We start from the raw sequence: 43,635 nt of genomic DNA on the forward strand, positions 1-43,635 counted from the left end.
AGATGTGTATAAGAGACAGTCTATAGGGCGGGCATTGCCGGGAAAGCCCCAGCCGAGCATGGCTCGGCTCTACAGGTGAAGCGCAGCCTACCGTGGGCCGGCTGCGCAGGGCTTGGCTAGGGTATGCCCTTCAAAGTATGTATAATTCGTACATACTTCATTGGAGGTCCCATGGAAGCCACCGTAGCTGAACGCGGGCAGATCACCCTGCCCAAGGCCGTACGCGACGCCCTGGGCCTGACCAAGGGCACCCAGCTCAAGGTGGAGCTGGACGGCAGCCGCATCATCCTGCGCAAGAGCGTGGACGACGCCATTTCCCGTGCCCGCGGCAAGTTCGCGCTGGACGGTTTCGACTCGGCCGAGCAGGCCGTGCGCACCGTCCGTGACGAGGCCGACTCGGCATGATCGCGGTCGACTCCCCGGTCCTGATCGAACTGCTCAGCGATGGCCCCCGCGCCGACGCGGTGGAAGCCTGCCTGCGGCAGGCGCTGGTCGGCGGGCGGGTAGTCGTGTGCGGTACCACCCTGGCGGAGATCTGCGCCTCGCTGCGCGGCGGCGCCGAGGTGCAGGAAGCGCTGGAAGAAATGGGCGTCCATTTCAATCCGCTGGAAGCCAAATCCGCGTTGCGGGCCGGCGAGATGCATCGCCGCCACCGGCAGCGCAGCGGCGATACCCGCCGCATCGACGATTTCATGGTGGGTGCGCATGCACTGCTGCAGTGCGACGGGCTGATCACCTGGAACGACACGTTTTATCGCGACTACTTCAAGGGCCTGAAGCTGATCGTGCCGCAAGCCTGAGAGCCCATCCATTCTTTAACCGTTACACCCGGGAGTTGTCATGTTGGAAGCCTATCGCCACCACGTAGCCGAGCGCGCCGCGCTTGGCATCCCGCCGTTGCCGCTGACTGCACAGCAGACGGCCGACGTCATCGAGCTGCTGAAGAACCCGCCGGCTGGCGAGGCCGAGTTCCTGCTCGACCTGATCACCAACCGCGTGCCGGCCGGCGTCGATGACGCCGCCAAGGTCAAGGCCTCGTACCTGGCCGCCATCGCCTTCGGCAGCGAGAAGAACGCACTGATCAGCCGTGCGCGCGCCACCGAACTGCTGGGCACCATGCTCGGCGGTTACAACGTCGCGCCGCTGATCCAGCTGCTGGACGACGCCGAAGTGGGCGCCATCGCCGCTGAAGGCCTGAAGCACACCCTGCTGGTGTTCGATGCCTTCCACGACGTGCAGGAAAAGGCCAAGGCCGGCAACGCCAATGCACAGGGCGTGCTGCAGAGCTGGGCCGATGCCGAGTGGTTCACCAGCAAGCCGGAAGTGCCGCAGAGCCTGACCATCACCGTGTTCAAGGTGCCGGGCGAAACCAATACCGACGACCTGTCGCCGGCGCCGGATGCCACCACCCGCCCGGACATCCCGATGCACGCCCTGGCGATGCTGAAGAACAAGCGCCCGGACGCGCCGTTCGTGCCGGAAGAAGACGGCAAGCGCGGCCCGATCCAGGAAATCCTGTCGCTGAAGGAAAAGGGCAACCTGGTTGCCTACGTCGGCGACGTGGTCGGCACCGGTTCCAGCCGCAAGTCCGCCACCAACTCGGTGCTGTGGTTCACCGGTGAAGACATCCCCTTCATCCCGAACAAGCGCTTCGGCGGCGTGTGCCTGGGTTCGAAGATCGCCCCGATCTTCTACAACACCATGGAAGACGCCGGCGCACTGCCGATCGAGCTGGACGTGTCGAAGATGGAGCACGGCGATGTCGTCGAGCTGCGCCCGTACGACGGCAAGGCACTGAAGAACGGCGAAGTCATCGCCGAATTCCAGGTCAAGAGCGACGTGCTGTTCGACGAAGTGCGCGCCGGTGGCCGTATTCCGCTGATCATCGGCCGTGGCCTGACCGCCAAGGCGCGTGAAGCGCTGGGCCTGCCGGTTACCGATCTGTTCCGTCTGCCGGTGCAGCCGGCCGACACCGGCAAGGGCTACTCGCTGGCGCAGAAGATGGTTGGCCGCGCCTGTGGCCTGCCGGAAGGCAAGGGCATGCGCCCGGGCACCTACTGCGAACCGAAGATGACCTCGGTGGGCTCGCAGGACACCACCGGTCCGATGACCCGTGACGAGCTGAAGGACCTGGCTTGCCTGGGCTTCTCGGCCGACCTGGTGATGCAGTCGTTCTGCCACACTGCTGCCTACCCGAAGCCGGTTGACGTCAAGACCCACCACACCCTGCCGGAGTTCATCTCCACCCGTGGCGGCGTCTCGCTGCGTCCGGGCGACGGCGTGATCCACAGCTGGCTCAACCGCATGCTGCTGCCGGATACCGTCGGTACCGGTGGCGACTCGCACACCCGTTTCCCGGTCGGCATCTCGTTCCCGGCCGGCTCGGGTCTGGTCGCCTTCGCCGCTGCCACCGGCGTCATGCCGCTGGACATGCCGGAGTCGGTGCTGGTGCGTTTCAAGGGCAAGATGCAGCCGGGCGTGACCCTGCGTGACCTGGTCAACGCGATCCCGCTGTACGCGATCAAGGCCGGTCTGCTGACCGTGGCCAAGGCTGGCAAGAAGAACATCTTCTCCGGCCGCATCCTGGAAATCGAAGGTCTGCCGGACCTGAAGGTCGAGCAGGCGTTCGAACTGTCCGACGCCTCGGCCGAACGTTCGGCTGCCGGTTGCTCGGTGCGCCTGAACAAGGAGCCGATCATCGAATACCTCAACAGCAACATCACGCTGCTGAAGTGGATGATTGCCGAGGGTTACCAGGACGCCCGTTCGCTGGCGCGCCGCGTCGAGAAGATGGAAGCCTGGTTGGCCGACCCGCAGCTGCTGGAGCCGGATGCCGACGCCGAGTACGCCGCCGTCATCGAGATCGACCTGGCCGATATCCACGAGCCGATCGTGGCCTGCCCGAACGACCCGGACGACGTGAAGACCCTGTCCGAAGTTGCCGGTGCCAAGATCGACGAAGTGTTCATCGGTTCGTGCATGACCAACATCGGTCACTTCCGTGCCGCTGCCAAGTTGCTGGAAGGCAAGCGCGACATCCCGACCCGTCTGTGGGTTGCACCGCCGACCAAGATGGATGCTTCCGAGCTGACCAAGGAAGGCGTGTACGGCACCTTCGGTTCGGCTGGCGCGCGCATGGAAATGCCGGGTTGCTCGCTGTGCATGGGCAACCAGGCGCAGATCCGCGAAGGCTCCACCGCGATGTCGACCTCGACCCGCAACTTCCCGAACCGCCTGGGCCGCAACACCAACGTGTACCTGGGTTCGGCCGAACTGGCCGCAATCTGCTCGCGTCTGGGTCGCATCCCGACCAAGGAAGAGTACATGGCCGACGTTGGCGTGCTGGATGCAGCCGGCAGCGAGATCTACCGCTACATGAACTTCGACCAGATCAGCGATTACAAGGACGTCGCCGATTCGGTCAACGCCTGAGTTGTTGTTGAGCAGTAAAGCTTGAACAGAAAACCCCGGCGCAAGCTGGGGTTTTTTGTTGCCCGCCAAATCCCACCGCGCTTGTGGGAGCGGCGTAAGCCGCGAAGCTGATGGATTGTCAGATCACAGGATGTGCGGTTGCTCATTGATCCCGGCTTCGCGGCTGACGCCGCTCCTACAGCAGCCCGCCCCTGAGAAATTGCTTGCCCTTGTAGGAGCGGCGTAAGCCGCGAAGCTGACGGACCATCAGATTGCAGGATGTGCGGTTGCTCGTTGATCCTGGCTTCGCGGCGTAAGCCGCGAAGCTAAAGGACTGTCAGATTGCGAAATATTCGGCTGCTCATTGATCCCAGCTTCGCGGCTGACGCCGCTCCCACAAACCCTGCGTGGCCCGGGGAAGCACAGCGCGACCGGGAGGTACCGTTCTTGGCGGAAAGTACCTGGGGAGCCCCAGCCGCGCTGTGCTTGCCCGGACCACGCAAGCTGGCGGCAAATCACAGCAGGCGATCAACGCTCGCGGAATGCCTCGCGTGCCTTCAATACCGGCTTGAGCAGATACTCCAGCACCGTCTTCTCGCCGGTACGGATCTCCACCGAGGCAATCATGCCGGGGATGATCGGTAGCTCCTTGCCGCCGGCTTCCAATGCACTCCTGTCGGTGAGTACGGTGACCCGGTAGTAGGTGCTGTCCGGGCGGCCGCTCCCACCTTTCTCTTCGTCCTTCAAGGTGTCCGGGCTGATCAGCTCGACCTTGCCGCTCAGGCCGCCGTAGATGCCGTAATCGTAGGCAGTGATCTTTACCGTCGCCGGCAGGCCCGGACGCAGGAAGGCCACATCCGACGGACGGATCTTGCCCTCGACCAGCAGTTGGTCTTCCAGGGGCACGATTTCGAGGATGTGCTCGCCAGGTTGGATTACACCGCCCACGGTATTGACGCGCACGTTTTTCACCGTGCCACGCACCGGTGCGGTAATCGTGGTGCGCTCGACCACGTCGGCGCGGCCCACCAGGTTTTCGCTGGTCTGAGAGAGCTCCATTTTCAGTTTGATCAGCTCTGGGTTGGCATCAGCCCGGTAGCGGTTGGGACGTTCGACGATCTGCGAACAGATGCCATTGGCTTGCCGGCGTGTGCGCAGTGACCTGGTTCGCCGTTAGCGTTTCGACCGCGCAGGCCCCGCTGCGACCACCACCCACACCCCCCTCATTCCACCCCGTTTTTTTCGATATCACCGGTCACGCTGCCGGCGTCGGAGTGTGTGTGAGCGCGTGGAGCTTCTGTGTGAGCAAGCCGAGGTTGAAACTGGCGAGGTCACCGCCAACGCGCAGTTCATCGCCAGTGAATTGCCAGCCAACATCGAGGTGCTGGCCGCCCTGGGTGAGCCGGAGGTCATCATTTGACATCTGGCCGAGCGATCTTGGCTGGCAATCTCAGCCGCGACTGATCGCAAGTACGCGTTCGGCGATCCTGTCCAGGGGCAACACCTCATCCGCAGCCCCCAGTCGCACTGCGCTGCCCGGCATTCCCCAGACGACAGAGCTCGCTTCGTCCTGGGCCAGGGTGGTTGCGCCGGCCTGCTTCATCTCCAGCAGGCCGCGTGCACCGTCCTCACCCATGCCGGTAAGGATCACGCCTACCGCATTGGCGCCCGCATTGAGGGCCACCGAGCGGAACAGCACATCGACTGCAGGCTTGTGCAGGTTGACCGGTGCGCTGTCATCGACCCGGCATCGCCAGCGGGCACCGTCGCGTATGACCCGCAGGTGACGTCCACCAGCAGGCAGATAGGCGTGCCCAGGCAGGATTGCCTCGCCATCGCTGGCCTCGCGCACCGACATGGCCGAGTGCCGGTCCAGGCGCTCGGCAAACGCGGTGCTGAAACTGGCCGGCAGATGCTGGGTCATTACGATCGCCGGTGCATCGGCGGGCATCGTTTCCAGCACCACGCGCAGGGCTTCGGTGCCGCCGGCCGAGGCGCCGATGGCGATCAGGCGATCGGTGGTACGGAAGCCCAGGCTGCTTGACGTCGCGGGCCGCTGCGGCGGCCGACGCTGACTGCCGCCGATCGCACGTACCCGTGATCGGGCCGCCATCTTCACCTTGCTGCGGATTTCTTCCGCGTAACCGTCTAGTCCGCGGGCAACATCGATCTTCGGCTTGGCGACGAAATCGACCGCGCCCAGCGCCAATGCCTGCAGCGTGGTGTCTGCGCCACGCTCGGTCAGCGAGGACACCATCACCACCGGCATCGGATGCAGGCGCATCAGGTTTTCCAGGAATGCCAGCCCGTCCATGCGCGGCATCTCGACATCCAGGGTCAGCACGTCCGGGTTGAGCCGTTTGATCTTCTCGCGTGCCAACAGCGGATCTGCTGCAGTGCCGACGACCTCGATGGCCGGATCGGCAGCAAGGATCTCGGTCAGCACCTGGCGTACCAGTGCCGAGTCGTCGACGATCAATACCCGGCAGGGCGCCTGCAACATCATTCGAACAACTCCACGCCACCGCTGACCGGTGTATGCGACAGACGGGCACGGATGGCGGTTTCGGTGGCGACCACTTCGGCATCGTGTGCGTGCGGCAGGCGCTGCACCACCACCCGGCCGGTGACCGGGAAGAACCAGATCTTGCGGGGATGGATGCCGCACAGGTCTTCGGCGACGATCGGGATATGCTCGGCGCGCAGATACTGGCGGACGAACTCCGCATTGCGGGTGCCCACCGGGTTGCTGGTAAAGCCCTTCAGCACGTTGGCCCCGCCAAATACCTTTGCTTCCAGGCGCTTGCGATGGGCACCGCGCTTGAGCAGGTCGTTGATCAGCAGTTCCATCGCGTAGCTGCCGTAGCGTGCGGGCGCACCGTCGCCGATGTTGCCTTCGGGCAACAGGAAGTGATTCATGCCGCCGATGCCGAGGATGGGATCGCGGATGCATGCGGCCACGCACGAGCCAAGGATGGTGGTCAAGGCGGTGTCGTCGTCCACCACCAGGTACTGGGTAGGCAGGAGCTTGGCGGCAATCGTCTGGAAGCGCGTGTCGCGGTAGCGCATCACCTCATCGGGATAGTGCTGCGGGTTCTTCATGCGCCATTCCTGCGGCTGCGGCGGTACAAGGTGCGTCCACAAGGTTGGATCAGATCTGCGGCGTGCAGGTAGTTCTCCGAATGACCGGTGTAGAGCAGGCTGTCATCGTCCATATGCTGTACCAGGCGCGAGAGGATGCCGCGCTGGGTGGGCTTGTCGAAGTAGATCATCACGTTGCGGCAGAACAGCGCATCAAACGGTCCGCCCACGTCGTAGCGGTTGGACAATAGATTGAGCGGGCGGAACTCGATCAGGGCGCGCAACGCCGGGGCAACCCGGCACTTGCCTTCGTTCGGGCCGCTGCCGCGCTGGAAGTAGCGTCGCTTCATTGCCGGGTCCAGGCCTGCGATCCGGTCGATCGCGTAAACGCCCTGGCTGGCGGTGGCCAGCACCTGGGTATCGACGTCGGTGGCGATGATGCGCACCGGTGGCGTCATCGAAGAGAAGGCCTCGCAGGCGGTGATTGCCATGGAGTAGGGCTCTTCGCCGGTGGAGGCTGCGCATGACCACAGCTTCAGCGGCGCGCGCGCGGCACGCGCCTGCAACTCCTCGCGCAGCTTGTCGAAGTGATGCGGTTCGCGGAAGAACGAGGTCAGGTTGGTGGTCAGGGCGTTGGTGAAGGCCTGCCATTCATCGCCGCCATGCTGCTCCAGCTGGTCCAGGTAGTCCTTGAACGAGCGCAGGCCCAGGTTGCGCAGCCGCCGCGACAGACGTCCGTAGACCATGTCGCGCTTGGCCGGGGCCAGCGCAATGCCGGCCCGGGCATGGATCAGCTCGCAGACGCGACGGAAGTCGCGATCATTGAACTCGAAGTCACGCTGGTTGCTGTCCAGATCGATCATGGTTGCGGTTCGCTCAGCTGGCCAGTGCCAGAGCTTGTGGATGTGCGGCCGCAGCGGGTTGTGCGCTCAGCTGAAACACGGCCACAGCCTGATCCAGCAGGTTGGCCTGTTCTTCCATTGCGCGGGCGGCGGCGGTGGCTTCTTCGACCAGCGCGGCATTCTGCTGGGTGGTTTCATCCATCTGCATCACGGTCTGGTTGACCTGTTCAATACCCGCCGACTGTTCCTGCGAAGCGGCCGAGATCTCGGCCATGATGTCGGTGACACGCTGCACAGCTGAAACGATCTCACCCATCGTGGTGCCTGCCTGCTGCACCAGCTGCGAGCCTTCATCAACACGTTCGACCGAATCCTCGATCAAGGACTTGATTTCCTTGGCGGCTCCCGCCGAGCGCTGGGCGAGGGTGCGGACTTCGGCAGCAACCACGGCGAAGCCGCGGCCCTGTTCGCCGGCACGCGCGGCTTCCACCGCAGCGTTCAGCGCCAGGATATTGGTCTGGAAAGCGATGCCATCGATGACACTGATGATGTCGGCGATGCGACGCGAGGACTGCTGGATCTGTCCCATGGTGGTGACCACTTCCTCCACCACCTGGCCGCCACGCGAGGCTACCCCGGCCGCACCGATGGCGAGCTGGTTTGCCTGGCGGGCGGACTCCGCATTCTGGCGGACGGTGGAGGTCAGCTCCTCCATGGATGCTGCGGTTTCTTCGAGGTTGGCGGCCTGCATTTCCGTGCGGCGCGACAGATCGGCGTTGCCGGTGGCGATCTCGCCGGCGGCAAGGTTGATGCTGTCGGCCGACTGCTGGATGCCTGAGACGATGCCGGCCAGCTGGTTGACGGTGCTATTGGCGTCGTCCCGCATGCGGGCGAACACGCCCTGGGCATCGCCGCTGAGCTTGACGGTGAGATCGCCATCGGCAAGTGCGCGTAGCAGCCGCGAAACCTCGCCCAGGTTGTCGTCACTGACCTGCATCATGCTGTTCAGCGCCCGCACCATCGCCAGGAAGTCGTGTTCGAAACGCCCTTCATCACCGCGCAGGCTGAAGTCACCGGCAGCGGCGGCACTGCCGAGGCGCTTGATCTCGTTATTGATGGCAGCCAGGTTGTTCTTGATCGCGGCCATGGTGTCGGTGATGACGCGCTTGTCGCCCGGCAGCAACGGCATGTCCTGGCTGAGGTCGCCCACAGCGTAGCGCTGCGCCAGCGCGATGACCTGCATCTTCACGTCGATGTGATTGGCGACCAATACGTTGGTTTCCTCAACCATCACCCCGTAGTCACCGGGGAACTTACTGGCATCGATGCGGTAACGGATCATGCCGGCATCATGCTGGCGCGCCATCTCGGCCTGCGCGCCGATCACGGCCCGCAGCTGCTCCTGCATATGCGCCATGCTGCTGAGCAGCTGACCCGTCTCGTCCTTGCTGGGCGCGGTGATCCGGTTGTCCATCCGGCCGTTGGCAATGGCCGTGGCCACAGCAGTCGCGTTGCGTAGCGGCAGCACGATGCGGTTGCCGATGATCCAGCTCAATGCCAGCACCAGCACGACCAGCACGCCACCCGACACGGTCATGATAGCCGTGAACTTGAGGGCCTGGCCCTGCAGGTCGTCCATGTAAACGCCGCTGGAAACCACCCAGTTCCAGGGTTTGTACATCCCGGCATAGGCCAGCTTGCCGACTACGCCGTCCTTGCCCGGCTTGGCCCAGCTATAGGCGACGTAGCCACCACCCTTGCGTGCGGCTTCCACCTGCTCGTAGTACAGGCGGACACCGTCCTCGCCACGGAAGTCCTTCATGTCCTTGCCGACAAGGTCGGCGCGGAACGGGTGCATCAGCAGCACGTACTCGGTGTTGTAGATGTTGAAATAGTTGACGTCACCATCCGAGCGCATCTTCTGCAGCGCGGCAATGGCGTACTTCTGGGCCTCATCCAGCGGCATCGCGCCGGTTTCAGCCTCCTTGGCGTAGTGGTCCAGTACGCCGTAGCTCATCTCCACCTGGGCGCGCAGGGCAGCCTTGCGGGTCTCATACAGGTCGAGGTACTGCATGCGTGCCGCAATGACCGACAGTGCGATGACGCCGATCACAATCAGTGCCGTCAGCAGGTTCAGCTTGCGCCTGACCGAGATATTGGAAATGTAGTTGTTCCAGAGCGAGGAGATAGTCATCGAATCCGCTGGTTACCTTGCGGTATCAGCGCTGCGTGAAGGGATACCGGTATATCGGCCAGTTGGGGCCCGAGTTGAGCGCCTTGGAGGGGACGCTCAGCGGAAGCTGCCAATCCGTTCACGTATGCGAAGAAGGCTGGCCGATTTGCTGTTTCGTTCGCTTGCAGGAACCGCGCAAGCGGCGAGGCTGATGGTGCTGGCAGTCGCTGGCGGCAGCTCGACCGGCGGTGTGTCAGCTTCGCGGCTTACGCCGCTCCCACAAAAAGAGAAATCCGATGCCAGCGATTGGCATCGGATTTCGGGTGACTCAACCGTTCTGGTTTGCAGCGTTGCCGCCACAACCAACGATGGTGTTTCTTAGAACTCCTGCCAATCCGAGTCGGCCAGTTCAGCTACTGCGGTGCGTGCGGCTGCGGCGCGACGGCGCGGTGCCGGCGCTGCTGCCTGGACGGCAGGGCGGGGGGCCGGTTCCCGTACGTAAGCCGGGGCGTCGGTGACTGCAGCGCCTTCTTCCAGCTGGAACACGGAGACCACGTTCGCCAGGTGCGCGGCCTGCTCTTCCATCGAGCGGGCGGACGCGGTCGCTTCTTCGACCAACGCTGCGTTCTGCTGGGTGGTTTCGTCCATCTGCACGATGGTCTGGTTGACCTGTTCGATTCCCGCGGACTGTTCCTGCGATGCGGCGGAGATCTCGGCCATGATGTCGGTCACGCGCTGCACCGAGGCGACGATCTCGCCCATGGTGGTGCCGGCCTTGCGGACCAGGGCCGAGCCGTCGGCGACCTTGCCGACCGAGTCGTCGATCAGCCCCTTGATCTCCTTGGCGGCGCCCGCCGAACGCTGTGCAAGCGTACGCACTTCCGAGGCGACCACGGCGAAACCGCGGCCCTGTTCGCCGGCACGGGCGGCTTCCACTGCCGCATTCAAGGCCAGGATATTGGTCTGGAAGGCGATGCCGTCGATCACCGAGATGATCTCGGCAATCTTGCGCGAGGACTGTTCGATCTGGGTCATGGTGGTCACCACCTGGCTGACCACGTCGCCGCCCTGCGAGGCCACCGATGCGGCGCCGATGGCGAGCTGGTTGGCCTGGCGTGCCGACTCGGCGTTCTGGCGCACGGTGGAGGTCAGTTCCTCCATCGAGGCGGCGGTTTCCTCCAGGTTGGCAGCCTGCTGCTCGGTGCGGCGCGACAGATCGTTGTTGCCAGCGGCGATCTCGGTGGCGGCCGAATTGATCGAGACCGAGGACTGCTTGATGCGGCCAACGATACCGGTCAGCTGCTCTGCGGTGGCGTTGGCATCGTCACGCATGGTGGCGAACACGCCCTGGTACTCGCCATGCATGCGCACGGTCAGGTCACCGCGGGACAGCGCCGACAGCAGGGCCGAGATCTGTTCCAGGCTGCTGGCATTGGCATCCAGCAGGCTGTTGATCTGCTCAGCCAGCTGCAGGAAGAAACCATCCTTGTCTGCCGTGCCGATGCGGCCACTGAGGTCGCCTGCGGCAGCGGCCTCGATGATGCGCGCCACTTCCTTCTCGACCTGGGCCTCGGTGCTGCGATCGCGCCATTCAACCACATGGCCAACTGCAACATTGTTGTCGTCGCGGATCACCGAAATGGTCTGCGCGAATTCGGCTTCGCCGAAGCGCATTTCGCGCTTGAACACGCCGGTGCGGTCCAGTGCTTCCAGTACCTTTGCGTCCACTTCGCCGCGGTACTCCAGCGCGGTAACCGGCTGGCCGATCAACGGCTTGCTGGTGTCGTAGTGACTCAGCGACTGGGTGATCTCTTCGCCATGTTCGCTGAGCTTGTCCAGCAGGGCGCGGTTGGCGTAGACGATCTCCAGGTCGTTGTTGGTCAGGTATACGCCGGTCGAGGAGTAATCCAGTGCGGTACGGATGCGCAGGTTTTCGCTGGCGATGATCTGGTCACGGTCAATGCGCTCGCGCAGGTCGCGCTGCATGCGCTGCATTGCGCGCAGCAGGTCGCCCACTTCATCGGCGCGGGATACATCGATCGATCCGTCAAGTTTGCCGCTGGCCACTTCGTTGGCAACGTCCACCGCACCACGCATCGCGGTGACCAGCGAACGGGCGAACAGCCAGATCAGCGCTAGACCGGCAGCACCACCGACCAGGACTGCGATGACAATCAACAGGGCCGAGGTGCGGTAGGTCTCCGCGGCCTGCTTGGCAGCGGCCTGGGCACGGGTGTTGTCGTTGGCGGCAAGTGCCTGCAGGGCCGCATAGGCCTTGCGATGCAGGTTGCGGGTCTCGCCGACGAAGGTATCGATCGCGTCGTCCGGCAGATCCAGTTCCAGCATTTCGTTGACCGCATCATAGGAGGCGGTGGTCTTGCCCCAATCGGCGACGAAGGCATCAAACAGCTTCTTCTGCTCCGGGTTGTCGATCAACTTCGGATAGGCGGCGATGGTGGTATCGATCTGCAGGCGCAGTTCGGTTGAACGTGCCTTCGCGTCGGCCTTTACGTCATCACTGGCTCGTACCAGGCTCTGGTAGGAGACATTGCGATACTCACTGACCATGCCGCTCAGCTCACCGGTGGTGCGGAGGCTGGGCATGCGGTTTTCAGCGAGGTCGGTGGTGACGTTGTTCAGCGAGTGCAGGCCGCGGTAGGCGACGATGCCCTGCAACAACATGACGAACAGCACGACGCCGAAAGTAAGCATCAGCTTCGGCTTGAGTTTCAGCGAGTTGATCCACTGCATCTTGCGCGGTCTCCGGGAACAGGCCCCGCCATGTCACAGGCGCGGGGTGGCACGCCGGCGGGGCCGGCGTGACGAAAGGCGGATTACTTGATGTTTGCCAGCTTCAGGTTGGCCGGCGATGCCACTTCGATCTCGGCGCGCGATGCGTCGCGCTGGATCTTGCCGATCACGCAGACCGTCTTGCCTTCCAGGGTTTCCAGCGGGAAACCGAACTTGCTGCGGTTGCTGCCCGCGATGCGGGCCGAGAAGGTATGGCGCGGGAACATGCCGCCCATGTGCAGGAAGGTCGGCTGGCCCTCGGAGCCTTCGGCGTAACGGGCTTTCTCAACCTTGCCGCAGACCATGCCGTCCTTGCCGGCGAAACGCGCTGCGCTTTCCGGCGGGATCATTTCGGCATCGGCGACGGCATCGAACGCGACGGTTGCCAGTACGGTGGCAGCAAACAGCGGAAGTACATGCTTGTACATCGGAAACTCCGGGAAGGGAAAGTAAGGCCAGTCGGGGAGGACAGGCATGCAATGGCTATCGGCCTGCAGGTGCCGCGCTTGAGTCGCATGCATGAAACTGTGATCGACTTTGCGAAACGCCTGCTCAGGCTGCTTCTTCGGCAACACTCGGCTGGCCAAGGTCGGCGGTGTCCAGCAGAGTCTCGATATCCAGCAGGATCAGCATGCGGTCGTCCTGGGTGCCGATGCCCGAAATGAAGCGGGTATCGACGGCGGCGCCGAATTCCGGGGTCGGCCGGATCTGCTCGGCGTTGAGTGGGATCACGTCCGAGACGCTGTCCACGACGATGCCGACCACGCGGTCTTCGACGTTGAGCACGATCATCACCGTAAAGGCGTCATAGCGGGCTTCATCCAGGCGCAGCTTCAGGCGCAGGTCGATGACCGGCACGATGGTGCCACGCAGGTTGATCACACCCTTGATGTAGTCCGGTGCGTCTGGCACCCGGGTGACGGCGTCATAGCCGCGGATTTCCTGAACCTTGAGGATATCCACGCCGTAATGTTCATTGCCGAGGGTGAAGCTGAGGTACTCGCCGCCGGTGGTGTCGGCGGACGTGCTGCGGGAGTCATTCATGGCGGATCCTGGTCCTGGCGGGCTGCCGATGCATTGCGGCTGTTGCACAGGTATCGGCGTAGCGACGGGGGACTTTAGGAGGCCAAGCGGTAAAGGCGTGGTGCGCCGGCGTGTTCAGGCTGAATTGTGCGCGCCATCATGTTATTGGCTGCCAATAGTTTGGCGGATAGTCGGCTGGGAGGGCGGTTTGAGGACAGGCCCTGAAACCGGCGAACGCCGCCGCAGCTTCATTCAATCGCCGTTGCTGCGCGCCTTGCGCAGGCGGTCGATGCGGAAGATGTAGCGCTGGATGCTGTTGTCCGCGCCGCGCGGCAGATCGTCGAAGCGCAGGCCAATGCGGGTCATTTCGGTGCCGTTGGGTTGCTTCTGCTGGCGCAGGTTGCAGACCACCAAGGGGACGGAGATCGGCGTACTTTCCGGGATCTCCAGGATGCAGCCGGGGTAGCGGCTCTGCAGCTTCAGCAGGTTCTGTTCGGGTGGCAGCAGCAGGGCGATACCGCCGGCGCTGATGTCCAGCACACGCCAACGGCTGGGCTCATCGCCTTCCGGGTCTGGCAGTACGCAGTACGGGGAATCGCCGACCGGCGTTTCCAGTCGGTAAAACTCGCGCCGCTGCAGGTGGTAGACCTCCTCCGGCAACGGCACCTCGAACGCGACATGCCCGTCACGCTCGATGCGGCGGTGGCCATGCAGTTGGAAACGCACCATGACCTTGTCGACCTGGCCGAAGCAGAGCAGGCCGCCGGCAGTTTCGACAGTGCGGTTGATCGACGGTACCGGGCTGGCGTCCAGCACCAGGCCATGCATGTCGACTTCCAGTACCGCCGAGGGGAACGCCTGATCGCGCCCATCCGGGTGCACGTTGATCATTGAACGCTGATCAATCATGCCTTGCAGCAGATGGCGCACCTGGTGCGGATTGCGCACCATGTAACGGTCGTCGGCGTACAGGTTGCCGGCGTGCGGTGACGGCGTCGGTGCGAGCGATTCTTTGTCGGGCATGGACACGGTTGCGATTGGGTCGAAGATCAGCGCGGCGCGGATGAGTACGCCATAAACTGTGATAACGGCCGCCTTTTTAGCATCTTTAGCTGGGCTGTTACGAGCTTGCCCGCCGGACGCGGAGCGCAAATGGCTGCCAGCGGCGCGAGCTGCTTCCGGGAATGCTAGGCAGTTGATGGATTCGGCCTGGCCTGGTTGAGTTCAAGCAGGCAGCCGGAGCGTCAGCTCTGTCCCTCACTCAGGGAGGCTCGCGATCAGGGGCGCTGAAGCGTCAGGCCATCTTCCGCACGCGGGAGGGGGCTGGAAAGGAGAAAGAGGGGTGCGGGGGCCTTGCCGGGGAGCGAGGAGGGAGGCAGGACGCAGCGTTCCTGCCCCCCTGACCAGGCCGCGTCAGAATTCCTGCCAGTCATCCGTGCTGGCAACCGGTGCGCGACTGCTGGGCTTGGGGATCGCACGCAACGCTGGACGGCCGCGTGGCGGTGCTGCGCCTGGGCTGGCGGCAACCTTGGCCAGCGACGCACTCACCGAGCCGGCAAGACGGAACTGCGCCACCGCGTCGGTGAGCTGGCGGGCCTGGTCCTCCATCGAACGCGCGGCGGCGGTGGCTTCCTCCACCAGCGCCGCGTTCTGCTGGGTGGTCTCGTCCATTTGCATGACGGTCTGGTTGACCTGCTCGATGCCGGTGGACTGTTCCTGCGAAGCGGCGGAGATATCGGCCATGATGGTGGTGACGCGCTGCACCGAGGCAACGATCTCATCCATGGTGTTGCCCGCGCGGCGCACCAATGCCGACCCTTCACCCACTTTGCCGACCGAGTCGTCGATCAGCCCCTTGATCTCCTTGGCCGCCGCCGCTGAGCGCTGCGCCAGCGTACGTACTTCCGATGCGACCACCGCAAAGCCACGCCCCTGATCGCCGGCGCGGGCCGCTTCGACGGCAGCGTTCAGTGCCAGGATATTGGTCTGGAAGGCGATGCCATCGATCACGCTGATGATGTCGGCGATGCGCTGCGACGATTGTTCGATCGAACTCATGGTCGAGACGACTTGCCCCACCACGTTGCCGCCCTGGGCAGCGACCTCGGCCGCGCCGCGCGCCAGCTGATCTGCCTGACGGGCGTGCTCGGCGTTCTGGCGTACGGTGGAGGTAAGCTCTTCCATCGATGCGGCGGTTTCCTCCAGGTTGGCGGCCTGCTGCTCGGTGCGGCGCGACAGGTCATCGTTGCCCGTGGCGATCTCGCTGGCCGACAGACTGATGCTGCCGCTGGCTGCCTGGATGCGCGAGACGATGCTGCTCAGCTGGTCGACCGTAGCGTTGCCGTCGTCACGCATGCGCGCGAAGACACCGTGGAAATCACCTTCCATGCGATGGGTCAGGTCACCCTGGGCAACCGCCTGGAGCAACTGCGAGAGATGGCCCAGATTGTCTTCGGTGGTTTCCATCAGCGAATTGACACCACCGACCATGTCGCGGAAGTCGTGCTCGAACTGGTCGGCGTTGCCGCGCTGGCTGAAGTCACCGGCGGCGGCGGCGTGGGCCAGACGCTTGATCTCGTTGTTGATCGCTGAAAGGCTGGCCTTGGTACCGTCCATGGCCTGGGTGATGGCTGCCTTTTCGCCCGGCAGACGGTCCATGTCCACCGACAGGTCGCCGCGTGCATAGTGGCGCATCACCTCGACCACGCGCATCTTGACCCCGATATGCTGGGCGACCAGCGTGTTGACCTCGCGCACCATGCGCCCGTATTCGCCGGGGAAACGGGATTCATCGATGCGGAAACTGATCATGCCCTGGTCGTGTTCGCGTGCCATCTCGATCTGCGCGCCGATGACTGCTTTGAGCTGCTGCTGCACACGCTGCATCGAGACCAGCAAGGCGCCGACTTCGTCCTTGCGGCTGCTGTCGATGGTGCCGTCCAGGCGGCCGTTGGCGACATCGTCTGCGGCGCGCAATGCATCGTTCACCGGTCGCACGATGGCACGCACGATCACCACTCCGAGACCTGCGGAGAGCAGCCCCAACAGCAGCATGCAGACGACAATGGCGTTGCTGCTGCGCGTCTGCGCGGCATTGGCGTAGGCGACTTCGTTGTCCAGTACCGATGCAACGTGGGCACTGAGCTTTTCCACGGCCTCGAACAGGTCGCGGCGGCTGATGCGTGACTGCTCGTTGGAGATGCTGTGGGCCAGCTCGAACTGGCCCTCTTTGATGGCCTTCTCCATCAGGGCGTGTGCACCGAGGTAGGCATCCAGGGTCTTGCCCAACTCGGCGTACAGGCCTTGCTGCTTCGCATCGGCAGGCAGGGCTTCGTACTGCTTGCGGTGCTCGACCAATTTCTGCCGCTGGTCGATGATGCGCTGGTTGTACTCGGCGACGAAACCCGGTTCATGCAAATGGGCAAGCTGGGACAACTCGGCGATGCGGATTTCCGCCAGGTCGGCGCGCATCCGCTCCAGATACTGCACGGCAGGCATGTAGCGGGCGCTGACCTCGCCAAGCTGGTTCGTGGCCTGGTGCAGGCGCTGCACCGCAAAGCCGCCCATTGCCAGGGTAGTCAGTGTGGTCAGGGTGAAAGCAACTGCGAGTTTTCTGGCGATGCTGAGGTTGCGAAAGAACTCCATCTCTGACTCTCCGGATCGACTGCAGATTGGGGCGCTGTGCAGGGGCTGCTTGCTGCCCTGGATCACATAGCGCAGTGTCCACGCCGCAATCCTATGCGGGCGTTGTCATAGCCGATAACGGCGTTCTCTGCGTTCGCTGTAGAAGGTTTTCTGACGGAAATTCTGAAGAATTCAGCACAGTTGTTAACGCCAACATCACCTCACTTAGCGGTTCAAATTCATCACGAGGAATGAGTGATGGGCCCAACGCATGGAGTGTGCGCGCCACCACTATTTCACATTGTTTCATCGACTCTCTTACGATCAGCGTTTGAGGGTGCATTACTACCCGGTTTACTCAGCCGGCGAACGTTCGCGCACAAAAAAGCCCCCGGCATGGCTTGCCGGGGGCCTTTAGGGCGATTGGCAGATCAGAACTCCTGCCAGTCGCCGTCATCCATTTTCAGCGCAGCCTGTCCGCCACGTGCGCTGGTGGCGACTGGCCGCAGTCGCTGCCGCGGCGGCGGTACAACGGCACTGGCTGCTGTTTTTCCCGAGGATTTGCGGGCGTCGTCAGCGGCGATGCGGAACACCGCCACGGCCTCGGTCAGCTGGGTGGCCTGGTCTTCCATCGAGCGTGCGGCAGCGGTGGCTTCTTCCACCAGCGCGGCGTTCTGCTGGGTGGTCTCGTCCATCTGCATGACGGTCTGGTTGACCTGGTCGATGCCAGCGCTCTGTTCCTGCGAGGCTGCCGAGATCTCGGCCATGATGTCGGTCACGCGCTGCACCGAGGTAACGATCTCGTCCATGGTGGTGCCTGCCTGCTGCACCAACACCGAGCCTTCGCCGACCTTGCCGACCGAGTCGTCGATCAGGCCCTTGATCTCCTTGGCCGCCGCCGCCGAACGCTGGGCGAGGGTGCGCACTTCCGAGGCAACCACGGCGAAGCCACGGCCCTGTTCACCGGCACGTGCGGCTTCCACCGCGGCATTGAGTGCCAGGATATTGGTCTGGAAGGCGATGCCATCGATGACGCTGATGATGTCGGCGATCTTCTTCGACGAGGCCTCGATGGCGCTCATCGTGGTGACCACCTGGCCAACCACGGTGCCGCCCTGGCTGGCCACGCCATGTGCGCCGATGGCGAGCTGGTTGGCCTGGCGCGCATGTTCGGCGTTCTGGCGCACGGTGGAGGTCAGTTCCTCCATCGAGGCGGCAGTTTCCTCCAGGTTGGCAGCCTGCTGCTCGGTCCGGCGCGACAGGTCACTGTTGCCGGTGGCGATCTCGGTGGCGGCCAGGTTGATACTGGAGGCGGCGTGCTGGATGCGGCCAACGATATCGGTCAGCTGACCAACGGTGGCATTGGCGTCGTCGCGCATGTCGGCGAATACGCCGTGGAAATCGCCTTGCATGCGCACGGTCAGGTCGCCACGGGCGATGGCCTGCAACAGCTTGGACAGCTCGGACAGGTTGCCGTCGGTGGTTTCCATCAGCTGGTTCAGGCTGCTGACCATGTCGCGGAAGTCGTGTTGGTAGGCCGCCGCGTCGCCGCGGACCGAGAAGTCGCCCTGGGCGGCGGCGTGCGCCAGGCGCTTGATCTCGTTGTTGATCGCCGACAGGCTGGCCTTGACCGCATCGACGGTCTCGGTGATGACGGCCTTCTCGCCAGGCAGGCGTTCGATGTCGATCGACAGGTCGCCATTGGAATAGCGCTTGATGACGTCCAATGCCGACAACAGCATCTGGATGTGCGAATTCACCAGCGCGTTGCTTTCCTTGACCATGACTCCGTAGTCGCCGGGGAAGGCCGCCTCATCCATGCGATGGCTGATCGTGCCGGCATCGTGCTGCATGGCCATCTTGCGTTGCGCGCCGATCACCGCCTGCAACTGTGCCTGCATGCGTTGCATGGAGGTGAGCAGGGTGCCCAGTTCGTCGTCTCGTTGCACGCTGACGGCGTTGTCGAGCTTGCCGGCTGCGATGTTGTCGGACAGCGCGACGGCCTGGTTCAGTGGCGTGAACACAAATCTGCGCAACAGCAGGAACAGCGCGCCACACAGCAGCAGGGCGGCCACGATGCCGACCACGATGATCGTCCACAGCAGGGCACGTGCCTGCTGCATCAGCAGGGCGCGGGGCACCACCACGCCAAAGGCGAAGGTCTGCTCGGCGTTGCCTATCTTCAACGGGACATAGGTTTCCACCATGTCCTGGTCAAGGGCCGCGTCGTGATGCTGCTCGAAGGTGATCCTGCCACTGGCGGTGTTGGCCAGCATCGCGCGGGTGTCGGCATCGTCGGCCTTGCTGCCGACCTTGGCCGGGTCGCGGTCGGCGATGATGGTGCCGGTCGGCGACAGCAGGCGCACATAGCCTTGCTGCATCGGGCGCATCTTGGACAGGCGGTCCTGCAACGACTGCAGGGCGAAGTCCACTGTCACCACACCCAGGAACTGGCCATCCTGCACGATGGGTGTTGCCAGCGTGGTCATCAGGATCTTCTTGCCGCCGATCTCGTAGCTATAGGGTTCCAGCACCGAGGGCTTCTTGTTGGCGGCGGGCTGCAGATACCAGTCGCCGTCGCCAGGCACGTCGTAGCCACGCAACGGCTCCTGCACTGGCGCGCCGTCCTGCCAGGCCCAATAGCTCATGAAACGACCGCTGGCATCGTGCCCGTCGCTATCGATGTGGTTGGCGTCGTCGCCATCGAATGCCTGCGGCTCCCACAAGGTGCCGACGCCCACCCATTGCGGATTGTTCAGTGCCTGGGAATGCAATACCTGCGCGGCGCTCAGACGACTGAAGCCGCCCTGCTGGCGCAAGGCCAGGAAGCTGCGTGACAAGGTGTCATTGGCCTCGAAGCCGCGGCCCAGTTCGGCGGAGATGCGTTGGGCCTCAAGTTCGGCCATGTTCTCAAGGCTGACCCGGGATGCCGACAGCAGTGCATCACTGCTGCGCAGGTAGATGAACAAGGCGGTGAGGCCGAATGCGAACGTAGCGACCAATGCCGTTCCCAGCATCAAGCGCATTGCAATACTGCGGGTTAGGAAGTTCGTGGGCAAGGACATGGGGTGCTGCTGGCCTGGAAGGTAAGGGGTTTGTCAGTACATCGGCATTTGCGGGCGTTGCTGGAGTGTCCTGTGATGAAAACGTGGACGGCGTCGCCGTTGCCGGGGACGCCGTCTGTCACGGGACCAGCGGGCGATCAGAACTCCTGCCAATCGCCTTCGTTGTCGATACGCACGGCAGCGTTGCCGCGCTGCGCCGGGGCAACCGCGCGCAGGCGGCGGGCTGGCGCCACGGCAGCGGCGATTGCCGGCTTGGCCTGCAGCGGCTGTGCGGTCATGGCCTGCAAGGCGTCGGTACGGAACACCGCCACGGCCTCGGTCAGCTGGGTGGCCTGGTCTTCCATCGAGCGTGCGGCAGCGGTGGCTTCTTCCACCAGCGCGGCGTTCTGCTGGGTGGTCTCGTCCATCTGCATGACGGTCTGGTTGACCTGGTCGATGCCAGCGCTCTGTTCCTGCGAGGCTGCCGAGATCTCGGCCATGATGTCGGTCACGCGCTGCACCGAGGTAACGATCTCGTCCATGGTGGTGCCTGCCTGCTGCACCAACACCGAGCCTTCGCCGACCTTGCCGACCGAGTCGTCGATCAGGCCCTTGATCTCCTTGGCCGCCGCCGCCGAACGCTGGGCGAGGGTGCGCACTTCCGAGGCAACCACGGCGAAGCCACGGCCCTGTTCACCGGCACGTGCGGCTTCCACCGCGGCATTGAGTGCCAGGATATTGGTCTGGAAGGCGATGCCATCGATGACGCTGATGATGTCGGCGATCTTCTTCGACGAGGCCTCGATGGCGCTCATCGTGGTGACCACCTGGCCAACCACGGTGCCGCCCTGGCTGGCCACGCCATGTGCGCCGATGGCGAGCTGGTTGGCCTGGCGCGCATGTTCGGCGTTCTGGCGCACGGTGGAGGTCAGTTCCTCCATCGAGGCGGCAGTTTCCTCCAGGTTGGCAGCCTGCTGCTCGGTCCGGCGCGACAGGTCACTGTTGCCGGTGGCGATCTCGGTGGCGGCCAGGTTGATACTGGAGGCGGCGTGCTGGATGCGGCCAACGATATCGGTCAGCTGACCAACGGTGGCATTGGCGTCGTCGCGCATGTCGGCGAATACGCCGTGGAAATCGCCTTGCATGCGCACGGTCAGGTCGCCACGGGCGATGGCCTGCAACAGCTTGGACAGCTCGGACAGGTTGCCGTCGGTGGTTTCCATCAACTGGTTCAGGCTGCTGACCATGTCGCGGAAGTCGTGTTGGTAGGCCGCCGCGTCGCCGCGGACCGAGAAGTCGCCCTGGGCGGCTGCTCCCGCAAGGTGTTTGATCTCACTGTTGATCGCCGACAGGCTGGTCTTGACCGCATCGACGGCATCCGTCATCACCGCCTTCTCACCGGGCAGACGTTCGATGTCGACGGACAGGTCGCCATTGGCGTAGCGCTTGATGATCTCCAGCGCGGACAGGATCAGCTGGATGTGCGAGTTCACCAGCGCGTTGCTTTCCTTGACCATCACCCCGTAATCGCCGGGGAAGCTGGTTTCGTCCATGCGATGGCTGATCATGCCGGCATCGTGCTGCCTGGCCATCTCGCGCTGGGCGCCAATCACCGCTTGCAGCTGGGTCTGCATGCGCTGCATGGACTGCAGCAGCTTGCCAACCTCGTCGCGTCGCGCGGTGTCGATACGGCGGTCGAGCTTGCCGGCGGCGACGTCGTCGGCCACACGGACCGCGTCGGCCAGCGGCACCATGATGGCGCGGATGATGGCCCAGCCCAAGGCGGCAGCCAACAGCAGGGCGACGGCAAGGCCGATCAGGATGGCGGCAACCGAGCGGTCATGTGCCTGCTGTGATTGCACGGTCTGCTTGGTGAGCTGGTCCTGGTTGTATTGCGAGAGCTGCTTGAGCTGGTCGAACAGCGCACGGCGCAGCTTGCGCGAATCACCGCTGGAGATGCTGGCGGCAGTAGCGAAGTCATCGGCGGCGATGGCGGCGGCGATGCGCTCGTGAGCGTCGAAGTAGCCGGCACGCAGTTCCTTCATCTTGTTGTACAGGGCCAGCTCATCGGCGCTGTAGTCGGCTTCGATGTCGTCGTAAGCCTTCTCCGCCGCTTCGATCAGCTTGCGCGTGTCGGCCATGCGCTTGTCGTAGTCGGCCAGCTGGGCGGTGTCGCCCTGGTAGTTGAGCTGGGCCTGTTCGAACGTGCGGAACTCACCAAGCTGGGCGCGCATTTCGCCCAGTTGTTGCACGGCCGGCATCCAATTGTTGTTGACCTGTTCGATCTGGCTGTCGGCCACGTTCATGCGCCACACGGCAAACAGCGCGAGCAGCAGGGTGAGCAGGCCGGTGCTGCAGAATGCAAGCACCAGTTTTCGGGTGATCGACAGGTTCTGGAACCACTTCATTGCAGACATCTCCGTAGGCGGGCATGGGGCGATCCACAGGTCCGGCGCCCCTGGGGAATGTCTTGAGTGGTGCAGGCCGCGACGGAGGCCCAGGTTGCTTGACAAACCTGATTGCATTGCGATGCGGTATCGGCAGTTTTCGGGGCTTCTTGAAGGCGTTATGCGGACACGGTTCCAGCGCCAGCAAGGTGCCGCTGAGTCGCTCCGCGGTGGCACGCATACAGCCGAAAGCCGCACGCCCAGATGATGGGCGCGCGGCCGGAGGTGGCAATCAAGAGGTGATCAGGCCGCCTGCTGCGTGCGCAGCGAGCGCACCAGGCCGCCGATATCAACGATCAACGCAACCCGGCCATCGCCGAGGATGGTGGCGCCGGATACACCGCTGATGCGCCGGTAGTTGTTCTCGATGTTCTTGACCACGACCTGTTGCTGGCCGATCAGCTCATCCACTTCCAGCGCGATCTTCTGGCCATCGCCCTCGACCACCACCACCAGCGGCTCGGCCTGTGGATTGTCGGGATAGCCGTAGTACTCGCCCAGCGACAGGATGGGCAGGTATTCGCCGCGTACGCGCAACACGCGACCTTCGCCTGCCATGGTGCGGATGTCATCGGGTTGCGGCTGCAGGGCTTCCAGCACGTAGGCCAAGGGCAGAATCAGGGTTTCGCCCGCCACCGAGACAGTCATGCCGTCGAGGATGGCCAGCGTCAGCGGCAGTCGGATCAACACGCGGGTGCCGGCGCCGGTGCGGCTTTCCAGTTGCACCTCGCCACCCAGTGCCTGGATGTTGCGGCGGACCACGTCCATGCCAACGCCACGACCGGACAGGTCGGTAACGGCATCGGCGGTGGAGAAGCCCGGTTGGAAGATCAGATCCCAGACCTGTGCATCGGTGGGGTTGTCCGGCACGTTCAAGCCGCGTTCCAGCGCCTTGGCGAGGATCTTGTCGCGGTTCAGGCCGCGGCCATCGTCGCTGACTTCGATGACGATATGCCCGCCCTGGTGCGACGCAGCCAGGGTGATCGTGCCGGTTTCGTCCTTGCCGGATTCGCGACGCACGTCCGGCAGTTCCAGGCCGTGGTCGATGGAGTTGCGGACCAGGTGCACCAGGGGATCGGCGATCTTCTCGATAAGACCCTTGTCCAGCTCGGTACCTTCGCCGATGGTGCGCAGGCGGACCTGCTTGCCCAGGCGGCCGGAGAGGTCGCGGACCAGGCGCGGGAAGCGGCGGAACACCGCGTCCACCGGCAGCATGCGCACGCCGATGACGGCTTCCTGCAGGTCGCGGGTATTGCGTTCGAGCAAGTCCAGGCCGGCGAACAATTGTTCGGCGTGGACCGGGTCCAGACCACCGGATACCTGCTTGAGCATGGCCTGGGTGATGACCAGTTCACCGACCAGATTGATCAGCGCATCGACCTTGTCGACGCTGACGCGGATCGAGCTTTCGGCTTCGTGTTGCTGGGCGCTGGCCGCAGGCTTGCTGCCAGCAGCGGCGTCGGCGACGCTGGCAGTACTGGCGACGGCAGCGGCGGGCGCTTCCACGGCAAGACTGGGCGGTGCGGCCGGGCGGATGTCCAGTTCACAGTCATCGACCACCCACGCAAAAGTGTCTTCGATGCGGCTGCGCGGTACCTTGCCGACCAGGCCCAGGTCCCAGGCCAGGTAGGCTTCCAGCGGATCGAGCTGGTCGAAGCTGGGCAGCCGTGCCATGCGCGGCTCCACGTGCAGGGAACCCAGGGTTTCCAGTTCGCGGATGATGCGCAGCGGATCGTTGCCGCTCATGAACAGTGAAGGTGCCGGGGCAAAGCCGATCTGCCAGGCATCCGGGGTTTCTTCCTGCTTCACTGCAGCCGCGGCAACCGGTGCGGCACCAGACAGGACAGCCTGCAAGCGATCAGTAATCGCCTTGACCGCTGCCGGGTCGGCGGGCTGGCCATGTTCGACCTCACGCAGCAACGCACGCAGCACGTCCACCGAGCCCAGCATCGCGTCGACCGCGTTGCTTTCGAGTGCGCGCTTGCCCGCGCGCAGCTCGTCAAGCAGCGTTTCCAGCACGTGGGTGAGGCCGGCGATGGCGTCAAAGCCGAAGGTGCCGGCGCCCCCCTTGATGGAGTGCGCTGCACGGAACACCGAGTTGATGACTTCAGGGTCGTGCTGGCCGTCTTCCAGTGCCAGCAGGCCGGCCTCCATTGCATCCAGCCCTTCGCGGCTTTCTTCGAAGAAGGTGGCGTGGAAACGTTGCAGGTCCATGCTCATTGGCGCGGTATCCGATCGGTGGGGCAGGTGGGCTGATCAGCCCAGGACTTTCTGTACGGTGGCAATCAGCTGTTCGGGATTGAACGGCTTGACCAGCCAGCCGGTGGCACCGGCGGCCTTGCCTTCGGATTTCTTGTCGGCGGCCGACTCGGTGGTCAGCATCAGCATCGGCGTGAACTTGTAGTCCGGCAGCTGGCGCAGCTCGCGGATCAGCGAGATGCCGTCCATGTTCGGCATGTTGACGTCGGTGACCACGGCGTTGAAACGCTGGCCCTTGGCCCGGCCGAGGGCGACCGCGCCGTCCTCGGCTTCTTCAACCGAAAAGCCGGCCGAGGTGAGGGCGAAAGAGACCATCTGGCGCATCGACGCCGAGTCGTCCACCACCAAGATTCGTGCGCTCATGCAGCGTTCTCCACAGATTTCGTTGTGTCAGGGGTTGCTTCCAGACCGAGGGTCCGGAGGACACCGAGCAGGCGCGCGGCGTCGCGGAAGGTGTCGGTAGCGTTGTCAAAGACAGTGCCCTGGCCGGCTTGCTGGCGGGCCAGCACGAAGGCGCACAGCACCTGCATTGCAGCGGTGTGGATGCGACTTACCTGGCCGGCATCCACCCGCAGCTCACCTGCTTGTGGCAGGTGGGTTGCCAGTTGTTGTTTCAACTCGCTGGTGGACTCGATGCCGAGATCCTGCGCCAGGGCCACAGTGCTCATCGTTGCTCCGAACAAACGTTACTGGGAGAGATAGCGGCGAAGTGCCAGTGATCTTTAGGGTTGCGATGCGTTGCAGCAGATAGTGTTAACGGGCGCACGTTTTCAGGCCTCCTCCCTTTCGCGCAGCGAAGGGGAGGGCTGGGGAGGGGGAGCTGTTGGCGGGGTAGAGCCGAGCCATGCTCGGCTGGGGCCTTACTGGTAAAGCCTATGCCGAGCATGGCTCGGCACTACCTTTGCCGCCTTCCGCTCTCTGTGCGTAAGGGAGCCAATCAGCGCAGCAGGTTCTGAGCCCCCTCCCTTTCGCGTAGCGAAGGGGAGAGCTGGGGAGGGGTAGTTTTTGACTGTGTAGAGCCGAGCCATGCTCGGCTGGGGCATTACTGGTAAAGCCTCTGCCGAGCATGGCTCGGCACTACCTTTGCCGCCTTCCGTTCTCTGTGCGAAACGGAGGCCATCAGCGCAGCAGGTTTTGGGCCAGCTCCCTTTCGCGTAGCGAAGGGAAGAGCTGGGGAGGGGTAGGTTTTGACTCTGTAGAGCCGAGCCATGCTCGGCTGGGCCATTACTGGTAAAGCCTCTGCCGAGCATGGCTCGGCACTACCTTTGCCGCCTTCCGCACTCTGTGCGAAAGGGAGGCCATCAGCGCAGCAGGCTTTGAGCCCCCTCTCTTTCGCGCAGCGAAGGGGAGGGCTGGGGAGGGGTAGCTTTTGACGGTGTAGAGCCGAGCCATGCTCGGCTGGGGCCTTGCCGGTAAAGCCTCTGCCGAGCATGGCTCGGCACTACCTTCGCCGCCTTCCGCACTCTGTGCGAAAGGGAGGCCATCAGCGCAGCAGGTTTTGAGCCCCCTCTCTTTCGCGCAGCGAAGGGGAGGGCTGGGGAGGGGTAGTTTTTGACGGTGTAGAGCCGAGCCATGCTCGGCTGGGGCCTTACTGGTAAAGCCTCTGCCGAGCATGGCTCGGCACTACCTTTGCTGCCTTCCGTTCCCTGTATGAAAGGGAGGAGGCGAAGCGGCAATCAGCGCAGCAGTCGGCCGGCATCCAGCAGGATCATCGGTTGCTGGCCGACGCGGGCGATGCCACGGAACAACTCGTTGGATATCTGGCAGATCCGGGCGGTGTCCGGTGGCTCGATCTGCGAGTCGTTGAGGTTGGCGACGTCTTCAACCGCCGACACGCGCAGGCCCAGGGTCTCGCCGTTCTCCTCCAGTACGACGATGCGGGTCTGCGAGTCCTCCGGCGCGCTCTGCACGTCCAGGTGGCGGCACAGGTCCATTACCGGTACCACCTGGCCGCGCAGATTCATGATGCCGAGCATCGAGGGGCCGGTGCCGCGCAGTGCCAGCAGAGGCACTGGCAACACCACTTCCTGGACTTTCAGCAGTTCCAGCGCATAGGTCTGCTGGCCGCAACGCAAGCGCAGCCAGCGCGAGCTGCGCTCGGCGGCGCGCCGCTGCTGCGGGCTGCTCGCCGGGCGCTGTGCCTGCGCCTGCAGTTCCTGCCAGGTGCTGGGGCGTGCGTCCGCCGAGGGCGCGTCCAGGGCGCGGACGTTGGGGGTGCTGCGCGGTGGGGGCGCCGAGCTCGCCGGCAAGCCCGCCGCGGTTTCAAACGCGGCCTGCAGGCTGGCGCTGTCGCTATGCGCCAACTTGCGGCTTTCTGCGGGACCGGTCTCGTAGATCACTTCGTCGGGTAGGTCGTCCCAGGTGGGGGGGCGACCTGCATTGGCGGCGGTAGTGGCCGCCAGCGCGTCGTCGAAGGCAGCCTGCAAGGCGGCAGTGTCGCCGGACGGCATGGTTGCCGTGACGGGGGCAGGTGTAGCGGCGGGCTTGGCCTGCGCTTCGGCCAGCGCGGCTTCGAACACCGCTTCCAGTTCGGGGCTGTCACCCGGCACCTCGACGACAGCCGGTTTGGCTGGCGTTGCAGGCGCGGCGACCGCAGCCGCGGGTACCGCCTCCAGCAGCAGTTCGCCGAGATAGTCGTCCAATACGTCGTTGCTCATGCGGCGCGCTCCAGCTGCGCGGCCTCGCTGAGCAGCAGCCATTCCAGCGCCCGACGGTAAGCGGCCATGCCGCGGCCCGGGTAATCGTCGCCGAGCAGGGGGACGGTCAGCGCAGCGGGGTTGCAGATGCGGGTGTCGATCGGGATCGCGTCTTCCCATACGCATTCGCCGTGGCGATCCTGCATCAGTTTCAAGGTCTCGTTGCCGGCACGGGTGCGGCGGTCGAACAGCGTCGGCAGCACCGATATCGGCAGCGTGCGCTTGCGTGAACGCTCGACCATCTCGCCGGTACGGACCATGCCATCCAGTCCATGCAGGGCCAGGGGTTCGGCCTGGGTCGGGATGATCAGGCGGTCGGCCGCGGCCAGCGCATTGATCATCAGCAGACCCAGTGTCGGCGCACAGTCGAGCAGGATGTAGTCGTGTTGATCGCCGTGGCGGGTCAGCGCCTGCTGCAGGGCGAGGCCGAGGCCGGGTTGGTTGGCGCTGCGACGTTCCAACGTGGCCAGCGAGGCCTGCGCGCACAGGTAGTCCAGCCCGGGAATATCGCTGTGGCGGGCCAGCGCAGCGATTTCATGCGGCGGGGCGGCAAACAGCTCCTGCACGCCCTGCGGTACCGGTTCGACCGGTACGCCGAAGGCGCGGGTCAGGGAGGAATGGGGGTCCAGGTCGATCAGCAGCACCTTGTGTCCGCGGGCGGCAAGGCCGCGCCCCAGCGACAAAGTGGTGGTGGTTTTGCCGACGCCGCCTTTTTGGTTGGCAATGGCCCAGATGCGCATCATTGGACTCCTTCGATGACCGCCGGTACCGCGCTGCGCACAGCGGCCGCGGCGGGTGCGCCGCCACTGTCGCCATCGCCGCCGGTACTGGCTGTGGTGTTGCCGGCAGGCGGCAGATCGGCTGCCGCTGCCGAATCGGCGAGGATGATCACCATCACCCGCCGGTTGCGGTTGCGCCCTTCGGGCGCATCATTGCTTTCGCGAGGGCGGAACTGGCCGTAACCGACCATCGCCAGCCGTTGTGGTTGCACGCCGTGGTCGGCGAACAGATGAACCACGCTGGCCGCACGCGCAGCCGACAACTCCCAGTTGGATGGGAACTGCGCGGTGGCGATAGGCAGATTGTCGGTATGGCCTTCCACCCGCACGCCATTGGGTGCATCCAGCAGCACGTCGGCCAGCGTACCCAGGGTGTTGCGTGCGCCTGCGTCCAATGCCGCCGAGCCGGTGCTGAACAGGATGTCGCTGTTGATCTCGACTTCGATCCACAGCTCGGTGCGGCGCACGGTGATGACACCTTGCTTGACCAGCGGCGCCAGCGATCTGCTGAGTCGATCGGCAATCTGGTTGAGCTGGCGCTCGGCGCGCTGCAGCTGTTCCTGGTTGTGCGCCGAAACCGGCATGCGCATATGCGATGCCATCGATGGAAGCTGGGTTGGGTCGGCCATGGCACCACCGGTCATGCTGGGCGAGCGGATCACCGAGGGGGTGTCGTGGCCGCCGCCCTGGATCTGCATGTTGCCTACCTGGACCTGGGTGATGGTGCGTGGTGCGCCACCGAAGGCGGTGGTCAGGGCATCGGCCATCACCCGGTACTTGCCTTCGTTCAAGGAGGAGATCGCGTACATCACCACGAAGAACGCGAGCAACAGCGTCATCAGGTCGGCATAGGGGATTGCCCATGCTTCATGGTTGGCGTGCTCTTCGTGATGCTTGCGACGGGCCATGGTTCAGTTCACGAAGCCAGCCAGGCTGTTTTCGATATTGCGCGGGTTCTCACCCTGGGCAATGGCGATCAGGCCTTCGATGATCATCTCGCGCTCACGGCAGCTGCTGGCAATCACGCTCTTGAGCTTGGCCGACACTGGCAGGAACAGCAGGTTGGCCGAGGCGATGCCATAGATGGTGGCGGTGAACGCGGCGGCAATGCCGTGGCCCAACTTGCTGGGGTCGGCCAGGTTCTTCATCACCGCGATCAGGCCGAGCACGGCACCGATGATGCCCAAGGTGGGCGCGTAGATGCCCATGCCTTCGAACACCTTGGTGGCGGCCAGGTCCTGTTGCTCCTGGCTGCCGAGCTCGATTTCCAGCATGTGGCGGATGGTGTCTGGCTCGACACCGTCAACCACCAGTTGCAGGCCTTTGCGGATGAACGGGTCGTCCTGCAGGTCCACCTGCGGTTCCAGGCCGAGCAGGCCCTGGCGGCGGGCGATATTGCTCCAGTCCACGATCTGCTGGACCAGCGCGCGACGATCACTGGCCGGTGGCCGGATGACCCAGCGCACGATCTTGAAGGCATGTTTGAAGACCGCTGGCGAGGTGTGCAGCAGGATGGCGGCGAGGGTGCCGACAATGACGATCACGAAGGCAGCAGGTGACCACAGCGAGGACAGGCCGGCGCCTTTGAGGATGCTGCCACCCACCAGGGAGGCGAGGGCGAGGAAGAGTCCAATGATGCTGAGTCGGTCCATGGTGCGTATATCGGCCTCGTTGTAACGGTCTTGAATCAGTGAGCGGTGCAGCTGTTGTTGCAGGCGCTGTTGCTTTTGTTAGCCCCTCTCCCGCCTGCGGGAGAGGGGTTGGGGTGAGGGCAGCTCTGGCTTTGAAAGCTGAAAGCGCCCCTCACCCGCCCCGTCTTCGCGGGGCTGCCCTCTCCCGCAGGCGGGAGAGGGGACTAGCGGGATCGCGAGATTGCAGGCCGCTCGCGTCTGCATTGCTCAGCCCTGCACCCCTCGCAGCCCATCCACATCCAGGATCAGTGCCATGCGGCCATCACCAATCAAGGTGGCGCCGGCATAGCCGTTGAGGCCGCGCAGGGCGCGCGGTAGTGGTTTGATCACCACTTCCTCGCGGCCGCGTACCTGGTCCACCACCAGGCCGAAGCGGGCTTCGCCCATCTGCAGCACGACGATGGTCAGCAAGGTCGACGGTGCTGGAGTGATGCCCAGCCATTGACGCAGGTCGAGCAGGGCCAAAGTGTGGGACTTGCGGTCCAGCACCGCGCGACCGTCGAACCAGCCCAACGAGGTCGCCGGGGCGTGCAGCACTTCCATCACGCGGGCCAGGGGCAGGGCGTAGACGTCTTCGCCAGCCTGTACCAGCAGCGTGGGCAGGATCGCCAGCGTCAATGGCACGCGGATCAGGAAGCGGCTGCCGCGGCCCAGCTCGGATTGGATCTGGATCTGGCCGCTGAGTTCGCGGATGCGCGACTGCACCACGTCCATGCCGACGCCACGGCCGGATATATCGGTGACTTCCTGCTTGGTAGAGAAACCGGGCAGGAAGACCAGGTGCAGGCACTCTTCACTGGTCAGGCGGGCGGCGGCTTCCGGGTCAAGCAGGCCCTTGTCGCGGGCCTTGGCGCGCAGACGTTCCGGGTCAATGCCGGCGCCGTCGTCCTGCACCTCGATGCTGACGTAGTCACCTTCCTGCTGGGCGGATAGCCGTACCCGGCCCATTCGCGGCTTGCCCTGGGCTTCGCGCAGCTCCGGCGATTCGACGCCATGGTCGATGGCATTGCGGACCAGGTGCACCAAGGGATCGGCCAGCGCTTCGACGAGGTTGCGGTCCAGTTCGGTATCGGCGCCGATCAGCTCCAGGTCGACTTCCTTCTGCAGTGAGCGGGCGACATCGCGCGCAACCTTGGGAAAGCGCGAGAAAACCTTGCCAACCGGCTGCATGCGGGTGCGCATCACCGCCGATTGCAGGCGCGCGGTGGCGATGTCCAGGGTGGAAACCGCACGGTCCAGTTCTTCGTCTTTCAGGCGCGTGCGCAGGGTCTTGAGCCGATTGCGCGCCAGCACCAGTTCGCCGATCAGATTGACGATGGCGTCCAGGCGCTTGGTATCCACGCGCACGGTGTGCTCGGGCTCGGCGGCCTTTGCAGCGGCCGGCTTGGCAGCCGCGGGCGCAGGCCGGGCGGGCGTCGCGGGTGCCGGCTTCGGTTTCGGCGGCGTGGCCGCAATGGGCTGCACGGCGACGGCACCGGGCGCCGCGCCCCCGTGCAGCTTGTCCAGCAGTGCCTCGAATTCGTCCTCGTCGATCAGGTCATCGCCGGCCTTGCTGGCGGCGATGGGCTGGGCGCCGGGTGTGCCGCTGCCATGCAGTTCGTTGAGCAGGGCCTCGAACTCGTCTTCGCTGATCAGGTCGCTGTCACCTGCATTGACGGCGACCGCGGTCGGCTGCGGCGCGGCAACGGCCGCGGCGGTACCGACATCGAACTGCGCGATCAGCGCGGCGGGCGCGTGCTCTGGATCGGTGCCGGAAGACACCGCGTCGAGCATGGCCTGCAGCCAGTCCAGCGATTGCTGGGCGGCATCGAAATGATGCGCCAGCAGTTCGGCCTTGCCGGCGCGGGCCATGCCCAGGGTTTCCTCGGCGGCGTGGCACAGCTCCACCATTGGCGTGATCGCCAGAAAACCGGCGCCGCCCTTGAGGGTGTGGAAACCACGGAACACGGCGTTGAGCTGGTCGCTGTCGTGCGGTGCCTGCTCCAGCGTCACCAGCTGCTCGCCGAGACGATCCAGGATCTCCTGCGCTTCGAGGATGAAGTCGGCGGCGATGTCGTCGGCAAAAGCACTCATGGCTTACAGCCCCAGGTCCGAGAGCAGATCGTCGGCGTCGACCTGGGAAACGGCATGGCGGTCCAGGCCATTGACGGCGGGACCGGCCAGGCCATGGTTGCGTGCGTCTTCTTCCGGCGGCGGCAGACCGAGCGCACCAAACCCTTCGTGCACGCGGCGGACGATGCCAACCACACGGCGGATGATCTGCCCGGTCAGGTCCTGGTAGCTCTGGGTCAGCGCGACTTCGGTGAGGTTGTGGCGGATGCGTTCGAGAATCTCACCCTGCTCGGCGTTGAGCCCGTCGGTACGCAGACGCTCGGTCAGTGCCCGGCATTCTTCGGCCAGGTCGAGCGTGCGATGGGTGGCCTGCTCGGTCATCTGCACGACGTGGTCCAGACGCGCACAGGCATCGTCCAGCTCGCCGGCTTCGCTGGGCACGCTGGGCAGTTCGCCCAGGGCCTGTCCGAGTTCACGGGCGAGCCGGCCCAGGCCGGACATCATCGGCTGCGCGCGCAGGGCGGCGAGTGCGTCGATTTCCCGGCGCCAGCCAGCCTCATCGCCACTTTCCAATGCTGCCAGTGCGTCCTGCAGGCGCTGCACCAGGGCCGATTTGTCGCTCAATGCTTCCCCGAGGCGGTCCATCAGGCGCTCGCTGCCAGGCGTTCGAAGATCTTGCCCAGCTTCTCTTCCAGCGTCTGCGCGGTGAAGGGCTTGATGATGTAGCCGTTCACGCCGCTCTGCGCGGCCTCGATGATCTGCTCGCGCTTGGCCTCGGCGGTAACCATCAGTACCGGCAAGGTCTTGAGCTTGGCGTCATTGCGGATCGCCTTGAGCAGCTCGATGCCGGTCATCACCGGCATGTTCCAGTCGGTGACGACGAAATCGAACGGCTGGCTCTGCAGCAATGACAGCGCGGCATGCCCGTCCTCGGCTTCGGCGGTATTGGTGAAGCCCAGATCGCCGAGCAGGTTCTTGACGATGCGACGCATCGTCGAGAAGTCGTCAACGATCAGGATGCGCATGTTCTTGTTCAAAAGGCTTTCCTCTTCATGGTTCCTCGAGGCCGGCGTCGGCCGCCTCGAAAATCTTCAGTCGGCCACGCAGACGCAGCATGGCCTGGCCGTGGATCTGACAGACGCGGGATTCGCTGACGCCCAATACCGCGCCGATTTCTTTCAGGTTCAATTCCTGTTCGTAGTACAGCGACAGCACCAGCTGTTCGCGCTCGGGCAATTGGCCGATGGCCTTGCCCAGCTCGGTGCCGAACTGGCTGCGCTCAAGAACCTGCTGCGGGGTGGGCCCACCGGTAGTCGGGGTGTCCAACTCGCCCTGGTCTTCGATGCGTGATTCCAGGCTCAGCACCTGGCCGCGCGAGGCGTCTTCGACCAGCCGCATGTATTCGGGTAGCGGCAGCTCCATTGCCTCGGCCACTTCACTGGCACTGGCCGCGCGGCCGGAACTTTGCTCGAGCCGGCGGATGGTGGCGGCGGCATCGCGGGCGCGGCGGTGCACCGAGCGCGGCACCCAGTCGCCGCGACGGATCTCATCGATCATCGAGCCGCGGATACGGATCGACGCATAGGTCTCGAACGATGCACCCTGTTCGGCGTCATAGCTGCGCGAGGCTTCGATCAGGCCCATCATGCCGGCCTGGATCAGATCGTCGACTTCGACGCTGGCCGGCAGGCGCGCGGCCAGGTGATGGGCGATGCGGCGTACCAGGTCGGCGTGGCGGGCGATGCAGTCATTGGCCGCGCTGCGCTGGACTTCACGATAGTGAGCGGCTGCATTGTTCATGCCTTCACCTTCTGCTGGATGATGCGTTCCAGGAAGAACTCAACGCCGCCGCGTGGGGCGGTTGGGGCTTGCCAGCGCGCGGTGCGACGGGCGATTTCATTGATCGCCAGCGAGGCTGGCGCGGAAGGGTAGAGCTTCACCACTGGCTGCTGGCGCTGCACCGACAGACGCAACCAGTCGTCCTGCGGCACGCAGCCCAGGTAGTTCAGCGAGACATCGATCAGGAACTTCTCGCAGACCCGCACCAGCTTTTCATACAGGGCGCGGCCTTCGTTCGGGTCGCGGACCATGTTGGCCACGACCTGGATACGGTCCACGCCGCGTTCGCGCGAGAGCACCTTGATCAGCGCATAGGCGTCGGTGATCGAGGCCGGCTCGTCGCAGACCACGACCACGGTGTCCTGGGCGGCCTGGCAGAAGGTCAGCACGCTGTCGGTGATGCCGGCCGCGGTGTCGATGATCATCACATCGAGGTCGCGTTCCAGCTCCGAGAACACGTTGACCAGGCCCACATGCTCGGCCGGCTGCAATTCGGCCATGTGCCGACGGCCGGAGGCGGCGGGCACGACCAGCACGCCGTTCGGGCCTTCGATGATGACTTCTTCCAGCGTGGCGCGCCCGGCGACCAGGTCGGCCAGGGTGTGCTTGGGCTGCAGGCCCAGCACCACGTCGATGTTGGCCAGGCCCAGGTCGGCGTCGAGCAGCAGGGTGCGTTTGCCCATGCCTGCCAGTGCCACGGCCAGGTTGGCCGAGACATTGGTTTTACCTACGCCACCCTTGCCGCCCGTCACCGCGATGGTGCGTACCGGACCGGCCGGTTCGTGCCGGGTTGCCGACAGCGGAAAGGTGTTGGTCAGCTTGGCGTACTCACGCGACTGCATTGTTCAACTCCGTGTTGCAGGGCATATCGGCCGCGCGGCGCAAATCTTCAAGGCGGAGTACAAGATTTGCGGCAGAGGCCCGATAAAGGTCTTCCGGGACGTCCTGGCCGTCGGTCACCCAGGTGATCGGCAGGCGGTGATCGACCGCCACTGACAGGGCCGAACCGAAGCGGCCGGTCTCGTCCAGCTTGGTCAGCACCACGCCCTGCGGGTTGGCGGCGCTGAAGCGGCGGACCACTTCGTCCATGTCCTGGAAGGCGGTGTTGGCCGGCAGTACCAGCAGGGTGCGGATCTGGCCGGCGGCGCGCAGCCACTGCAGCTGGGCGGTGAGGGCACGATCGCGCTGGCCCAGGCCGGCGGTGTCGATCAGCACCAGCTTGTAGTCGGCCAGCTTCTGCAGCAGCTGGTTGAGGTCGGTGCCGCTATTGGCCTCGTGCACGGCGATGCCGAGCTGGCGGCCGAAGCCGTACAGCTGCTCGCGGGCGCCGATGCGCTGGGTGTCGGTGGTGACCAGGGCCACGTCGCGGGCGGCATGGGCTTCGGCGAAACGCGAGGCCAGCTTGGCAATGGTGGTGGTCTTGCCGGCACCGGTGGGGCCGACCAGGGCGATCACGCCGCCGGTTTCCATCGGGTCGACCGGGGCGATCGGCAACTTCTTGGAGATCAGGCCCAGCATCAGTCCGCGGGCGCGGCTGGGGTCGATGTCGGCCGGAATCTGGGTGGCGACGTCGCGGGCCAGGCCGGCGTCGAAGCCGTACTCATCCATCAGGTCCAGTGCATTGGCGCGCACCGCGCTGCCGCGCAGCCGCTCGTCGGTGAAGCGGTTCATCTCGCGCTCGATCAGGTGGCGCATGCCAGCCACTTCCTGGCGCAGCTGGCTGAGCTGTTCGTCGTCGCGGGCGATGATCACCGGTGCGCTGGTCACTGCGCTCACCGGGGAGGTGGCGGCGGCCGCAGTTTCGGTGGCTTCAGCAGCGCTGGTCACCGACGCTTCCGCCGGCTGCGGGCTAGCGACGGCGGCGATGGCTGCTGCCGCAGCGACCGGGGCTGCGATTGCCTCGATTGCGGGCGCGACAGCGACGGGGGCCACGGCGACCGGGGCAGGGTTGAACACCGGTGCGACAGCAATTGCTGGAACGGCGACGGCAGCGATCGGCTGCTGCAACTCCGGCTCCGGCATCGGCGGATCGATGACGAAGCGTGCGCGTTCCATCGGTGCGGGCGCCTCGATGGTGACGGCGGCGATGGCGTCGGCAAAGCTGGCCTGCTGGGTGACGGCAGGTGCGGAGGCCAGGGGGGCGACCGCCGCGGCGCTGCCGACGGGACGGAAAGCCGGCACGATCGGCAGTTCGTCGGCGCTGGCCGGCTGTGTGGCGTAGAAGGTCTGGGGAGCCGGGGCGCGCGGAGCAACCGGTGCAACGTCGGCGGACTTGAGCAGGCCAGCAAAGCGGCTGCCCGGTGCCAGTTCGATGCTGTTGTCGATGGAGCGGCCGGTGGCGCCAACCGCCGAGCGTGCCAAAGCGGCGACGGCCGAGGTGGTGGCGGTGACGGGCTCCGGCTCGGGTGCCTTGCGGCGGGTCATCGCGGCCATGATGGCTTCGGCGGCGCTGCGCGGCTTGGCCGGTGCCGGCGGTGCCGGGCGGCTGGCTTCCAGCGCCTGCTTCACTGCGGTTTCGTCGTAGTGCGCGGCCGCCACGATCTCGACACCTTCCTCGATCCGTCGGTTGGACAGGATCACGGCGTCGGGGCCGTGCTCCTTGCGCACGAGGTTCATGGCGGTGCGCATGTCAGCGGCGACGAAACGTTTGATCTTCATGCTTTGGTACCGGGAGTGGGGCTGCGGCGAAGGAGTGGCGTTGGCGATGTCGAACATGACGTGGCGGGCTCCTTCTTGCGGAATGGGTGCGGTGCAGCAGGTGTCTGGTTTCCGTCACCGGCATGGCTGCCGGCGTCGGCTTTCGGGCTGCCTCAGCTGATCGTGCCGACCAGTTTCAGGCGTTTGTCTTCCGGCACTTCGCTGTAGGCCAGGACCGACAGCGAGGGCACGCTGTGGCGGACCAGGCGCGCCAGCGCGGCGCGTACCGGGGCCGGTACCAGCACTACAGCCGGCTCGTTGCGGGCCTCCTGCTTGCCGACGCAATCGGCAAGACTTTGGTGGAGGCGTTCGGCGAGACCAGGTTCCAGTGCGGCGCCATTGCCTTGTGTTGACTCCTGCAAGACGCGTTCCAATTGCGGGTTGAGGGTGAATACCGGCAGCTCCGGCGAGGAGCCGGCGATTTCCTGCACGATGAAGCGGCCGAGCGTGTTGCGTACCGCGGCGGTGAGCGTGGCGGCGTCCTGGGTGGTCGGTGCGGCTTCGACCAGGGCTTCGGCGATCTTGCGCAGCTGGCGGATGGGGATGCGCTCGACCAGCAGGTTCTGCAGCACGCGGGCCACGGTGGACAGTGGCAGCGCCTTGGGCGAAAGGTCTTCGGCCAGCTTCGGGGCGCTCTTGGCCAGTGTGGCCAGCAACTGCTGCACTTCCTCGTGACCCAGCAGCTCCGGGGCGTGCTCGCGGATCAGGTGCGACAGGTGGGTGGCAACCACGGTGGCCGGATCGACCACGGTGTAGCCCAGCGATTCGGCATGTGCGCGTTGGTGGGGCTGGATCCAGGTGGCGTCCAGGCCGAATGCCGGGTCCTTGCCGGCAATGCCCTCCAGCTTGCCCATCGCGCTGCCGGGGTCCAGTGCCAGTTCGCGGTCCGGGTGGATGTCGGCGGTGCTGACCGGCACGCCATGGATCAGCAGGCGGTAGTGGGTGGCCGGGAGCTCCAGGTTGTCGCGGATATGGACCGGCGGAATCAGGAAACCCAGGTCCTGGGTGAGTTTGCGGCGCACGCCCTTGATGCGCGTCATCAACTCGCCGCCCTGGGCCTTGTCGACCAGCGGAATCAGCCGGTAGCCGACTTCCAGGCCGAGCGGATCGACCGGGCGCAGTTCGTCCCAGGTCAGTTCGGCGGTGGGGGCCGGCTGCGGCTGGCCCAGTGCGTTCAGGCCGCCTTCGCTGGCGGCGGTTTCGTTGGCGGTGGTCTTGGCGGCAGCGCTGGTCTCACGCCGCCACAGTTTCCAGGCGATGAAGCCAAGGATCGCGGCCAGGCTGAGGAAAGCCAGGTTGGGCATGCCCGGTACCAGGCCGACCAGACCAATGATGCCGGCAGTGATGGCCAGTGCGCGGTACTGGCCGAACACCTGGCCCATCATCGCTTCGCTCATGTCCTGCGAGCGCGAGGCGCGGGTGACCAGCATGGCCACCGCGCTGGAAACCAGCAGTGCCGGCAGCTGCGCCACCAGGCCGTCACCGATCGACAGCAGCGTATAGGTGGCCGCGGCGTCGCCGAAGGCCATGTCGTGCTGCAGCACGCCCACGGCCAGGCCGCCAAGCATGTTGATGAAAAGGATCAGAATGCCGGCGATGGCATCGCCGCGGATGAACTTGCTGGCACCGTCCATCGCGCCATAGAAGTCGGCTTCCTCGCGGACTTCCTCGCGGCGGACCTTGGCTTCCTCGCGCGTCAGCAAACCGGCGTTGAGGTCGGCGTCGATCGCCATCTGCTTGCCGGGCATGGCATCCAGGATGAAGCGTGCGGTGACTTCCGACACGCGTCCGGCGCCCTTGGTGATGACCACGAAGTTGATGATGGTCAGGATCGCGAACACCACGATGCCGACCGCATAGTTGCCGCCGATCACGAACTCACCGAAGGCGGCGATCACCTTGCCGGCGGCGTCATGGCCGTCCTGGCCATTGAGCAGGATGACGCGGGTGGAAGCCACGTTCAGCGCCAGCCGCAGCATGGTGGTGACCAGCAGCACGATCGGGAAGATGGTGAAGTCCAGCGGCCGCTTCACATACACCACGGCCAGCAGCACCAGCATGGAGATGGCGATGTTGAGGGTGAACAGGGCGTCCAGCACCGGCGCGGCCAGCGGCACCACCACCATGGCCAGCAAGGCCAGCACGATCAGTGGCGCGCCCAGCCCATGGCGCAGCATGTCCAGCACGCGGCGCGCGGACAGGCCCGAGGTCTGGCTGCTCATCGGGTTTCTCCCTTGCCGAATTCATCAATATCGATCGTTGCCATCTGGGGCATCGGACCGCCGCGCCATTGGCGCAGCTGGTAGACGTAGGACAGGACCAGGGCGACAGCCGAATACAGTCTCACGGGGATTTCCTTGCCGAGTTGGCTTTCCCGATACAAAGCCCGTGCCAAAGGCGGCGCCGAGACGATGGCGACCTTGTTGCCGTCGGCGACCTGGCGGATGCGCAGGGCCAGTTCGTCCACCCCGCGTGCGACCACGGTGGGGGCGTTCATGCGCCCGCTCTCGTACTTGAGGGCAACGGCATAATGGGTGGGGTTGACCAGCACCACGTCGGCCGTGGGCACGGCTTCCATCATCCGGCGTTGTGACAGCTGCATCTGCATCTGCCGGATGCGGCCCTTGACCTCGGGGCTGCCCTCGCTTTCCTTCATCTCGCGGCGCAGTTCTTCGCGCGTCATCTTCAGCTTTCGCAACCAGTTCCACTTCTGGTACGGCGCATCGATGGCGGCGAGCAGGGCCATGGCCCCTGCGGTGGCCAGCAGCAGCTTGAGGGTAAAGCCCAGGCCGCGCCCGATGGCGCTCTCCAGTGGCAGGTGCAGCAGCCCGCGCAGGCCGTCGGCGCCGTGCCAGATGCACAGGCCGGCGGCGGTGCCGACAAAGGCCACGCGCAGCATCGATTTGACCAGTTCGGCCAATGCCTCGGCGCCAACCAGGCGTTTCATTCCGGTGAGCGGATTCATGCGCTTCAGGTCGGGCATCAGTGCCTTGTTGGAAAAACGCAGTCCCCCCATAAGTACCGGGGCCACCATGCCGGCAGCCAGACACACCAGCAACAGCGGGCTGAAAGCCAGCATCAGCTTGAGCAGCATCCAGCCGGCGTGGCCGAACAAGGCGTTGGGGGTGTCCAGCAAGCCGGGTTCCGGCGAGAGCGCGGCCTTCATCCATTGCCGCGCCGAGCCGCCCATGGAGCCGCCCATGGCGTACAGCGCCAGCACCGCGGCAACGAATACCGCAGCGGTGGCCAGTTCCCGCGAACGCGGAATATTGCCCTGGTCGCGGGCTTCTTTCAGGCGTTTTTCGGTGGGGAGTTCGGTTTTTTCCCCGGCCTGTTCGTTCTCGGACATTGCTCGGCATGGAAGAAGGGTTCTTCCATGGCCGTGCAAAAATCATTCCAAACCCAGGATGTAGTGCCGAGCCATGCTCGGCAGAGGCCTTACAAGCTACCCAAAGGTAGTGCCGAGCCATGCTCGGCAGAGGCCTTGCAAGCTACCCAAGGGTAGTGCCGAGCCATGCTCGGCAAGGGGCCTTACAAGCTACCCAAAGGTAGTGCCGAGCCATGCTCGGCAAGGGCTCTACCGGTGAAGCCCCTTGCCGAGCATGGTTCGGCACTACAGGTTCGGGTTTATGGGGAATGCCTTTGCCGAGCATGGCTCGGCACTACGGCCTATTCCTGGCTGGCGTTGAACGAGGCCAGTCGTGCTTCCAGCGCCGCATGCTGGGCATCGCCACCGTGCAGGCGCATGAAATTCTCCGCGCTGACCGGGCGGCCCAGCAGATAACCCTGCAGATGGTCACAGCCCAGCCGTTCCACATAGGCGCGTTGGCCCTGGGTCTCGATGCCTTCGGCAACGATCTCCATGTTCAGTGCGTGGCCGAGCGCGACGATCGCAGAAACGATGACCACGTCTTCGTCGCTTTCTTCCAGCGCCAATACAAAAGCGCGGTCGATCTTGATCTCGGTGGCAGGCAGTCGCTTCAGGTGCAGCAGGCTGGACACGCCGATGCCGAAGTCATCAATCGATATGCCGACGCCCAGCCCGGCTACACTGCGCAGCACCGAAATTGCGTTGTCGGTGTCGCGCATCACCGCCCCTTCACTGATCTCAAGGATCAGGCGCGAGGGTTCCAGTTCGTTGCGGTCCAACGCGGAGCGCACGTCATCGATCAGTTTCGGCGAGCCCAGTTGGCGCCCCGACAGATTAACCGCCACCCGCCATTCGGCGTTGCCGGCGTCCTGCCAGCAACGCATCTGCCGGCAGGCCTCATCCAGTACCCAGTTGCCGATTACGTCCATCAGCCCGCTCTGCTCGGTGAGACGGATGATGCGTTCTGCCGGGATGAACCCATGTTCGGGATGACGCCAGCGGATCAGGGCCTCGGCGCCACTGATGCGGCCGCTGTCGGCATGCACGCGGGGCTGGTAATGCAGCGACAGCTGCGGTGTGCCCAAGGCCTTGCGCAGGTCGTCGAGCAGGCGCCGGTCCTGCTCGACGTTGTCATTCATCCAGTCGGCGAACACCGCGTGTGTGTTGCGCCCGGATTGTTTTGCGTACGCCATGGCGGTCTCGGCCATCGCGATCAACTGCGCGGCGGAGTTGCCTGCCTGCGGGTACTGGGCGATGCCCAGGCTGGCGGTGATGCGCAGTTCGCGGCCGCCAACCCGAACCGAGTTGACCGCCAGGATGATGCGCTCGGCCAGCGCGTCCAACTCTTCGGTCTGGCGCAGTTGGCTGGCGATGACGAACTGGTCGCCACCCAAGCGTCCGACCAGGTCTTCGGCAGGAAGCAGCTGGCGCAGGCGTTCGCCGATATCGACCAGGGCGGCGTCGCCGGTCTGCGAGCCAAAGGCGCCGTTGATATGGCGGAAGCCATCCAGGTCGATGGACATGACCGCGAACGGCTGGCCTGCCTGCAGCAGCTGTTCGATACGCTCATGCGAGAGCTGGCGGTTGGGCAGGCGGGTCAGTGAGTCGTGCTGGCTGGCATGGAACAACTCCTTGCGGGCGTCGTCCAGCGAGGCCGACAGCATCGAGTTTCGCAGATGCAGCAAGCGTGCCTGCATGCGCTGTTCGAACAGGGAGATGGTCAGCACTACACCCATCACGCCTACCGTGAGCAGCACCACGCAAGCGGCCAGCCATTCGGTGGGTACGCCGCCGGTGGTGGCGGCAGTGCAGACGGAGTTGGCCGGGAAGCGCGCCGCCGCCATGCCGGTATAGTGCATGCCGACGATGGCCAGGCCCATCACCGCGGCGGCGATCAGCCTTGGCGGCAGGGCGTGCTCAGCGGTGCGCAGGCGGAACGCGATATACAGCGCGCTCCATGAGGCACCGACCGCGATCACGATGGAAAGGGCGAACCAGACCCGGTCGTAATCGATGTCCGGATTCATCTTCAGTGCGGACATGCCGACGTAATGCATCCAGGCGATGCCCAGACCCATCAGTAGCGCACCCAGGGCCAGGCGCAGGTGCGGCAGGGTCGGTCGCGAGACCAGCCACAAGGCGAATATCGAGGCAGCCACCGCTACCAGCAGCGATTCCACCGTCAGCCACAGGTCGTAGCCCAGTGGAATGGGCAGGCGGAAGGCCAGCATGCCGACAAAATGCATCGACCAGATGCCTGCGCCCATGGCGACGCCGCCGGCCAGCAGCCAGCGGGCCGCCGCGCGGCGTGGCTGTGAGGCGGATACCCGCGAGGCCATATCCAGCGCTGTGAACGAGGCCAGGATCGCCACCAGGATCGACAGCACGACAAACAACGGGTTGTAGCTGCCAACGAGCATCAAACCCCTCCCTAAGGTTGTCGCGCCGCGGTCGCGGGAGCGAAATCTCGTAGCCGGTACCACAATCCCCTGCAGTCCGTGCTGTACCCGGACTATCCACGGCTATAAGGAAACCAGCAATAGGTCCTTCAGGCAATGTGAAAGCAAAAAACGAGAGCTGTGTAGGGCGTCACATTGTCACTTGTCGTGCCGTATCGAAAGCGGTGTCGAACAGGCGCTGTACCGGCGGCCCCATTTCCCCGGCCAACAGGGTGAGCAGGGACAGGCCGAGCAGCAGTGCCACCGGCAGGCCCAGCTGCATCGGGTTCAATGCCGGTGCCGCGCGGGCAAGGACGCCAAAGGCCAGGTTGATCGCCAGCATCGCCACCACCAGGGGCAGTGCCAGCGACAGCGCGCCCCGGAAAATCTGCAGGGCCAGGGTGGGGGCCAGGGCAGCGACCGCATGGGGATCGGGCAGGGCGGTGCCGATGGGCAGCGCCTTGTAGCTGTCCACCAGCAATGAGATCAGTGCCAGATGACCATTGCTGGTGAAAAACAGCAGGCCGAACATCAGGTAGAACCATTGCCCGATCACGCCGGAGCTGCCGCCGCGCATCGGGTCGGCCATCTGCGCGAAGGCCAGGCCGGTGCTCTGCGCGATCATTTCGCCGGCCATGGCGCCGGCTTCGAAGATCAGCCGCAGCAGGAAGCCGATGCTGACCCCCACGGCTACCTCGCGCAGGATGCTGAGCACGGTCATCGAGTCAAACCCGTTGAAGATAGGCACCGGCGGCAGGACCGGGGACAGTGCCACGGACAGTGCCACCGCCAGCAGCGCCCGCACCCGCGCCGGTACCGCACGGGTGCCGATCATCGGCATGGCCATCAGCATCGCGCCAATGCGCAGCATGATCCACAGGGTGTTGCCGATGATGGCAAACGCCTGTTGGCCGTCGATGACTGTCTGGGTGACCGAATCCATCGCGCTAACCGATCAGGTGCGGAATGCGCTGGAACAACATGACGGTGAATTCGACCAGGTGACCCAGCAGCAGGCTGCCCAGCGCAAACAGCGCCGCGGTCAGGGCCGCGGCCTTGGCGACAAAGGCAATGGTCGGCTCGTTGATCTGGGTAGCGGCCTGGATGACGCCGACCACCACGCCGACGACCAGCACGACAAGTAGCAAGGGACCGGCGATCCACAAGGTGGCAACCAGGCCGCCGCGGAGTTCGGTAAGGGCAAGTTCGGGACTCATGCCGGAGCAGATGCAAGAGCGGTGCCACAGCGTTGGCGGCGGGTTTTTGGCGGGGGGCACCCCAAACCTGACTTGTGGGAGCGGCCTAAGCCCCGAACCTGCTGTTAGGACACAACGTGGCCCAGGCGGGGACATAAGAATCTCGGCATGGCGGCATACCCC

Annotated in this window: 34 protein-coding genes; 4 read left to right on the forward strand and 30 right to left on the reverse strand. The window is 64.8% G+C overall.

Translation table 11 applies throughout. The features are described from left to right. The first annotated feature begins 171 nt into the window (after positions 1-171). The 3 genes from AC1VXC_RS12375 to acnB are packed head-to-tail and all read left to right on the forward strand — an operon-like array spanning position 172 to position 3,432. Positions 172-405 carry an AbrB/MazE/SpoVT family DNA-binding domain-containing protein gene (locus AC1VXC_RS12375; protein ID WP_313492701.1) on the forward strand — a complete coding sequence of 78 codons (234 nt, stop codon included), beginning with the start codon at positions 172-174 and terminating at the stop codon, positions 403-405. After that, entirely contained in the window at positions 402-800 is a 399-nt protein-coding gene (locus AC1VXC_RS12380; RefSeq protein ID WP_055764992.1) for a type II toxin-antitoxin system VapC family toxin, read from the forward strand. The genes AC1VXC_RS12375 and AC1VXC_RS12380 overlap by 4 nt, the downstream gene beginning before the upstream one ends. A gap of 40 nt (positions 801-840) precedes the next feature. Next, positions 841-3,432, forward strand: coding sequence for a bifunctional aconitate hydratase 2/2-methylisocitrate dehydratase (acnB, locus tag AC1VXC_RS12385; protein ID WP_481539423.1), 2,592 nt, complete (start codon positions 841-843; stop codon positions 3,430-3,432). Positions 3,433-3,939: 507 nt separating this feature from the next. Here acnB and AC1VXC_RS12390 read toward each other — a convergent pair. After that, positions 3,940-4,569: an HlyD family type I secretion periplasmic adaptor subunit gene (locus tag AC1VXC_RS12390; protein WP_313492770.1), complete on the reverse strand. Its 630-nt coding sequence runs from the start codon at positions 4,567-4,569 to the stop codon at positions 3,940-3,942. Between the two features lie 130 nt (positions 4,570-4,699). On the opposite strand from AC1VXC_RS12390, the gene AC1VXC_RS12395 reads away from it, so the two are divergent. Next, a complete protein-coding gene (locus tag AC1VXC_RS12395; protein WP_313171768.1) occupies positions 4,700-4,831 on the forward strand; it encodes a hypothetical protein in 132 nt (43 codons plus the stop codon). Positions 4,832-4,861: 30 nt separating this feature from the next. Here AC1VXC_RS12395 and AC1VXC_RS12400 read toward each other — a convergent pair whose 3' ends face one another. From AC1VXC_RS12400 to AC1VXC_RS12540, 29 genes are all read right to left on the reverse strand, one after another. Beyond that, a complete protein-coding gene (locus tag AC1VXC_RS12400; RefSeq protein WP_313492705.1) occupies positions 4,862-5,917 on the reverse strand; it encodes a protein-glutamate methylesterase/protein-glutamine glutaminase in 1,056 nt (351 codons plus the stop codon). Continuing rightward, positions 5,914-6,513 (reverse strand): chemoreceptor glutamine deamidase CheD, encoded by a 600-nt coding sequence (gene cheD / locus AC1VXC_RS12405; protein ID WP_313171772.1) that lies wholly within the window; start codon positions 6,511-6,513, stop codon positions 5,914-5,916. Before cheD ends, AC1VXC_RS12400 begins: the two co-directional genes overlap by 4 nt. Then, positions 6,510-7,355 carry a CheR family methyltransferase gene (locus AC1VXC_RS12410; RefSeq protein ID WP_313492707.1) on the reverse strand — a complete coding sequence of 282 codons (846 nt, stop codon included), beginning with the start codon at positions 7,353-7,355 and terminating at the stop codon, positions 6,510-6,512. Before AC1VXC_RS12410 ends, cheD begins: the two co-directional genes overlap by 4 nt. 13 nt (positions 7,356-7,368) lie before the next feature. Next, on the reverse strand, positions 7,369-9,528 hold the full coding sequence (locus AC1VXC_RS12415) for a methyl-accepting chemotaxis protein (RefSeq protein WP_313171776.1): 2,160 nt from the start codon (positions 9,526-9,528) through the stop codon (positions 7,369-7,371). Between the two features lie 357 nt (positions 9,529-9,885). Further along, on the reverse strand, positions 9,886-12,258 hold the full coding sequence (locus AC1VXC_RS12420) for a methyl-accepting chemotaxis protein (RefSeq protein ID WP_481539424.1): 2,373 nt from the start codon (positions 12,256-12,258) through the stop codon (positions 9,886-9,888). A gap of 83 nt (positions 12,259-12,341) precedes the next feature. After that, the gene (locus AC1VXC_RS12425) at positions 12,342-12,725 is read right to left on the reverse strand and encodes a hypothetical protein (protein ID WP_481530806.1); all 384 of its coding nucleotides are present in this window, start codon (positions 12,723-12,725) and stop codon (positions 12,342-12,344) included. A gap of 124 nt (positions 12,726-12,849) precedes the next feature. Beyond that, the gene (locus tag AC1VXC_RS12430) at positions 12,850-13,341 is read right to left on the reverse strand and encodes a chemotaxis protein CheW (protein ID WP_282272732.1); all 492 of its coding nucleotides are present in this window, start codon (positions 13,339-13,341) and stop codon (positions 12,850-12,852) included. 231 nt (positions 13,342-13,572) lie between these two features. Further along, positions 13,573-14,343 (reverse strand): flagellar brake protein, encoded by a 771-nt coding sequence (locus tag AC1VXC_RS12435; RefSeq protein WP_481528669.1) that lies wholly within the window; start codon positions 14,341-14,343, stop codon positions 13,573-13,575. Between the two features lie 390 nt (positions 14,344-14,733). Then, positions 14,734-16,965, reverse strand: coding sequence for a methyl-accepting chemotaxis protein (locus tag AC1VXC_RS12440; protein ID WP_481539425.1), 2,232 nt, complete (start codon positions 16,963-16,965; stop codon positions 14,734-14,736). 410 nt (positions 16,966-17,375) lie between these two features. After that, a complete protein-coding gene (locus tag AC1VXC_RS12445) occupies positions 17,376-20,009 on the reverse strand; it encodes a methyl-accepting chemotaxis protein (RefSeq protein WP_481539426.1) in 2,634 nt (877 codons plus the stop codon). 137 nt (positions 20,010-20,146) lie between these two features. Continuing rightward, positions 20,147-22,396: a methyl-accepting chemotaxis protein gene (locus AC1VXC_RS12450; protein ID WP_313171787.1), complete on the reverse strand. Its 2,250-nt coding sequence runs from the start codon at positions 22,394-22,396 to the stop codon at positions 20,147-20,149. A gap of 282 nt (positions 22,397-22,678) precedes the next feature. After that, positions 22,679-24,655: a chemotaxis protein CheA gene (locus AC1VXC_RS12455; RefSeq protein WP_481539529.1), complete on the reverse strand. Its 1,977-nt coding sequence runs from the start codon at positions 24,653-24,655 to the stop codon at positions 22,679-22,681. A gap of 36 nt (positions 24,656-24,691) precedes the next feature. Then, positions 24,692-25,057, reverse strand: coding sequence for a response regulator (locus tag AC1VXC_RS12460; RefSeq protein WP_057628682.1), 366 nt, complete (start codon positions 25,055-25,057; stop codon positions 24,692-24,694). Further along, positions 25,054-25,362 carry an STAS domain-containing protein gene (locus tag AC1VXC_RS12465; protein WP_313171792.1) on the reverse strand — a complete coding sequence of 103 codons (309 nt, stop codon included), beginning with the start codon at positions 25,360-25,362 and terminating at the stop codon, positions 25,054-25,056. Before AC1VXC_RS12465 ends, AC1VXC_RS12460 begins: the two co-directional genes overlap by 4 nt. Positions 25,363-26,370: 1,008 nt before the next feature. Beyond that, positions 26,371-27,351, reverse strand: coding sequence for a chemotaxis protein CheW (locus tag AC1VXC_RS12470; protein ID WP_481539528.1), 981 nt, complete (start codon positions 27,349-27,351; stop codon positions 26,371-26,373). Beyond that, complete coding sequence (locus AC1VXC_RS12475; protein ID WP_481539527.1) at positions 27,348-28,130, reverse strand: ParA family protein; 783 nt, start codon at positions 28,128-28,130, stop codon at positions 27,348-27,350. Before AC1VXC_RS12475 ends, AC1VXC_RS12470 begins: the two co-directional genes overlap by 4 nt. Continuing rightward, complete coding sequence (gene motD, locus AC1VXC_RS12480) at positions 28,130-29,077, reverse strand: flagellar motor protein MotD (protein WP_313171796.1); 948 nt, start codon at positions 29,075-29,077, stop codon at positions 28,130-28,132. Before motD ends, AC1VXC_RS12475 begins: the two co-directional genes overlap by 1 nt. A gap of 3 nt (positions 29,078-29,080) precedes the next feature. Then, the gene (locus AC1VXC_RS12485) at positions 29,081-29,821 is read right to left on the reverse strand and encodes a flagellar motor protein (protein ID WP_313171798.1); all 741 of its coding nucleotides are present in this window, start codon (positions 29,819-29,821) and stop codon (positions 29,081-29,083) included. 246 nt (positions 29,822-30,067) lie between these two features. After that, on the reverse strand, positions 30,068-31,933 hold the full coding sequence (locus tag AC1VXC_RS12490) for a chemotaxis protein CheA (RefSeq protein WP_481529104.1): 1,866 nt from the start codon (positions 31,931-31,933) through the stop codon (positions 30,068-30,070). Between the two features lie 3 nt (positions 31,934-31,936). Next, a complete protein-coding gene (locus AC1VXC_RS12495; protein WP_481539526.1) occupies positions 31,937-32,557 on the reverse strand; it encodes a protein phosphatase CheZ in 621 nt (206 codons plus the stop codon). Then, the gene (gene cheY / locus AC1VXC_RS12500; protein ID WP_303749801.1) at positions 32,557-32,949 is read right to left on the reverse strand and encodes a chemotaxis response regulator CheY; all 393 of its coding nucleotides are present in this window, start codon (positions 32,947-32,949) and stop codon (positions 32,557-32,559) included. The genes AC1VXC_RS12495 and cheY overlap by 1 nt, the downstream gene beginning before the upstream one ends. A 13-nt stretch (positions 32,950-32,962) precedes the next feature. Then, positions 32,963-33,712, reverse strand: a complete 750-nt coding sequence (locus AC1VXC_RS12505; protein WP_313171806.1) for an RNA polymerase sigma factor FliA — start codon at positions 33,710-33,712, stop codon at positions 32,963-32,965. Then, positions 33,709-34,593, reverse strand: coding sequence for a MinD/ParA family ATP-binding protein (locus AC1VXC_RS12510; protein WP_057628672.1), 885 nt, complete (start codon positions 34,591-34,593; stop codon positions 33,709-33,711). The genes AC1VXC_RS12505 and AC1VXC_RS12510 overlap by 4 nt, the downstream gene beginning before the upstream one ends. Continuing rightward, the gene (gene flhF / locus AC1VXC_RS12515) at positions 34,580-36,409 is read right to left on the reverse strand and encodes a flagellar biosynthesis GTPase FlhF (RefSeq protein ID WP_482995051.1); all 1,830 of its coding nucleotides are present in this window, start codon (positions 36,407-36,409) and stop codon (positions 34,580-34,582) included. Before flhF ends, AC1VXC_RS12510 begins: the two co-directional genes overlap by 14 nt. A gap of 152 nt (positions 36,410-36,561) precedes the next feature. Then, a complete protein-coding gene (gene flhA / locus AC1VXC_RS12520) occupies positions 36,562-38,670 on the reverse strand; it encodes a flagellar biosynthesis protein FlhA (protein ID WP_313492729.1) in 2,109 nt (702 codons plus the stop codon). After that, on the reverse strand, positions 38,667-39,797 hold the full coding sequence (gene flhB, locus AC1VXC_RS12525; RefSeq protein ID WP_313171813.1) for a flagellar biosynthesis protein FlhB: 1,131 nt from the start codon (positions 39,795-39,797) through the stop codon (positions 38,667-38,669). Before flhB ends, flhA begins: the two co-directional genes overlap by 4 nt. A 320-nt stretch (positions 39,798-40,117) precedes the next feature. Next, positions 40,118-42,238: a putative bifunctional diguanylate cyclase/phosphodiesterase gene (locus AC1VXC_RS12530; protein WP_313171815.1), complete on the reverse strand. Its 2,121-nt coding sequence runs from the start codon at positions 42,236-42,238 to the stop codon at positions 40,118-40,120. Between the two features lie 169 nt (positions 42,239-42,407). After that, positions 42,408-43,199, reverse strand: a complete 792-nt coding sequence (gene fliR / locus AC1VXC_RS12535; protein ID WP_313492734.1) for a flagellar biosynthetic protein FliR — start codon at positions 43,197-43,199, stop codon at positions 42,408-42,410. 4 nt (positions 43,200-43,203) lie between these two features. Continuing rightward, positions 43,204-43,473, reverse strand: a complete 270-nt coding sequence (locus AC1VXC_RS12540; protein ID WP_282269983.1) for a flagellar biosynthetic protein FliQ — start codon at positions 43,471-43,473, stop codon at positions 43,204-43,206. Between the last annotated feature and the right edge of the window lie 162 nt (positions 43,474-43,635).

Source organism: Stenotrophomonas sp. STEN033 (genome assembly GCF_056856655.1).

Bases quoted from the DNA above. Each gene is read 5' to 3' on its own strand.
- flhA (WP_313492729.1), bottom strand. From the start codon at position 38,670: ATGAGCAGCCAGACCTCGGGCCTGTCCGCGCGCCGCGTGCTGGACATG.
- AC1VXC_RS12400 (WP_313492705.1), bottom strand. From the start codon at position 5,917: ATGATGTTGCAGGCGCCCTGCCGGGTATTGATCGTCGACGACTCGGCA.
- cheD (WP_313171772.1), bottom strand. From the start codon at position 6,513: ATGAAGAACCCGCAGCACTATCCCGATGAGGTGATGCGCTACCGCGAC.
- AC1VXC_RS12495 (WP_481539526.1), bottom strand. From the start codon at position 32,557: ATGGACCGCCTCGGGGAAGCATTGAGCGACAAATCGGCCCTGGTGCAG.
- AC1VXC_RS12485 (WP_313171798.1), bottom strand. From the start codon at position 29,821: ATGGACCGACTCAGCATCATTGGACTCTTCCTCGCCCTCGCCTCCCTG.
- AC1VXC_RS12410 (WP_313492707.1), bottom strand. From the start codon at position 7,355: ATGATCGATCTGGACAGCAACCAGCGTGACTTCGAGTTCAATGATCGC.
- AC1VXC_RS12450 (WP_313171787.1), bottom strand. From the start codon at position 22,396: ATGAAGTGGTTCCAGAACCTGTCGATCACCCGAAAACTGGTGCTTGCA.
- acnB (WP_481539423.1), top strand. From the start codon at position 841: ATGTTGGAAGCCTATCGCCACCACGTAGCCGAGCGCGCCGCGCTTGGC.
- AC1VXC_RS12440 (WP_481539425.1), bottom strand. From the start codon at position 16,965: ATGGAGTTCTTTCGCAACCTCAGCATCGCCAGAAAACTCGCAGTTGCT.
- AC1VXC_RS12425 (WP_481530806.1), bottom strand. From the start codon at position 12,725: ATGTACAAGCATGTACTTCCGCTGTTTGCTGCCACCGTACTGGCAACC.
- AC1VXC_RS12415 (WP_313171776.1), bottom strand. From the start codon at position 9,528: ATGACTATCTCCTCGCTCTGGAACAACTACATTTCCAATATCTCGGTC.
- AC1VXC_RS12465 (WP_313171792.1), bottom strand. From the start codon at position 25,362: ATGAGCACTGTGGCCCTGGCGCAGGATCTCGGCATCGAGTCCACCAGC.
- AC1VXC_RS12380 (WP_055764992.1), top strand. From the start codon at position 402: ATGATCGCGGTCGACTCCCCGGTCCTGATCGAACTGCTCAGCGATGGC.
- AC1VXC_RS12460 (WP_057628682.1), bottom strand. From the start codon at position 25,057: ATGAGCGCACGAATCTTGGTGGTGGACGACTCGGCGTCGATGCGCCAG.
- fliR (WP_313492734.1), bottom strand. From the start codon at position 43,199: ATGGATTCGGTCACCCAGACAGTCATCGACGGCCAACAGGCGTTTGCC.
- AC1VXC_RS12430 (WP_282272732.1), bottom strand. From the start codon at position 13,341: ATGAATGACTCCCGCAGCACGTCCGCCGACACCACCGGCGGCGAGTAC.
- AC1VXC_RS12505 (WP_313171806.1), bottom strand. From the start codon at position 33,712: ATGAACAATGCAGCCGCTCACTATCGTGAAGTCCAGCGCAGCGCGGCC.
- flhF (WP_482995051.1), bottom strand. From the start codon at position 36,409: ATGAAGATCAAACGTTTCGTCGCCGCTGACATGCGCACCGCCATGAAC.
- flhB (WP_313171813.1), bottom strand. From the start codon at position 39,797: ATGTCCGAGAACGAACAGGCCGGGGAAAAAACCGAACTCCCCACCGAA.
- AC1VXC_RS12420 (WP_481539424.1), bottom strand. From the start codon at position 12,258: ATGCAGTGGATCAACTCGCTGAAACTCAAGCCGAAGCTGATGCTTACT.
- AC1VXC_RS12455 (WP_481539529.1), bottom strand. From the start codon at position 24,655: ATGAGCATGGACCTGCAACGTTTCCACGCCACCTTCTTCGAAGAAAGC.
- AC1VXC_RS12470 (WP_481539528.1), bottom strand. From the start codon at position 27,351: ATGAGCAACGACGTATTGGACGACTATCTCGGCGAACTGCTGCTGGAG.
- AC1VXC_RS12475 (WP_481539527.1), bottom strand. From the start codon at position 28,130: ATGCGCATCTGGGCCATTGCCAACCAAAAAGGCGGCGTCGGCAAAACC.
- AC1VXC_RS12435 (WP_481528669.1), bottom strand. From the start codon at position 14,343: ATGCCCGACAAAGAATCGCTCGCACCGACGCCGTCACCGCACGCCGGC.
- AC1VXC_RS12510 (WP_057628672.1), bottom strand. From the start codon at position 34,593: ATGCAGTCGCGTGAGTACGCCAAGCTGACCAACACCTTTCCGCTGTCG.
- AC1VXC_RS12530 (WP_313171815.1), bottom strand. From the start codon at position 42,238: ATGCTCGTTGGCAGCTACAACCCGTTGTTTGTCGTGCTGTCGATCCTG.
- AC1VXC_RS12540 (WP_282269983.1), bottom strand. From the start codon at position 43,473: ATGAGTCCCGAACTTGCCCTTACCGAACTCCGCGGCGGCCTGGTTGCC.
- AC1VXC_RS12445 (WP_481539426.1), bottom strand. From the start codon at position 20,009: ATGTCCTTGCCCACGAACTTCCTAACCCGCAGTATTGCAATGCGCTTG.
- AC1VXC_RS12375 (WP_313492701.1), top strand. From the start codon at position 172: ATGGAAGCCACCGTAGCTGAACGCGGGCAGATCACCCTGCCCAAGGCC.
- AC1VXC_RS12490 (WP_481529104.1), bottom strand. From the start codon at position 31,933: ATGAGTGCTTTTGCCGACGACATCGCCGCCGACTTCATCCTCGAAGCG.
- motD (WP_313171796.1), bottom strand. From the start codon at position 29,077: ATGGCCCGTCGCAAGCATCACGAAGAGCACGCCAACCATGAAGCATGG.